Annotated in this window: 46 protein-coding genes and 2 pseudogenes; 22 read left to right on the forward strand and 26 right to left on the reverse strand. The window is 75.5% G+C overall.

From position 1 onward, the window contains the following. The 7 genes and pseudogenes from ABT263_RS27570 to ABT263_RS27600 form a co-directional block, all read right to left on the reverse strand. Positions 1-388: pseudogene (locus ABT263_RS27570) on the reverse strand (hypothetical protein); the annotation flags it as partial. Continuing rightward, complete coding sequence (locus tag ABT263_RS27575) at positions 385-873, reverse strand: NUDIX hydrolase (RefSeq protein WP_352294320.1); 489 nt, start codon at positions 871-873, stop codon at positions 385-387. The pseudogene ABT263_RS27570 and the gene ABT263_RS27575, both read right to left, overlap by 4 nt. Positions 874-1,063: 190 nt before the next feature. Then, the gene (locus ABT263_RS27580) at positions 1,064-1,681 is read right to left on the reverse strand and encodes an acetyltransferase (RefSeq protein ID WP_352294322.1); all 618 of its coding nucleotides are present in this window, start codon (positions 1,679-1,681) and stop codon (positions 1,064-1,066) included. Positions 1,682-1,707: 26 nt separating this feature from the next. After that, positions 1,708-2,496 carry a sugar transferase gene (locus tag ABT263_RS27585; protein WP_352294324.1) on the reverse strand — a complete coding sequence of 263 codons (789 nt, stop codon included), beginning with the start codon at positions 2,494-2,496 and terminating at the stop codon, positions 1,708-1,710. Positions 2,497-2,539: 43 nt separating this feature from the next. Continuing rightward, positions 2,540-3,751: a glycosyltransferase gene (locus ABT263_RS27590; RefSeq protein ID WP_352294326.1), complete on the reverse strand. Its 1,212-nt coding sequence runs from the start codon at positions 3,749-3,751 to the stop codon at positions 2,540-2,542. Further along, positions 3,744-4,595, reverse strand: a complete 852-nt coding sequence (locus ABT263_RS27595) for a polysaccharide deacetylase family protein (RefSeq protein ID WP_352294328.1) — start codon at positions 4,593-4,595, stop codon at positions 3,744-3,746. The genes ABT263_RS27590 and ABT263_RS27595 overlap by 8 nt, the downstream gene beginning before the upstream one ends. Before the next feature lie 361 nt (positions 4,596-4,956). Next, positions 4,957-5,181 carry a hypothetical protein gene (locus ABT263_RS27600; protein WP_329490825.1) on the reverse strand — a complete coding sequence of 75 codons (225 nt, stop codon included), beginning with the start codon at positions 5,179-5,181 and terminating at the stop codon, positions 4,957-4,959. A gap of 400 nt (positions 5,182-5,581) precedes the next feature. Here ABT263_RS27600 and ABT263_RS27605 point away from each other — a divergent pair, with 400 nt between their 5' ends. After that, positions 5,582-6,790, forward strand: a complete 1,209-nt coding sequence (locus ABT263_RS27605; RefSeq protein ID WP_352294329.1) for a polysaccharide deacetylase family protein — start codon at positions 5,582-5,584, stop codon at positions 6,788-6,790. 242 nt (positions 6,791-7,032) lie between these two features. Here the strand turns inward: ABT263_RS27605 and ABT263_RS27610 are convergent, their stop codons facing one another. Next, positions 7,033-7,803: a glutamate racemase gene (locus ABT263_RS27610; protein WP_352294331.1), complete on the reverse strand. Its 771-nt coding sequence runs from the start codon at positions 7,801-7,803 to the stop codon at positions 7,033-7,035. A gap of 57 nt (positions 7,804-7,860) precedes the next feature. Between ABT263_RS27610 and ABT263_RS27615 the strand changes: the two genes are divergently transcribed. Beyond that, on the forward strand, positions 7,861-9,000 hold the full coding sequence (locus ABT263_RS27615; protein WP_352294333.1) for a glycosyltransferase: 1,140 nt from the start codon (positions 7,861-7,863) through the stop codon (positions 8,998-9,000). A 25-nt stretch (positions 9,001-9,025) separates the two neighbouring features. Further along, on the forward strand, positions 9,026-9,769 hold the full coding sequence (locus ABT263_RS27620; RefSeq protein ID WP_329490821.1) for an SAM-dependent methyltransferase: 744 nt from the start codon (positions 9,026-9,028) through the stop codon (positions 9,767-9,769). A 103-nt stretch (positions 9,770-9,872) separates the two neighbouring features. Here the strand turns inward: ABT263_RS27620 and ABT263_RS27625 are convergent, their stop codons facing one another. The 5 genes from ABT263_RS27625 to ABT263_RS27645 form a co-directional block, all read right to left on the reverse strand. After that, on the reverse strand, positions 9,873-11,072 hold the full coding sequence (locus ABT263_RS27625) for a glycosyltransferase family 4 protein (RefSeq protein WP_352294335.1): 1,200 nt from the start codon (positions 11,070-11,072) through the stop codon (positions 9,873-9,875). A gap of 3 nt (positions 11,073-11,075) precedes the next feature. Further along, on the reverse strand, positions 11,076-12,275 hold the full coding sequence (locus ABT263_RS27630; protein WP_352294337.1) for an ABC transporter ATP-binding protein: 1,200 nt from the start codon (positions 12,273-12,275) through the stop codon (positions 11,076-11,078). Continuing rightward, on the reverse strand, positions 12,265-13,170 hold the full coding sequence (locus tag ABT263_RS27635) for an ABC transporter permease (protein ID WP_329490818.1): 906 nt from the start codon (positions 13,168-13,170) through the stop codon (positions 12,265-12,267). Before ABT263_RS27635 ends, ABT263_RS27630 begins: the two co-directional genes overlap by 11 nt. 156 nt (positions 13,171-13,326) lie before the next feature. Further along, positions 13,327-14,004, reverse strand: coding sequence for a thiol:disulfide interchange protein DsbA/DsbL (locus tag ABT263_RS27640; RefSeq protein ID WP_352294339.1), 678 nt, complete (start codon positions 14,002-14,004; stop codon positions 13,327-13,329). A gap of 169 nt (positions 14,005-14,173) precedes the next feature. Then, entirely contained in the window at positions 14,174-15,286 is a 1,113-nt protein-coding gene (locus ABT263_RS27645; RefSeq protein ID WP_352294341.1) for a glycosyltransferase family 4 protein, read from the reverse strand. Positions 15,287-15,587: 301 nt separating this feature from the next. On the opposite strand from ABT263_RS27645, the gene ABT263_RS27650 reads away from it, so the two are divergent. The 10 genes and pseudogenes from ABT263_RS27650 to ABT263_RS27695 all read left to right on the forward strand — a co-directional run bounded on the left by ABT263_RS27650 (position 15,588) and on the right by ABT263_RS27695 (position 30,007). Next, positions 15,588-16,727, forward strand: coding sequence for a glycosyltransferase family 4 protein (locus ABT263_RS27650; RefSeq protein ID WP_352294343.1), 1,140 nt, complete (start codon positions 15,588-15,590; stop codon positions 16,725-16,727). A gap of 406 nt (positions 16,728-17,133) precedes the next feature. Further along, positions 17,134-19,050 (forward strand): CpsD/CapB family tyrosine-protein kinase, encoded by a 1,917-nt coding sequence (locus tag ABT263_RS27655; protein WP_352294345.1) that lies wholly within the window; start codon positions 17,134-17,136, stop codon positions 19,048-19,050. Next, positions 19,047-20,186 (forward strand): glycosyltransferase, encoded by a 1,140-nt coding sequence (locus tag ABT263_RS27660; protein ID WP_352294347.1) that lies wholly within the window; start codon positions 19,047-19,049, stop codon positions 20,184-20,186. The genes ABT263_RS27655 and ABT263_RS27660 overlap by 4 nt, the downstream gene beginning before the upstream one ends. A 53-nt stretch (positions 20,187-20,239) precedes the next feature. Next, on the forward strand, positions 20,240-21,445 hold the full coding sequence (locus tag ABT263_RS27665; RefSeq protein ID WP_352294349.1) for a GNAT family N-acetyltransferase: 1,206 nt from the start codon (positions 20,240-20,242) through the stop codon (positions 21,443-21,445). After that, positions 21,445-22,998, forward strand: coding sequence for a hypothetical protein (locus ABT263_RS27670; RefSeq protein WP_352294351.1), 1,554 nt, complete (start codon positions 21,445-21,447; stop codon positions 22,996-22,998). Before ABT263_RS27665 ends, ABT263_RS27670 begins: the two co-directional genes overlap by 1 nt. 130 nt (positions 22,999-23,128) lie before the next feature. Then, positions 23,129-24,322: a DegT/DnrJ/EryC1/StrS family aminotransferase gene (locus ABT263_RS27675; protein WP_352294353.1), complete on the forward strand. Its 1,194-nt coding sequence runs from the start codon at positions 23,129-23,131 to the stop codon at positions 24,320-24,322. Between the two features lie 128 nt (positions 24,323-24,450). Further along, complete coding sequence (gene mscL, locus ABT263_RS27680) at positions 24,451-24,906, forward strand: large conductance mechanosensitive channel protein MscL (protein WP_352294355.1); 456 nt, start codon at positions 24,451-24,453, stop codon at positions 24,904-24,906. Between the two features lie 355 nt (positions 24,907-25,261). Next, positions 25,262-25,687: pseudogene (locus ABT263_RS27685) on the forward strand (DUF6643 family protein); the annotation flags it as partial. A gap of 622 nt (positions 25,688-26,309) precedes the next feature. Beyond that, a complete protein-coding gene (locus tag ABT263_RS27690; RefSeq protein ID WP_352294357.1) occupies positions 26,310-27,191 on the forward strand; it encodes an MOSC domain-containing protein in 882 nt (293 codons plus the stop codon). A gap of 404 nt (positions 27,192-27,595) precedes the next feature. Then, positions 27,596-30,007: a right-handed parallel beta-helix repeat-containing protein gene (locus ABT263_RS27695; RefSeq protein WP_352294359.1), complete on the forward strand. Its 2,412-nt coding sequence runs from the start codon at positions 27,596-27,598 to the stop codon at positions 30,005-30,007. A 43-nt stretch (positions 30,008-30,050) separates the two neighbouring features. Here the strand turns inward: ABT263_RS27695 and ABT263_RS27700 are convergent, their stop codons facing one another. From ABT263_RS27700 to ABT263_RS27710, 3 genes are all read right to left on the reverse strand, one after another. Beyond that, complete coding sequence (locus ABT263_RS27700; protein ID WP_352294361.1) at positions 30,051-30,647, reverse strand: TetR/AcrR family transcriptional regulator; 597 nt, start codon at positions 30,645-30,647, stop codon at positions 30,051-30,053. Between the two features lie 99 nt (positions 30,648-30,746). After that, complete coding sequence (locus ABT263_RS27705) at positions 30,747-31,865, reverse strand: PLP-dependent cysteine synthase family protein (protein WP_352294363.1); 1,119 nt, start codon at positions 31,863-31,865, stop codon at positions 30,747-30,749. A gap of 138 nt (positions 31,866-32,003) precedes the next feature. After that, entirely contained in the window at positions 32,004-33,185 is a 1,182-nt protein-coding gene (locus ABT263_RS27710; RefSeq protein ID WP_329492355.1) for an ROK family protein, read from the reverse strand. A gap of 116 nt (positions 33,186-33,301) precedes the next feature. Here ABT263_RS27710 and ABT263_RS27715 point away from each other — a divergent pair, with 116 nt between their 5' ends. Together ABT263_RS27715 and ABT263_RS27720 are read left to right on the forward strand one after the other, a co-directional pair. Next, on the forward strand, positions 33,302-34,591 hold the full coding sequence (locus ABT263_RS27715; RefSeq protein WP_352294365.1) for an MFS transporter: 1,290 nt from the start codon (positions 33,302-33,304) through the stop codon (positions 34,589-34,591). A 263-nt stretch (positions 34,592-34,854) separates the two neighbouring features. Further along, a complete protein-coding gene (locus tag ABT263_RS27720; protein WP_352294367.1) occupies positions 34,855-35,430 on the forward strand; it encodes a HutD/Ves family protein in 576 nt (191 codons plus the stop codon). Between the two features lie 100 nt (positions 35,431-35,530). On the opposite strand, the gene ABT263_RS27725 is transcribed toward ABT263_RS27720, so the two are convergent. Continuing rightward, a complete protein-coding gene (locus ABT263_RS27725; protein WP_352294369.1) occupies positions 35,531-36,493 on the reverse strand; it encodes an esterase/lipase family protein in 963 nt (320 codons plus the stop codon). A gap of 174 nt (positions 36,494-36,667) precedes the next feature. Between ABT263_RS27725 and ABT263_RS27730 the strand changes: the two genes are divergently transcribed. Beyond that, entirely contained in the window at positions 36,668-37,885 is a 1,218-nt protein-coding gene (locus tag ABT263_RS27730) for an RsbRD N-terminal domain-containing protein (RefSeq protein WP_352294371.1), read from the forward strand. 123 nt (positions 37,886-38,008) lie between these two features. Here the strand turns inward: ABT263_RS27730 and ABT263_RS27735 are convergent, their stop codons facing one another. Further along, complete coding sequence (locus ABT263_RS27735; RefSeq protein ID WP_352294372.1) at positions 38,009-38,767, reverse strand: acyltransferase; 759 nt, start codon at positions 38,765-38,767, stop codon at positions 38,009-38,011. 118 nt (positions 38,768-38,885) lie between these two features. On the opposite strand from ABT263_RS27735, the gene ABT263_RS27740 reads away from it, so the two are divergent. Beyond that, positions 38,886-39,722, forward strand: coding sequence for a maleylpyruvate isomerase N-terminal domain-containing protein (locus ABT263_RS27740; RefSeq protein WP_352294374.1), 837 nt, complete (start codon positions 38,886-38,888; stop codon positions 39,720-39,722). Between the two features lie 13 nt (positions 39,723-39,735). On the opposite strand, the gene ABT263_RS27745 is transcribed toward ABT263_RS27740, so the two are convergent. After that, positions 39,736-40,509 carry an enoyl-CoA hydratase family protein gene (locus ABT263_RS27745; protein ID WP_329490798.1) on the reverse strand — a complete coding sequence of 258 codons (774 nt, stop codon included), beginning with the start codon at positions 40,507-40,509 and terminating at the stop codon, positions 39,736-39,738. Positions 40,510-40,696: 187 nt separating this feature from the next. On the opposite strand from ABT263_RS27745, the gene ABT263_RS27750 reads away from it, so the two are divergent. Both ABT263_RS27750 and ABT263_RS27755 read left to right on the forward strand, forming a co-directional pair. Continuing rightward, on the forward strand, positions 40,697-41,494 hold the full coding sequence (locus ABT263_RS27750) for an ATP-grasp domain-containing protein (protein WP_352294376.1): 798 nt from the start codon (positions 40,697-40,699) through the stop codon (positions 41,492-41,494). Between the two features lie 56 nt (positions 41,495-41,550). After that, positions 41,551-41,967 (forward strand): RidA family protein, encoded by a 417-nt coding sequence (locus ABT263_RS27755; protein WP_329490796.1) that lies wholly within the window; start codon positions 41,551-41,553, stop codon positions 41,965-41,967. 60 nt (positions 41,968-42,027) lie between these two features. On the opposite strand, the gene ABT263_RS27760 is transcribed toward ABT263_RS27755, so the two are convergent. Further along, on the reverse strand, positions 42,028-43,419 hold the full coding sequence (locus ABT263_RS27760; protein WP_352294378.1) for an MFS transporter: 1,392 nt from the start codon (positions 43,417-43,419) through the stop codon (positions 42,028-42,030). Positions 43,420-43,500: 81 nt separating this feature from the next. Here ABT263_RS27760 and ABT263_RS27765 point away from each other — a divergent pair, with 81 nt between their 5' ends. Together ABT263_RS27765 and ABT263_RS27770 are read left to right on the forward strand one after the other, a co-directional pair. After that, the gene (locus tag ABT263_RS27765) at positions 43,501-44,493 is read left to right on the forward strand and encodes an ArsR/SmtB family transcription factor (RefSeq protein WP_352294380.1); all 993 of its coding nucleotides are present in this window, start codon (positions 43,501-43,503) and stop codon (positions 44,491-44,493) included. Positions 44,494-44,673: 180 nt separating this feature from the next. Then, the gene (locus ABT263_RS27770; protein ID WP_352294382.1) at positions 44,674-46,977 is read left to right on the forward strand and encodes a glycosyl hydrolase family 18 protein; all 2,304 of its coding nucleotides are present in this window, start codon (positions 44,674-44,676) and stop codon (positions 46,975-46,977) included. Between the two features lie 102 nt (positions 46,978-47,079). On the opposite strand, the gene ABT263_RS27775 is transcribed toward ABT263_RS27770, so the two are convergent. Beyond that, positions 47,080-48,252, reverse strand: coding sequence for a geranylgeranyl reductase family protein (locus tag ABT263_RS27775; protein WP_352294396.1), 1,173 nt, complete (start codon positions 48,250-48,252; stop codon positions 47,080-47,082). A gap of 274 nt (positions 48,253-48,526) precedes the next feature. On the opposite strand from ABT263_RS27775, the gene ABT263_RS27780 reads away from it, so the two are divergent. After that, positions 48,527-49,891, forward strand: coding sequence for a dipeptidase (locus ABT263_RS27780; protein ID WP_352294384.1), 1,365 nt, complete (start codon positions 48,527-48,529; stop codon positions 49,889-49,891). Positions 49,892-49,943: 52 nt separating this feature from the next. On the opposite strand, the gene ABT263_RS27785 is transcribed toward ABT263_RS27780, so the two are convergent. The 5 genes from ABT263_RS27785 to ABT263_RS27805 form a co-directional block, all read right to left on the reverse strand. After that, a complete protein-coding gene (locus ABT263_RS27785) occupies positions 49,944-50,729 on the reverse strand; it encodes a DUF4184 family protein (RefSeq protein ID WP_352294386.1) in 786 nt (261 codons plus the stop codon). A 93-nt stretch (positions 50,730-50,822) separates the two neighbouring features. Continuing rightward, positions 50,823-51,890 (reverse strand): NUDIX hydrolase, encoded by a 1,068-nt coding sequence (locus ABT263_RS27790; RefSeq protein ID WP_352294388.1) that lies wholly within the window; start codon positions 51,888-51,890, stop codon positions 50,823-50,825. Between the two features lie 481 nt (positions 51,891-52,371). Next, positions 52,372-53,268 (reverse strand): C40 family peptidase, encoded by an 897-nt coding sequence (locus ABT263_RS27795; protein ID WP_352294390.1) that lies wholly within the window; start codon positions 53,266-53,268, stop codon positions 52,372-52,374. Positions 53,269-53,571: 303 nt separating this feature from the next. Further along, positions 53,572-54,993: an acyl-CoA synthetase gene (locus ABT263_RS27800; protein WP_352294392.1), complete on the reverse strand. Its 1,422-nt coding sequence runs from the start codon at positions 54,991-54,993 to the stop codon at positions 53,572-53,574. 218 nt (positions 54,994-55,211) lie between these two features. Then, the coding region (locus ABT263_RS27805) for an electron transfer flavoprotein subunit alpha/FixB family protein (RefSeq protein ID WP_352294394.1) at positions 55,212-55,910 on the reverse strand (699 nt) is incomplete at its 5' end.

The raw sequence follows: 55,910 nt of genomic DNA on the forward strand, positions 1-55,910 counted from the left end.
GCTCGGCCCCAGGCGCTCGGCCCTCGGCGAAGGCAGCGGCGCCCGCCGCCGTCCGGAAGATCCCGGACGGCGGCGGGCCGCCGGAGCCGACCAGGGCGGCCCGGTCGGTCCGCACGCCGTCCAGCGCCAGCTCGACCGCGCCGGGGTGGACGGGATCGGCCGGCGTCCGGAGGGCGAGTGCGAGCACCGTCGCCGCGGTCCGGAAGGCCAGCCGGACCCCGGAGGGCATCTGGGCCACCCGGCGCAGCGCCTCGTCCGGGAACTGCGCGGCCGTCCAGGCCGGCAGCCGCCAGGGCCGCAGGCCGTACCCGGTGCGCTCCAGGTGCAGGGCCCCGCGGACCTCCACCGGCCCGTCCAGCAGGGGGACATCGGCCATCGGGCCGGTCACGGACGCTCCCCGCCCTCCCACAGGAAGGACGCCGCTCCCCGGCCCTCCCGGGCCTGGCGCAGCGCCCGGTGCTCCGCCTCGACCATCGGCGGCAGCGCGTCGAGCGCGAACCAGCCGACCGCGAGCGACTCGTCGTCGTTGACCCGGGCCTCACCGCCCACCGGGCGACAGCGGAAGACCAGGACCAGGTACTGGGTCACGTCGCCGTTGGGGTAGCGGACTTCGGGCGAGACATCGACCCCGGCGAGCACCTCGGGGACGACCACCACCCCGGTCTCCTCCAGGCACTCGCGCGCCGCGCCGTCGGCGGGCTGCTCGCCGGGGTCGAGGATGCCGCCGGGCAGGGCCCAGCGGCCGTCGTCGGCCCGCTGGATCAGCAGCACCCGGTCGTCGTCGTCGAAGACGACCGAGACGGCGGCACTGAGCCAGAGCGGGCGGGTGCCGACCACGGCGCGGAGTTCGGCGAGGAACGCGGGGATAGCCATGCCCCGCACCCTATCCGGCACCGCGGCAGGCACCCGGGGAGTCCACCGCCGGGCCCCTACCAGGGCGTTGCCCGCGCGCAGGGGAGCCTGCCGCCCGCGGACGGCCGCCCGTGCGGGCCGCCGTCCGCCGGCTCGGCGGGCACCACCCGGGCGGGTCGGCGGGGAACCCGGACGGCCGGCGTCCCGGCCGCTATCCGCGCAGCGGCCGGGCCGGGGAGCCGACCACCACCTCACCGGCCGGGACGTCCCTGGTCACCACGGCGCCCGCGCCGACGAAGGCGTCGGCGCCGATCCGGCGCCCCTGCAGCACCACGGCGTTGCTGCCGACGGTGGCGCCGTCGGCGAGCAGCACCGCGCCCGAGACGTTGCCGCCCGGATAGACCGTCACCCGCGCGCCGAACACGCTGTCGTGGCCGACCGTCGCGTTGTAGTGGACCTGGCTGTGTGCGCCGAGGCGCACGCTGCTCGACACGTACGCGCCCCCCATCACCAGGCAGCCGGGGCCGAGTTCGGTGTCGGGCGCGATCAGGGCCCGGGGGTGGACGAGGGTGGCGGGCAGCGCGCCGCGGGCCTCCAGCAGCGCGCTGAGCCGCTGCCGGACGGCCGGGGCGGCGATCCCGACCAGGTAGCGGGCGCCGGCCGGGACGTCGTCGGGCCGGCGGACGGGCAGGCCGCGGACGGTGCCGCCGTGCCCGCGGTCGTCCAGGAAGCCGGCGACCGGGACGCCGGCCGCGAGGGCGGTGTCCAGCGCCTCGCGGCCGACGCCCCCGGCGCCGGCGATCCAGAGTGCTCGGTGGTCGGTGGCCATGGCGGCCATCCTGCCCGCTTCGGGGATCAGGACGCCTCCTCGACGGCGGTCCGGACGGGCTGCGCCAGCCGGGGCGCGGTGGCCTGCCGGGGCAGGCTGATCGTGGTGAGCGGCCGGACGGCGGGGTCGGCGGGCCTGGCGGCGGAGCCGACCGGCTGGTGGGAGACGGGGTGGTGGGAGACGGGCTGGTGGCCGGCGCTCTCGTGGCCGGCGGCCGCCGGGCCGGCGGTCAGCGGCTCGGTAGGCGCCGGGAAGCCGGGGTTGACGCCGCCGGCGGCGGTGATCCCGCTGGGGCGCAGCAGCACGCCGACGGTGAGCGCGAGGATGCGCAGGTCCACCCGGAGCGAGCGGTGCTCGACGTACCAGAGGTCGAGTTCGATCCGCTCGGGCCAGGTGAGGGAGTTGCGGCCCTGGACCTGGGCCCAGCCGGTGAGGCCGGGCCGGACGTCGAGCCGGCCGCGCTGGCGGCGGGAGTAGTGGACGACCTGTTCGGGCAGGGTGGGCCGGGGCCCGATCACGCCCATCTCGCCGCGGGCCACGTTCCACAGCTGCGGCAGCTCGTCCAGGCTGGTCTTGCGGAGCAGGTCACCGAGCCAGGTGATCCGGGGCGCGTCCGGCTCCTCGGGAAAGCGTTTGTCCCGCATGGTGCGGAACTTGAGGATCTCGAACTCCTTCCCGTGCCATCCGGTCCTGGTCTGGCGGAAGAGCGCCGGGCCGCCCGTCGTGCAGCGGATCAGCAGGGCGATCAGCAGGCCCAGCGGAATCGCGACGATCCCGGCCAGGACGGTGACCGCGAGGTCGCCCCCTCGCTTCATGACGGTCCTTCCCCCTGATGCGGTCTGGTGGGAGTGCGTGGGTTCAGTCGACCGTCCAGGGCAGTGCCTTGGCGCGGGCGACGGCCGCGTAGGTCTCCAGCGAGACCCCGGCGACGGCGCGCTGGTCGAAGTGCGCCGTGGCGCGGCGCCGTGCCGCGGCGCCGAGCCGTTCGCGCAGGCCGGGTTCGGTGAGGAGCCGGTCCAGCGCGCTGGTGAGGGCCCGGGCGTCCCCGGGCGGGGCGAGGAGCAGGTGCTCGTCGTGGGTGCCGATCTCGCGGCAGCCGCGGATGTCGCTGAGCACCATCGGCAGGCCGCCGGCGGCGGCCTCCATGGCGGAGCGGGAGAACCCCTCCCGGTAGGAGGGGAGGACGAAGACGTCGAGGGCCGCGTACACCGCGGGCATGTCGCCGCGCGGGCCGGGGAACTCGACGCCGGACTCGGCGCCGTGGGCGTCGGGCTTGTCCGGGTCGTCGGGGCCGATCCAGACGAACCGGGCCTTGCCGGCCAGCGCGCGGGCCGCTTCCGCGTACTCGCGGATGCCCTTCTCGGCGACCCTGCGGCCGACGCCGCCGACCAGCAGTTCGTCCGGGCCGACGCCGAGTTCGGCGCGCAGCCCGGCCCTGGCGCGGGCCCGGTCGCCGGGGGCGGTCGCGAAACGGCTGAGGTCCACGCCGTTGCCCACGACCCGTGAGCGGCGGCCCGGGACGGCCCGGGCCAGGGCGCGGCGGTCCTCGCCGTTCTGGTACAGCTCGGCGTGCGAGAAGCGGGCGGCGAAGGCCTCCGCGCCGAGGACGAACGCCCGCTTGGCGAGCGGGTCGTGGGCCTGCGCCCAGAGGCCGTGGCAGGTGTTGACGACGACCGGGACCCGGGCCAGCCGCCCGAGGACACGGCCGAGGACGCCGGTCTTGGGGTTGTGGGTGTGCAGGACGTCGGGTCGCAGCCGGTCGAGCACGGCGAGCAGCTCGCGGGCGGCGGCGGCGTCGGCGCGCGGCCGCCAGGACCGGGTCAGGGCGTGCAGCGGCTCGTGCCGGACGCCGATCGCCTCGATCTCGGACACGTACGGGCCGGGCGCGCTGATGCCGTACGTGTCGAAGCCGGCCTCCAGGTCCACCTTGAGTTCGGTGGCGAGCAGGAGGTGCAGGCTCATGTCGACGGTGGTGAGGTGGGCCACGCGCAGCGGCCGGCCGCCGGGGCCGCGCAGCCGCGGGGCGGGTCCGGCGGCCGCGGTGGCGGGTACCGGGGTGGGGTCAGGCACGGGCGCCCACCGCCTTCGCGGTGGCGACGATCCGGGCGTAGGCGCGCTCGGGGATCAGCCGGCCGTAGAGCTTGGCGCGGAAGAAGTCGATCGGGTCGGTACGGCGGACGGGCACCCGGCGCAGCCGGACCGGGTCGACGCCGGGCACGTTGCGGCCGACCTCGCCGGTGGCGGCGGAACGGAACCGGGCGCGCAGGGCCGGTTCCATGTGGGGCACCGGGACGCCCCAGGTGTAGGCGTAGTGCCGAGGGCGGACACCGAGGTGCTGCTCGACGTCGTCGTTGCAGGCGTCCAGCTCGGCGGTGGTGAGCAGCTCGGGGCGGGCGTGGCTGCGGGTGTGGTTGGCGACCGTGCACAGGCCGGAGGCGGTCATCTCGCGCAGCTGCTCCCAGCTGAGCGCGGGGGCGCCCGTGGTCCTGGCGGTCGACCCCTCCCAGCGCATCTCACCGCCGACGTGGCCGCTGGCGAGGTAGACGGTGAACGGAAGGGCGCGGTCGCGCAGCAGCGGCCAGGCGTTGTCGTACACGTCGGCGAAGCCGTCGTCGAAGGTGAGTACGGTGGCGGGGGTGCGGCGGCCGGCCTCGATCCGGTCCACGGCCTCGTCGAGGGAGACCACCCGGCCCGGCGGCAGCTCGGCGAGCAGGTCGGCCTGGGCGGTGAAGTCGGCGGTGCCGACGTCGAGCTCGTCGGGGCTGTCGCCGCCGACGCGGTGGTAGATCAGGACGGTGGCGCCCTCGCCGGGCCGGGCCCCGACCCTGCGGGCCAGCTGGCGTTTGACCCTGGTGCGGATGCCTCCGGCCGGTCCGGCCGCCTCGGGTGCTCCGGGCGCGGCGGTGCCGCTCATTGCTCCCCCCTCTGCGGCGCCCTCCCCGGCGCCGTCAAGTGGCCTCGCATCCGGCGCAGTTGGCTGCCGGACGGAAATCACAGTAGGGGGAACTGTGGGGCTGATGGCCCGGAATTGTGAAAGAAGCGAGAAGGCGTAGGCAGATGGGCCGAAACCGGCCGATCCGACCGGTCGGGCTCGATCGCCCGTTCAGGTGACGGCCGGTGGCGGCCGGGGCGGCTCACGGGCCGGTCGGGACGGTCACGGCCGCGCGGCGGAGCCACGGACCCGGGGCACCGGCCGGGCGGCCCGGGAGGCGCCGCCCGCCGCCTCCCGGGGCCGGGCCTGCGCCGAGGACGACGCGGGTCCGTGGGCCGGTGCCTCAGAGGGTGGCGCCGCGCCGGTACCGGAGCAGGGCGAACGCGATCCGGCCGAGCAGCAGCACCCCGGCCGCGAGGCAGCCGGCCACGGCCATCGCCCACGCGGGGCCGTCACTGTCCGGAACCGCCACGGCGACCACGATGCCGAGCGCCAGACAGGCCAGACCGACCACGGCCAGCGGGAGCTGGTGGGTGACCAGCGCGCCACCGCTCCACACGCGGGCCATCCTGGTCGCCCCATGAGGGTGCAAATGATCACGTTCCGCATCTGCCATGAGGCCAAGGTACCCCGGAGCGGCCCGGGAGGCAGCCCGCAGGAAGCGATATATCGACTACTCTCCGCAACCGGCTCTCGCCCGGTCACGGGCGCCGTCGCTGCCCCGGCGTACGCCCGGAGGCGCCTGTTTTCGGCCCGCGAAAATTCCTCGGCTGTCCGGTACAACCATCCACCGGGCACATCTGTCTCCACTACATTGAGCGATCCAGGAGCCGTCCGCGGTGCGGGTTGGGAGTCCCCGCCGAGGACCGGAGAACACCAGGGGGCGGAGCCGCCGTGCCCTGGAGTCGGAGGCCGGGCTCCAACCTCCGGCGGTACCGCCACGCCGCACCGGCGACCGAGGGGGAACCGTGCCGCAGTCCAAGTCCACGACGTCGACCTCCATGGCCCGGATCGGGTCCGTCATCAGCACCCTGCCGAGCGCCCACCTGCGCTCGTTGCCACAGGCGGCCGCCGGGCAGCCGGCCGCTCGGCGACGGGCCACCGGGCACTCGGCGGCCGCACCACCGATGACCACGCAGTCCGTGACCGCGCCGCCCGCACCGGGCCGGCCGGCGGTGGCCCCCGCGGTCGCGGCGGTCCCCCAACCGCTGCCGCGCGGACGGCAGGCCGCCCGTCGGCACGCCGCGCCGACCGCGGCCGACCGGCCCGAGGAGCGGGGCGACTGGTTGCGCTTCGCCCCCGTCCAACCGCTGTTCCGGGCCCGGGCCGCGCAGCGGCTCGCCGTGCTCGCCTACCACGGCGTGACCGATCCGCGGTCCTTCGGCGCCCAGCTCGACCGGCTCCGAAGACTCGCCACCCCCGTCTCGCTGGCGGCCGTCCAGCAGGCCGTCGCCGAGCGGCGGCCGCTGCCCGCCCGCAGTGTCCTGGTCACCTTCGACGACGCCGACCGCAGCGTGCTCACGCACGCCCTGCCGGCGCTCAACGACCGGGGCATCCCGGCCGCCGCCTTCGTCATCTCCGAGCTGATCGGCACGGAGAAGCCGTTCTGGTGGCACGAGGCCGACTTCCTGGCCCGGCACGGCGGGCGCGCCCGCTCGCTGGACTGCGGGCACCCCTCCCAGGTGCTGCGCCGACTCAAGGCCATGCCCGACCCCGACCGGCGCCGCAGCCTCCAGGAACTGCGGGTCAGCGCGGACCGGCGACCGCCCCGGCAGGAACAGCTCACCCCGGCCGACCTGATCGCCCTGCGCGCGGGCGGCGTCGCCATCGGCAACCACACCCAGGGGCATCCCTGTCTCGGACGCTGCGACGACGTCACCGTCCGGGCCGAGATCACCGGGGCGCACGAGGCGCTCACCCGCTGGCTGGGCGAGCCGCCGACCGCCTTCGCCTACCCCGACGGAGGGCACGACCCGCGCGCCGAAACCGTCCTCCAGGAGCTGGGGTACCGGCTCGGGTTCCTCTCCGACCACCGCCTGGGCCCGCGTCTTCCCGACCACCCGCTGCAGATCAGCCGGCTCCAGGTCGACTCCACCACCAGCACGCGCCGCTTCGACACCATCCTCTCCGGACTCGAACCGGCCTACCGGCGCTGGCGCGGCCAGGCCGTGGCGTAACGGCGGCGGGGCGCGGTGCGTCGGCCGGTCCGACGTCCCGCGCCCCGCCGGCTCCGCAGCCAGGGGGCGAGGGGGCGAGCCGAGCGCCGCCGGTGGACCGGTCGGCAGGCCTTCTCCCGCGCCGACCTTCTGTGTACGCACTACTGGGCCAGGGGTCGACGTCCGGGCGGCGGAGCCATCACGCAGCGGCTCCCTGCGCGGTCCGCGCGGGAGGAGCCGGGCCGCCGCGGCGGCCGTCCGGGTCAGGCGGCCGGGGCGGTGAGGTCGAGGCCCTGCGGGTAGAGGAGCACGGCGGGCGGGAGGGCGGCGCTGCGGCCCGCGTGGAGGACGGTGAGGGTGCCGGTGCCCCGGCGGGTGGGGTCGGCGACCCGGCGCAGGGCCTGGGCCACCACGGCGTCGGCGGAGCCGTGCAGGGTGAGGTGGGCGGCGGCGGTGGGCGCGACGGCCGCGCGGATGCGGTCGGCGACCAGCTCGTAGTGGGTGCAGCCGAGGACGAGGGCCGCCGTGCCGGCCGGCGTGCGGGCCGCCGCGGCGGCGACGGCCGCGTCGATCGCGGCGTCGTCACCGTGCTCGATGGCGTCCGCCAGGCCCGGACAGGCGACCTCGGTGACGGCCGCCGGTCCGGCGAAGTCCCGGATCAGAGCGCGCTGGTAGGCGCTGCCGGTGGTGGCCGGGGTGGCCCAGATCGCGACCGGTCCGCCGAGCGCCGCGGCCGGCTTGATGGCCGGGACGGTGGCGATGACCGGCAGCGCGGGCTCCAGCTCGGCGCGGAGCGCGGCGAGCGCGTGGACGGAGGCGGTGTTGCAGGCGATCACCAGCGCGTCCGGTTCGAGGGCCGCCGCCGCCCGCGCGCAGCCCAGCGCGAGGGCCGTGATCTGCTCGGGTGTCCGCGGGCCCCAGGGCATGGAGGCCGGGTCGGAGGAGAGCACCAGATCGACGTCCGGGCGCAGGTTCCGAAGCACGGCGGCGGCGGCCAGCAGGCCGATTCCCGAGTCCATCAGTGCGATCTTCACAGGGCAAGACTCTAGTCGATACCCCGTGGCGGGCCCCGGGTGCGGCAGACTGCCCGGGTGACCGTCCTGCTGTGGATCGCCGTCCTCTCCCTGCTGGTCTGGCTCTGGCTGGCCTGCTGCCACGGGCTGTTCTGGCGCACCGACGTGCGGCTGCCGCCGCGCCGGCCACCGGTCCGCTGGCCGCAGGTCGCGGTGGTGGTGCCGGCCCGGGACGAGGCGGAGGTGCTGCCGCTCAGCCTGCCGGGCCTGCTCGCGCAGAAGTACCCGGGGCGGGCCCGGGTGATCCTGGTGGACGACCACAGCTCGGACGGCACCGGAGCGCTGGCGGCCGCGCTCGCCGGGCCCGGGGGCCTGGAACTGACCGTCACCACCCCTCCCCCGCTGCCGCCCGGCTGGACCGGCAAGCTGTGGGCGCTGCGGCACGGGGTGGAGCTGGCCGGCCCGGACGTCGAGTACCTGCTGCTCACCGACGCGGACATCGCGCACGGCCCGGACTCGCTCGCCGAGTTGGTGGCCGCCGCCGAGAGCGACCGGCGGGACCTCGTCTCCCAGATGGCCCGGCTGCGGGTGGAGACCGGCTGGGAGCGCCTGATCGTGCCGGCCTTCGTCTACTTCTTCGCCCAGCTGTACCCGTTCCGCCGCAGCAACCGGCCCGGGGCCCGGACGGCCGCCGCGGCGGGCGGCTGCTCGCTGGTGCGGCGGGAGGCGCTGGAGCGCGCGGGCGGGGTGGCGGCGATCCGGGGCGCGGTGATCGACGACGTGTCGCTGGCCCGTGCGGTGAAGGCGGCCGGCGGCCGGACCTGGCTCGGACTGGCCGAGCGGGTGGACAGCGTCCGCCCCTATCCCCGGCTCGCCCAGCTGTGGCGGATGGTCTCGCGCAGCGCCTACGCCCAGCTGCGGCACTCCCCCCTCCTGCTGGCCGGGACGGTGCTGGGGCTGACGCTGGTCTACCTGGTGCCGCCGGTGGCCACCGTCGCCGGGCTGGCCACCGGGCACGGCGCGGTGGCCGCGGCGGGCGGCGCGGCCTGGGCCCTGATGACGGGGACCTTCCTCCCGATGCTGCGCTACTACCGGCAGCCGGCGCCGGCCGCGTTGCTGCTGCCGTTCACGGCGTCGCTGTACCTGCTGATGACGGTCGACTCGGCGATGCAGCACTGGCGCGGCCGCGGGGCGGCCTGGAAAGGCCGCACGTACTGAGCGCGACGTGGTCCACAATGATCAAATGGATCGTCAGACAATCTCCCGCCTCGCCCATGTCCACCACCCCATCGCCGCGCCGATCACCGACGAGTCGGTGGCCCGGCTGCTGGCCCGGGCCACCGAACACACCGACGCCGGCCGGGCCCTGGACCTCGGCTGCGGGGAAGGCGGCTGGCTGGTCCGGGCGTTGACCGCGCGCCCGCACTGGCAGGCGGTCGGGGTGGACCTCGACGCCGCGGCCCTCACCCGGGCCCGGCAGACCGCGGAGGCGCTCGGCGTGGAGCGCCGGCTCGGCCTGCACCACCAGAGCGCGGAGGAGTTCAGCTCGCGGGAGCCGTTCGACCTGGTGCTGAACATCGGGGCGACGCACGCCTTCGGCGGACTGCTGCCGACGCTGGCGGCAGCCCGCGAGCACCTGGCGCCGGGCGGCCTGGTCATGGTCGGCGACGGCTTCTGGGAGCGCGAGCCCACCCAGGCCGCGCTGGACGGCCTGGGCGCGACCCGGGACGAGTTCGCGGACCTGGCGACCACCACGGACCGGGTGATCGCGGAGGGCTGGACCCCGGTGTACGGCTACGTCAGCAGCCTCCAGGAGTGGGACGACTACGAGTTCTCCTGGACGGGCTCGCTCGCCCAGTGGGCGCTGGACAACCCGGACCACCAGGACGCGGCGGCCGCCCGCGAAGCCGTCGACCGGCACCGCGCCGAGTGGCTGCACGGCTACCGGGGCACGCTGGGCTTCGTCACCCTGCTGCTGCGTCGCTAGCCGTCCGGCCGGCGGTCCCCCGGCGCCGGACGGAGCGACGGGCGGACCCGAGCCGGACCACGCGGCGCCGGACAGCGCGGTGACCCAGGCGGGCGCGCCTGGGTCACCGCCCCAGCAACCGCAGGGCGGCCGGCTTGGTGAACTCGTACCTGGTCATCTGCTCCAGGTCCTTCAGCCAGCCGGTCACCCGCGCCGGGCGGGCCAGCGCCCGGGCGTACAGGTCCTCGAAGGCGGTGGTGACGCCGTCCAGCGAGAACCGCCCGTCCACCCACTCCCGGCCCCAGGCGCCCAGCCGCGCCCGGCGGTCCGGGTCGTCGAGCAGCCCGCGGAGCTGGTCCACCAGCGGATCGGGCACGCGCGAGCCGTCGCCGAAGCCGTACATGCAGCGCGAGGCGTGCGGTTCGACCAGCGGGCCCGGCTCGTGGACGGCGGTGTAGCCGGCCGCGCCGTGGACGACGACCGGTTTGGCGAAGGCCAGGCCGCGCAGCGCCGATCCGCCCATGCCGAGCACGATGTCGGCGGCGTCGTAGGCCGGCCGCGGGTCGGCCAACTGCCCCGGCACCAGCACGGCTTGGCGGCCGAGTGCGGCATTGGCCGAGGCGGCGCGGGTGCGCAGCCGCTCCAGGCTGGGGCCGGCGCCGACGACGACCAGCCGCACCCGCGGGTCGTCGAGCTGCCGGACGGCTTCGACGGTGAGCTCGGCGCCGGCGTCCTTCTCCAGCGCGGGGACCAGCCGGGTGACGATCGCGAGCAGCAACTCGTCGTCCCGGATGCCGTGTTCACGACGGAACGCGGCGCCGTCCCCCCGGCCCGGCGCGTCGGTGGCGGTGTTGACCGGCGGCTCGATCAGGCTGACGTCCTGGTGCCCGAAGGCCCGGCCGTCCCCCAGCAGGGCGCCGAGGCCGAGCACCAGCGGCTGGTGCCGGGGCAGGCCGCGCAGCATCCGGATCCCGTAGAACGTGGTGACCAGCGGCAGACGGCCGTAACGCCCGGGCCCGAAGTAGGAGTTGCGCGCCGCCCGGACCTCCCAGGCGTGCAGCAGCTGGCTGCCGTGCTCGGCGGCCAGCCGGCCGAGCCGGCGGCGGACGTCCGCGCGCGGGGTGTCGGGGCCGCCCGCGACCACCACGTCCAGGCCGTGGCCGGCCGCGACGTCGAGCAGCGGGGCCGGGCCCGCGACCCCCTGGGCGAACAGCACCGGATCGTGGCCGCGGTCGCGCAGGGTGCGGGCGATGTCGACCGCGTTGAGCTGGGCGCCGCCCAGGGCGAGGTTGTTGAGGTGGACCAGCACCCGGACCGGGCTCACGGGTCACTCCTCCCAGTGGTGCGGGACGAACACCGGCGCGGCCAGCACCACCGCGCGCGGCGGCGAGTCCAGCATCGGTCCGAACACGTCGAACTGGCCGGCCGAGTGCCAGCTCATCAGGGTACCGCCGTCGGTCCGGCCGATGCTGTAGACGCCGGCCCAGAGCGTGTAGCGGCCGCGCGGCAGCGGCAGCCGGGGGATCACGCAGGCGACCTGGTGGTCCTCCCCGGTGAGCCGGACTTCGTGGCTGATCTGGAAGATCGGGCTGGAGGTGCCCTCGCTGACGCCCAGGTGCAGGGTGGCGTCCCCCCGGTAGTCGCCGCCGAGGGTCAGTTCGACCGTCATCGGCTCGTCGGTGGTCAGGCTGTCGCGGTCCTCGCCCCGGACGGCGTGCTTGAGCAGTCGCAGCGGTTCGCCGGTGCGACCGCCGGACTCCGACTGCGCCTCGATGGAGTCCCGGTAGCCCGCCATGGCGTCCTTGATGCCCGCGTCCACCCGCACCGAACCCTGCTCCAGCCAGATCCCGCGCCGGCAGATGGACTCGACGGCGGGCAGGTCGTGGGAGACGAAGACGATGGTGGTGCCCTGCTCGGCCACCTCGCGCATCCGGTCCAGGCAGCGCTGCTGGAACACGGCGTCGCCGACCGCCAACACCTCGTCCACCAGCAGCACATGGGGCTCCAGGTAGGCGGCGACGGCGAAGCCGAGGCGCATCTGCATGCCGGAGGAGTAGAACTTCACCTGCCGGTCGATCGCACCGCCGAGCCGGGCGAACTCCACGATGTCGTCGAAGCGGCCGGCCACCTCCCGGCGGCGCAGGCCGAGCAACGCGCCGAACAGGTAGATGTTCTCCCGGCCCGTCAGGTCGGGGTGGATGCCGGCCCTGATCTCGATCAGGGCGCCGATCCGGCCGCGCACGTCGATCACGCCGCCGTACGGGTACATCACCCGGGTCAGCATCTTCAGCAGCGTGGACTTGCCGGAGCCGTTGGAGCCGATCAGACCGACCGACTCGCCCGGCTCGATGTGCAGGCTGATGTCGCGCAGCGCCCAGCGCCACTCCTCGCCCTTCTCACCGCGGAGCCGACGGGCCATCGAGTCGACCTTGTCGCGCAGCAGCATCCGCTGCTGGTCGGCCTTGAAGCGCTTCCACACCCGGTCGGTGCGGATGGTCCCCAGGGGGTGCGTCGGGCTAGGCGACATCGGCGATCCCCGTCTCCAGCTTCTTGAACAGCAGGTAGCCGCCGACCAGGAACACCAGCGAGGAGACCGCGGCGATCGAGGTGAGCGTGACGTCCGGCGCGTCGCCGTACAGCAGGGCGCCGCGGTAGCCCTCGATGACGGCGCCCAGCGGGTTGAAGCCGACGTAGATCTCCTGGAGGCGCTGCGGGATCTGCGCCAGCGGGTACGCGACGGGGGTGGCGAAGACGCCCATCTGCGTGATGATGGGCAGCAGGTGGCGGACGTCGCGCAGGTAGACCACGGCGACCGACAGGATCAGCGCGACGCCGTAGGTGAAGGCGAACTGGATGAGCAGCAGCGGCAGCACCCAGAGGAAGGTGACGGCCGGGGCGGTCCAGAAGATCAGGAAGAGCAGGCCGAGCACACCGACGCCGATCACCATGTCCACGCTGGCGACCAGCATGGTGGCCAGCGGGAAGACCTCGCGCGGGCAGTAGACCTTGTTCAGCAGGCTGAGGTTGTTGGCCAGGCTCAGCGCGCCCTGGTTCATCGTGTTGCTGAAGAACTGCCAGACGATCAGGCCGACGTAGGCGAAGAGCGGGTAGGACACCGCGCCGGTGTCGATCTTCACGGCGCGGTGGAACACCAGGGTGAAGATGGCGCAGAGCGCCAGCGGGGTCAGCACCGCCCAGGCGAAGCCGAGCACCGCCTGCTTGTAGCGGGCGCGCAGGTCGCGCTCGGCCAGGGCCCGCACCAGCTCCCGCGCGCCCCACAGCTCCCGGGCCACCTGTGCGGGGCGCAGCCGGCGCTTGAAGACCAGGTCGGGTGGCGGCCCGTCGGCGACCGCGGGCCGCCACGACGCGGCCGATGTCTGGCTGTCGCGCTCGTCGACGAGCTGCGCGCGTTGTCCCCCCACGGACCCCTGCCCTCTCCGGTACCGCCGGTATCGAGAAGTGGGCCCGCCACCACGGCAGTTCTCGATCCCGGCGGCGCGGCCCGGCGTCCACTCTGGCACAGAGTGTGGTCGCCGGGGGTCGGTTCGGTGAAGGTGATCGGTCGGTCGGGAGAGGGGTCAGCCGCGGGGGTGGCGCTGCTGGTCCTGCTCGACCAGCCGGTCGAGGGCGTCGGGCATCGCCGAGACCCCGCCGGCCCGGGTCGGCGTGGTGCGCTCCTCGCCCTGGACGATCACCGTGGGCAGCTCGTTGATCTTGTTCTGGACGAACATCGCGGCGGCGTCGTCGACGGCCCGCCGCACGTCGTCGGAGCGGTAGGCGTCCCGGAAGGTCCGCTCGTCGACGCCCTGGCGCACCGCCCAGTCGGTGGTGGTGTCCTCGGTGGTGAGGTCCTTGTCGTCGGTGTGGACGGCGCGGAAGGCACTGGTCTGGAGGCGCTCGACCAGGCCGAGGCGCTCCAGGGTGTAGTAGAGCCGCGCGTGGCCGCGCTGCGTGCGCTCCTCGGGGCTGCCCGGCCAGATCGCGGGCACCCGGCGCAGGTTGACGTCGGAGCGGTGCTTCTCGGCCCAGGCCTGGAGCGGCTGCTCCAGCTGCTGGGAGTGGCCGCAGTCGTACCAGAAGAATTCGACGGCCTCGGTGCGGGCGCTCTCGCGCACCGGCTTCAGCTGGTCGACGCGGACGGACTGGGAGCCCTCGCGGGACGGTTGGTGGGTGGTGGCCGCGCCGGCCTGGACGGGGGACGCGGCGATCCCGGTCGCGACGGCGAGCAGGACGGTGGACCTCAGCAGCGATTTCACACCGGGCAGTGTGGCGGTGACGGATCGTCGACGGCCACTCGCCCCGAGGGGGCCGGGCCGCGATTCGCCCGATCGGCGCAGCCCGGCCCGGGGGCCGGTGCGGACGGCGGTGCGGACGGCGTCCGTACCGGTGGACCGGCCCGGGGCCGGCGGCTGCCGTCCGCGCGGGTCAGCGGCCGCACAGGTCGGTGAGGAGCCGCTGCCAGGCGTCGGCCACCACGCCGAGTTCGCAGTGCGCCAGCACGTGCTCCCGGGCGGCCGCGCCGAGCGCCGTCCGGTCGCCGGCCAGCACCTTGGCCAGCGCCTCGGCGAGCGCGACCGGGTCCCCGGGGGGGACCAGCGCCCCGGTGGCGCCGTCGCGGACCACCGAGCGGACCCAGCCGACGTCGGTGGCGACGGCGGGCAGCCCGGCCAGCGCCGACTCGATCAGGACGCCGGGGACGCCCTCGCTGTCGCTGGTGAGCAGCAGGGCGTCGGCGGCCCGGTAGAGCGGGGCCGGGTCGGCGAGGGTGCCGAGGAACTGGGCCCGGGCGGCGGCCGGGTGCCGTTCCAGGGCGGCGCGCTGCGGGCCGTCGCCGGCCACCGCGAGGCGGACGTCGGGGAGCCGGTCGAGCGCGTCGAGGGCGAGGTCGAGCCGCTTCTCCGGGGCGATCGCGCCGATCCAGGCGACCAGCAGCCCCTCGGCGGGCAGGCCGAGCGCCTGCCGGGCCGCGCGCCGCTCGCACTCGCTCCCGGCGGGCGGGTAGCCGTCGGCGGCGCGGGCGTTGGGGATGGTGCGGACCTTGCCGGCGGGCAGTCGGAAGCGCTCCTGCAGCAGGGTGCGGGCCTCGTCGGCGAGCGCGGTGACGGCGGCCGCGCGGTGCAGCAGGGCGCCGGTGCGCAGCCGGCGCAGCGGGCTCGCCGTCCAGTGCCGGGGGTCGCCGATGGAGACGTAGACGAACGGCGTGCGGGTGCCGGCCAGGGCGAGGGCGCAGGCGGGGAGGGTGGCGGAGCCGTGCGCGACGACCACGTCGGCGGTGCGCGCGGCGGCGCGGAGCGCGAGCAGGGTGGCGGGGTGCAGCCGGGCGCGGCCGAGCACGGTGGTGGCGAGGGTGTCGGGTGCGTCGGGGGCCGCGTCGGGGTGCGGGGCGAGGGCCCGCAGGGCGGAGGCCTGGCCGCGGCGGCGCAGTTCCCGGTGCAGGTCCCGGGCGAGGTTCTGGGCGCCGCGGCGGCGCGGGTCGGTGATCACGTGCAGGATGCGGGGGCGGGTTCCGGCCGTCTTCGCCGGTGTCGCGTCGGGCATGGGAACGACCTTGGCACAGGGGGGCGTCCGGGGCAGCCCCTTCGCACAACCCGGCGGTGGCCCGTGCGCCAGCGCGGTTACCCCTGTCGGGCGCCGGTCGGGTGCCGTCGTACGCCGCCGGCGTCGGGCGCGCGCCCCGGTGCGCGCCCCTGGCCGCCCCCGACCGCCCGGGGCGGCGGGAGGCTCCTGGCCGAATACCTGGCGGGCGGGCGGCGCCACCTGCGATGCTGATCGGCAGTCAGGGTGCCGACCGGCACGGGAGACCGGCCGCGCCCCGGAGGGCGGGGGTTGGCCTGTGCATGTGCTCTATGTGATCGACAGCGTGAGCCGGGTCGGCGGGGCCGAGCAGGGCCTGGTGGCGATGGCCCCCCAACTGGTGCGGTCCGGGGTGAAGCTGGACGTCGCGTACCTCAAGGACTCGCCCGGGGGCTTCCAGCCGGAGCTGACCGGAGCGGGGGCCGACGTATTCGGCGTCGGCCGGGCCACGCGGGGGCGGACGCTCGCCGCGCTGCGCGGGCTGGTCCGCGAACGCCGCCCGGACCTCGTCCACACCACGCTGTACGAGTCGGACGTCCTCGGCCGGGCCGCCGCGCTGTCGGCGCGTACGCCGGTGGTCTCCAGCCTGGTGAACTCGGCGTACGGGCCGGAGCACCTCAACGCGCGCGGCCTCAGCCCCTGGAAGGTGCGGGCCGCCCAGACGGTGGACGCCGTGACCGCCCAGGGCACCCGCCGGTTCCACGCCCTCACCAAGCACGTCGCGGGCGCGATGGCGCAGCGGCTGCGGGTGCCGCGGGAGCGGATCGACGTGGTGCCGCGCGGGCGGGACCCGGAGCTGCTGGGCACCGTCACCCCGGAGCGGCGGGCCGCCGTCCGGGCCGCGCTGGGCCTGCCGCAGGACGCGCCGGTGGTGCTCGCGGCCGCCCGCCAGCAGTACCAGAAGGGCCTGGACGTGCTGTTGGAGGCCTGGCCGGCGGTCCTGCGGGCGGAGCCGGACGCGGTGCTGCTGCTGGCCGGCAGCGAGGGCACCGAGACGGCCCGGCTCACGGCCCTCGCCGAGGCGGCGGGCGGTGTGCGCTTCCTCGGGCCGCGCGACGACGTCTTCGACCTGATGGCCGCGTCCGACGCGTTCGCCGTGCCGTCCCGCTGGGAGGGGCTGGGCAGCGCGGCGATGGAGGCGATGGGCGTCGGCGTGCCGCTGGTCTGCGCGGACGTGCCGGCGCTGCGCGAGACGGTGGGCTCGGAGGACTACGCCCGGCTGGTGCCGGCGGAGCAGCCGGCCGCGCTGGCGGCGGCGCTGGTCGACACGGTGCAGGACCGGGCCTCGGCCCGGGTGCGGGCGAAGTCGGCGCGGGCGCGGTTCCTCACCTCGTTCACCCTGCACCAGGTGTCGGCGCAGATGGTCGGGTTCTACGAGCGCTCACTGCGCCTGCGCACGATCTGACGGGATCCCGTCGGTCCCGGGCGCCGTCCCGGTCATCGGGCGGTCCCAGTATCGCCAAAGCGGTTGCGCCGCACGTCGGGGCTCGGCAAGCATCGCAGGAGGACCGGCGGCCGGTGCGCGGCGTGCGTGGCCGGCGTGGGCGAGGCCCGGCCTGGACGCGGCACCGGCCGGGCCGGCCGGGGCCCGGCACCGCTGCGCCGCCGGGCGCGGGTCGGCGGGGAGCGAGCCGTCAGGGGGGCGGGTCGGGCAGCGGTTCGTCAGGGGGCGAGTTGCGACATCGGGCGAGGGATTCCACCGGGCCGAGAGCGTGGCGCAGGACAGACAGAGGCAGCAGCACCCGGACCGCCGCGCTCCCGAGGGGAGCTCACCAGCACCACCGCACCACGAACGCGAGGGGATCCCACCGGTGGAACCGGCAAACCACTTCACCGTCCTGCGGCGGTACTGGCGGCTGCTCGTCGGCTGCACGCTCGCCGCACTCGTCGTCGGCTGGCTGCTGACCCCCACCGGTGACACGGTGGACAACGCCAAATGGAAGTGCAAGGTCGCCATCACGCCGGTCGCGGGGGCCGGCGACACCGTGCGGGCCGACCAGGTGCTCTCGTACGCGCAGGGTTCGGACGTCGCGACGGCGGCGGCCCACCAGCTCGGCATCGGCGACGCCGCCGCCGTGATCGCCCGCCGGACCGTGACGGCCGACAGCGCCCAGATGCTCTCGATCGCCACCACCGGGCCGACCCAGCAGTCCTGTTCCGACCTCGCGGCCGCCTACTCGGCCGCGATCATCAAGGGCTTCAGCGACGAGTCCGCCAAGAGCGCCGCCGAGACGGTCCGGAAGCTGCAGGCGCAGGCGGACGCCCAGCAGAAGCAACTCGACGACATCCAGCAGCAGTTCAACCGCTCCTCGGCTGGCGACCAGCCGAAGCTCCAGCCCAAGCTGACCGCCGCGTCCACCTCGCTGACCGCCACGCTGACCGCCATCAGCAAGCTGCAGAACGGCGCCCAGACCGACGCCATCCAGCAGTGGGGCAGCATCGACGCCCGGCAGAACGCCGGCAACCTGCTCTCCTCCCCCAGCCGGAACGTCCGGCTGGGCCTGGCGGTCGCGCTCGGCCTCGGCCTCGGCGTGGTCGCCGCGCTGATGCTCAGCCGGATGGACACCCGGCTGCGCACCCGCAACGCCGTCGAGGAAGGCTTCAACCTGCCGGTGATCGGCGAGGTGCCGCAACTCTCCCGCCGGCTGCGGCGGTTGCGCGAGCCGCTGGTCCGGGCCCGCCCCTCGGACCCGGCCGCCGAGGCGTACCGCTCGCTGCGCTCCACCCTGCTGCTCACCGGGCCGGACGCGCTCGGCCGTTCGGCCGCCGGGCCCGCCGAGTGGGAGCGCGCCGAGCCCGCCCCGCGCCGGCACGCCGACCCGGCACCCGTGGTGCTGGTGGCCTCCGGCGGCAGCGGGGACGGACGGACCACCACCGTCGCCAACCTGGCCGCCGCGCTCGCCGAGACCGGTCGCGAAGTGCTCGTCCTGGACTGCGACTTCCGCCACCCGCAGCTGCACGCCCACCTCGGCGTGGGCGGCGGTCCGGGGATGGCCGAGCTGCTCAGCGGCGAGCGGCTCGGCGAGCTGGACGACCTGATCCGGCCGACCAACGTGGCGGGCGTCTCGCTGATCACCGGCGGCAACACCACCGCCTACCCGGCCGCACTGGTGCTGCGCGCCGCCGAAGTCCTGCGCCGGGCCCGCCGCCACGCCGACGTGATCCTGGTGGACACCTCGCCGCTGCTGCACGCCAACGACGCGTACGACCTGGTCCAGCACGCCGACGCGGTACTGGTCACCGTGCGCAGCGGCAATGTGACGCCCGAACAGGCGGACCGGGTCGCCGAGTTGCTCTCCCGGACCGGGGTGCCGGTGGCCGGGGTGGCGCTGCTCGCCAGCTTCGGCCCGGGCGGACGGCGCCGGCGCACCGGCCCGGTCGGCGGACCGGCGGCGCCGGGCGGCCGGGCCGCCCCGTCCACCCTGCCGCGCCCGGCCGCGCCGGCAGTGGACCGGGCCCCCGACCGGGCCCTGGAGCGGGGCCGGGACCGGGGGCCCGAGTGGGGCGCGGCCCGGAGTGCGGACCGGGGTGCGGACCGGGGTGCCGAGTGGGGCACCGAGCGGGGTCCCGACCGGGCGGCGCCGAGCTGGGCCCGGCGTGACGCCGCCGGACCGGGCCGGACCCGCCCCGACGCCGGTCCGGGCGTCAACGGCCACGGCCCCAAGGCCGGTGCGGTCGGCGGCGACCCGGGCGAGCCGGCCCTGCTGCGCGAGGCGGAGGAGCGGTGACCGGACGCACCCGGGTGCTCTGGCTGGCCAAGGGCCTCGGCCGCGGGGGCGCCGAGCAGCTGCTGCTCAACTGCGCCCGCCAGGTGGACGCTTCGCGCTACGAGGTCGAGGTCGCCTACGTACTGCCCTGGAAGGACGCGCTCGCCCCCGCGCTCACCGAGGCCGGGGTGCGGGTGCACTGCCTGGGCGGCGTGCCGGGCGCGCCCGGCCGGGCCGACCCGCGCTGGCCGCTGCGGCTGCGCCGCCTGCTCGCCGACCGCCGCTACGGCCTGGTGCACACCCACATGCCCGTCCCGGCCACCGCCGCCCGGCTGCTGTCGTACGGGCTCGGCGGCGGGGGCTCGCCGCGCCTGGTCCACACCGAGCACAACGTCTGGGACCGCTACCGCCGGGCCACCCGCTGGGCCAACGCGCTGACCTACCGGCGCAACGACGCGGTGATCACCGTCTCGCACGCCGTCGAGCGGACCATCCCGGCCGCGCGCCGCCGGCCCGGTGCCTGGGTGCACGTGGTGCACCACGGCCCGGACCTGGCCGGCGCCCCGCAGGGACCGGCCGCCCGGGCCGCCGCGCGGGCCGGACTCGGCTTGCCGCAGGACGCGTTCGTGGTCGGCACGGTCGGCAACCTGACACCGAAGAAGGACCAGTCCACGCTGCTCGCCGCCCATGCCGAGCTGTGCCGCGGCCGACCGCCGGCCCGGCTGGTGGTGATCGGCGCCGGACCGCTGGACGAGCGGCTGCGGGCCCGGGCCGCCGAGCTGGGGGTGGCCGACAGCGTGCTGTTCACCGGCTCCCGCCCGGACGTCCCCGCGCTGCTGCCGGGACTGGACGTCTTTGCCCTGAGTTCCCGTCAGGAAGGCCTGCCGGTCGCCCTGATGGAGGCGATGACCAGCGGCCTGCCGGCCGTGGTCACCCGGGTCGGCGGCATGCCGGAGGTGCTCGACGACGGCGAGCAGGGCCTCCTGGTGGAGCCCGGTGACCCGGTCGCCCTGGCCGCCGCGCTCGGCCGGCTGGCCGACGATCCGGAGCTGCGGGAACGCCTCGGGGCGGCAGCGCGGGAGCGCTCCGCCCGCTTCGACGTCGCGGGCGCCCAGCGGGCCGTGGAGGCGGTGTACGAGAAGGTGCTGCGGCGCTGAGCCCCCCTGGTCCCCCGAAGGCTGCTACCACCGAACGGAGAGCGAGTCCGGACGTGAGTGCCCTGCCCGCCCCTGCCGAGCTGACGTTCCGCCCGCTCGCGGAGGACGACCTCCCCGCGGTGCTCGACCTGCTGACCGCCTCCCTGGCCGGCGGCCCCACCGGCACCCGCACCGCCGACTTCTTCGGCTGGAAGCACCGGCTGGGGCCCTTCGGCGCCAGCCCCGGCCTGGTCGCCGAGACCCCGCAGGGGCGGCTCGCGGGGGTGCGGCTGTTCCTGCGCTGGCAGTGGCACGAGGGCTCCACCGGCCGCACCGTCACCGCCGTCCGGCCGGTGGACACCGCGACCCACCCGGACTTCCAGGGCCGCGGGATCTTCCGCCGGCTCACCCTGGACCTGCTCGGACAGGTCGCCGGTGAGGCCGAGTTGGTCTTCAACACGCCCAACGGGAACAGCCTGCCCGGGTACCGGAAGATGGGCTGGCAGGAACTCGGCCGGGTACCGGTGGCCCTGCGCCCGGTCCGCCCGGCCGCGTTCGCCCGCGGAGTGCGGGCGGCGCTGGCCCGCACCCCGGCCGGTGCGGCCGCGCCACCGGCCTGCGGGCTGCCCACCGCCCGGTCGTGGTTCGCCGACCGCGTGACGCTCCCCGACCCGCCCCGGCCCGCCGACCGGGCCGCTCCCGACGGCCCGACCACCGCCGACCGCCAGAACCGGACCGCCGGCCGGGCCGCTCCCGACGCGGCCACCGGCTCCTCCGGAGGCCCCGCCGGCGACCCGATGGCCGGCGCCGACGGCCCGCTGGCCGAGCTGCTGCGCGAGCGGGCCGCCGCCGACCGCGCCGACCCCCGCCTCGCCGTGCTCCGCACCCCGGAGTTCCTGCGCTGGCGCTACGGCGAGGCCCCCGGCCTGGACTACCGCGTCCTCACCTGCCACCGGGGCGGCGAGCTGACCGGCCTGGCCGTCGGCCGGCCCCGACGCCGCGGCCCGCTCGCCGAGTTCACCCTCGCCGACGTCCTGGTCCGCCCCGGCGACCGGGACAGCGCCGCCCGGCTGCTGCGCGCCGCCGCCCGCGAGTCCGGCTGCGACCACGTCGCCACGCACCTCTCCCCCGGCACCGAGGCCGCCGCCGCGGCGCTGCGCTCCGGCTTCCTGCGGGCCCCCCGCACCGGGATGACGCTCGCCGCGCGCACCCCGACCGGCCGGACCGCACTGACCCTGCCCGACTGGCGGTTCACCCTCGGTGACCTGGAGGTCTTCTGATGCCCCGGCCGGCTCCGGCCCGGGCCGTGCCGGGCCGCACGCTCCGGCCGTCCGCCGTCGCGGCCGCCCGGGCCCGGGTGCCCTGGCCGTCCGCCGTCGCCGCCACCCTGGTGACGGCCTACGTCACGCTCTTCGTCGTCGCCATGGTGCACACCTCGTACGACACCTGGGGCGCGCTGCTGGTCCTGCCGGCGCTGATGGCCGTCGGCACCCCGGTCCTGGCCCGGATCGCGGCCGCCAACCCCGAGCGGGACGTGTTCCGGCTGCTGATGCTGGCCATGACCGCCAAGCTGCTCTGCGCCTTCCCCCGCTACCTGATGGCCTTCGTGCTGTACGGCGGCGCGGCCGACGCCAAGATGTACCACCAGAAGGGCGCCGAGCTCGCCACCTACCTGGGGCAGGCCGACCTGCTGGCCGGTGTGCACTACGACCTCGGGATGAAGGTCGCCGGCACCGGGTTCGTCATCATCGTCACCGGGGTGGTCTACGCGATCACCGGGCCGTCGCTGATCGGTGGCTTCCTGGTCTTCTCCTGGCTGGGCTTCTGGGGACTGCTGCTGTTCTGGCGGGCCCTGCAGATCGCCTTCCCCGAGGCGGACACCCGCAAGTACGCCAAGCTGGTCTTCTTCCTGCCCTCGCTGCTGTTCTGGCCGTCCAGCATCGGCAAGGACGCCTGGATGATGTTCTGCCTAGGCCTGACCACCTACGGGACCGCCCGGCTGCTGGACCGCCGGTTCGGCGCCTTCGCCTGCATCGCGCTCGGCTCGGTCGGCACCGCGATGGTCCGCCCGCACGTCACCGCGCTCGCCGGGGCCGGCCTGCTGGTCGCCTACGTGCTGCGCAAGCGGCCGCGGCAGGCCAGCGCGCTCGGACCGCTGCGGACCATCCTGACCGCCGTGGTGCTCGGCGCGATGGCGGTGCTGATGCTGCAACAGGTCTCGACCTTCTTCGGTACCGACGGCACCGGCGGCGACGCCGTCAACCAGGTGCTCTCGGAGACCTCGCGGCGCACCAGCCAGGGCAACTCGATGATCAGCGCGACCGCCCCGGAGGACGCCGCGCCGCGGTTCAGCCTGAATCCGGCCGGGCTGCCGGTCGCCGTGGTCAGCGTGCTCTTCCGGCCCTTCCCCTTCGAGGCCTCGAACATCCAGAACCTGATCCAGTCGGTGGAGTGCTTCGCCCTGCTGGTGATGTTCATCCGGAGCTGGCCGCAGCTCAGCAGAGTGCCGCGACTCTTCGTGCAGCGGTCCTACGTCGCCTTCACCACCGTCTACACGCTGCTGTTCTGCTGGGCCTTCTCGACCATCAACAACATGGGCATCCTGTCCCGCGAACGCGTCCAGGTACTGCCCCTGGTGCTGGTCCTGCTGGTCGTCCCGGCCGCCTCCACCACCGCCCGGGGGGCCGCCGAGCGCCGGCCGCCGCCGGTCTGGCGGGTGGCGCCGGGGCAGTGGGGCGGGCAGCGGCGGCCGCCCGGGCCCCGCCCCGTCCGGCTCGGCGGACGGGAGCCCGGGGAGGCGGCGCCGTCCCGAGGGGGATCCACCGCGCCCTGACCCCTCCCCCCGCCCCGGCTCCGGCCCGTCCCGGCGCCCGGTTCCAGGGCTCCGCCGACCTCGCGGACACCACCGCCCGTTCGCACTCCCCCGCCACTGGCGAGCACCGGACTACCCACGGAGGTATCTGATGACCACCGACACCCTTGCCCTGCCCGCCGCCCTCGGCGGCACGCCCGCCTTCCCGGAGGGGCTCCCGCTCACCCGCGTCCAGGTCCCGGACCGCGCCACCCTGCTGGAGCGGCTCGGCGCCGTCCTGGACAGCGGGCAACTGACCAACGGCCGCACCGTCGCCGAGCTGGAGGAGGCCGCCGCCGAACTGCTGGACGTGCCGCACGTGGTGGCCGTCTCCAACTGCACCGCCGGCCTGATGCTGGTGCTCCAGGCGGCCGGTGTCGCCGACGGCCGGCCGGTGGTGATGCCCGGCTTCACCTTCTCCGCCACCGCCCACGCCGCGCACTGGGCCGGCGGCACCCCGGTGTTCGCCGAGGCCCGTGAGCGGGACATCACCCTGGACCCCGAGGACGCCGCCGCCCGGCTCGCCGCCGCCGACCGCCCGGCCGCGCTGATGGCCACCCACGTGTACGGCACGCCCTGCCAGGTGGAGCGCCTCCAGGAGGTCGCCGACGCGGCCGGCGTGCCGCTGGTGTACGACTCCGCGCACGGCTTCGGCAGCAGCCGCCGCGGTGTGCCGATCGGCAACTTCGGCTACGCCGAGGTGTTCTCGATGAGCCCCACCAAGGTCGCGGTGGCCGGTGAGGGCGGCCTGGTCGCCACCCGGGACGCCGCGCTCGCCCGACGGCTGCGCACCGCCCGCGACTACGGCAACCCGGGCGACTACGACACGCTGTTCCCCGGCCTGAATGCCCGAATGAGCGAGCTGCACGCCGCCGTCGGTCTCAACTGGCTGGCCGGGCTGCCCGAACGGGTGGTCCACCGGGGCACACTCGTCGCCGAGTTCGCCGCCGTGACCGCCGGACTGCCGGGGCTGCGGCTGGCCCTGCCGGAGGACGGCGACGTGTCCACCTTCAAGGACCTCACGCTCATCCTGGACGCCGCTGCGTTCGGGCTCAGCGCGCGCCAACTCGCCGACGCGCTCAGGGCGGAGGGCATCGACTCGCGCCGCTACTTCCACCCGCCGGTGCAGCGCCAGCGGGCCTACGCCCACCTCGGCCAGGCCGAGTCGCTCCCGCTGACCGACCGGCTGGCGGACTCGGTGCTGACGGTGCCGCTCTGGACCCAGATGGACGCGCCCACGGTACGCCGGATCGCCGGAGCGGTAGTCCGGATCCAGCCGTACGCGGAGCGTCTGCGCGCCGCCTGACCGGGCCGCGTCCCGTTAGGCGGATCGGGTGAACGCGGTTGGACCGCGGCCCCGCCCGGTCGGCAGGATGTCCGGCCGGGGCCCGCGGTCCCATCTCACCCTCCCCCGTACGGATTTGGAGTCACCCGGTGCTCAAGGGATTCCGCAGCTTCCTGCTGCGCGGAAACGTCGTGGACCTCGCGGTCGGCATCGTCATCGGTGCGGCGTTCACCGCTGTCGTCACCGGGTTCGTCACGGCGTTCCTCACCCCGCTCATCGGGGTCGCGAGCGGCGCCGTCGGCGACTTCACCCAGAAGACCTTCGCGGTGGCCGGGACGAACTTCCCGTACGGCGTCTTCGTGAACGCGCTGATCAGCTTCGTGCTGGTGGCCGCGGTGATCTACTTCATCGTGGTGGTCCCGGTCGGCCGGCTGCAGGCCCGGCTGGACGGCGCCAAGCCCGCCCCGGTGGCCAAGGCGGACTGCCCGGAGTGCCTGAGCCCGATCCCGGCGGCGGCGGTGCGCTGCTCTTTCTGCACCTCCGAGGTGGCCGGTCGGCCGGGCTTCCCGGCGCAGTCCGCGGCGGAGCCGCTCCAGGTGCGCTGACCTCGGGTTCTGCCACGCCCGGCGGCTCTCACCGTGACTTTATCCCCGAAACATTCACGAGCCCTCGCCGCGCAGTCGGCGGGGGCTTGAATGCGCCGGCGCACGCCCTGACCGCAAAAGTTTCTTCGCCCGGCCAGGAACCGTCCACCGGCCCGTCACCGCACGGGGCTTCACCAGCCCAGTCCGGGCTCTGTTCGACCGCGCACCCGGGTCCGAAGCTGGCCGGAAGTCGTCGCCGGAATGTCCGTTCTTCGCACTTTCGAAACTTTTGTGCGAGCGAAGACTGTGTAAACACTCGAACTGCTCGCCCTCCCACTCTCCTCAGCAGGCGCATTGTGGGCTTACCGTATGCCCCATGACCTCGCCCCGCTCCTACGACGGAGTCGGCTACCCCCCTCCGTCCTTCTCCTCCGGCACGCCCATCTACGACAGCCTCGTCGCAGAGCGCGGTGTCCCGCAGATCGCGCCCATCAACGTGCCGGCCGCCCTGCCGCCGGCACTGTCGTCCGGTTACGGATCAAGCCTCGGCCAGTCCTACGAGAACCGGTACGCGACCGGGTACGACACCCCCGGCAGCAACCTCCCCGCGCTGCCGCCCGCGCGCCTCGCCCTGGGCCCCGGCCCGAGCAGCGCTCCCTCCGCCGGCCCCGCCACGGCGTACATCCCGGCGCAGCCCGCACCGGCGTACGCCTCCGCGCCCCAGCCGCCCGCCCCCGGCTACGGCGCCCCCCAGCCGTACCTGTCCGCGCAGCGGCCGCAGGCTCCCGCCCCCGGCTTCTCGCAGGCCACCGGCGGCGGCGCCTTCCAGCCCTCCGGCGGCCAGAGCTTCGGCGGCCAGAACACCTTCGTCGGCGCCGGCCAGGGCGGCCAGCAGACCTTCGGCGCGCAGCCGATGGGCGCGCCCGGCTCCTTCGGCGGCCAGCCGCACGGCGGCGGTCAGCCGCACGGTGGCCCGCAGAGCTTCGGCGGGCAGCAGAGCTTCGGCGGCCAGCAGTCCTTCGGCGCCCCGGGCCAGAACGGTGGCGGCTTCCAGGGCCAGGGCGGCGAGCAGGGGTTCGGCGGCGCGCAGCTGCGCCCGGCCGTCACCCCGGTCGCCCCGGTCCGCCCGATGCAGCCGCAGCGTCCGGGCCCCTACGGCGAGCCCGCCCAGTTCCAGCAGGGCTACCAGCCCCAGGGTCAGGGCTACTGACCGACACCCCCGGCCGGCCCCACCCGGCCCCCGCCCGCAGCACCTGAGCACGATCCCGACGTCATCCCGCGCCGGGCGTACGGAGAAACGGGTCATCCACGGACCGCCCGGACCGCCACCCCACGGCGTCCGGGCGGTCCGTGCGCGTTCCGGCCCCGGGCGGCCGCGGAGGGCGGGACGCCGGTCTCCCGGGGGGAGCTGGCAGGATGGGGGGATGCTGCTCACCGGACTCCACATCCACCCCGTCAAGTCGATGTACCGCCTGAGCCCCGAGCATGCCCGGGTCGAGCCGTGGGGGCTGGCCGGCGACCGGCGCTGGATGCTGGTGGACGCCACCGGGCGCTTCGTCAGCCAGCGCGACGACACCGCCGTCGGTCTGATCCGCGCCGAACCGGCCGCCGACGGCACGCTGGTGCTGACCGCCCCCGGCGGCTCCCGGATCGAGGTTCCGGCGCCCGGCGCCGCCGCCGGCGACCCGCTCGCCGAGGTCGAGGTCTGGGGCACCCGGTTCCACGCCGCCGAGGCCGCCAAGGAAGCCCAGCTCTGGATCGCCGAGCAACTGAACGGCGACTACCGGCTGGTGCACCTGGACGACCCCCGGGCCCGCCCGGTCGACCCGAAGTTCGGCGGGCCCGGCGACACCGTCTCGATGGCCGACGGCTTCCCGCTGCTGCTCACCACCACCGCCTCGCTGGACCGGCTCAACGCGCTGATCGCACAGGAGCACCCGGAGGGCCACGAGGTGCTCCCGATGGCCCGGTTCCGCCCGAACGTGGTCGTCTCCGGCAGCGAGCCGTGGGCCGAGGACGGCTGGCGCCGGATCCGGATCGGCGAGTTGACCTTCAAGGTGGTCAAGCCGTGCGGGCGCTGCGTGGTCACCACCACCGACCAGGAGAGCGGCGAGCGGCGCGGTCCCGAGCCGCTGCGCACCCTGGCCCGGCACCACCGGCTGCTGAAGAAGGCCTCGTTCGGGCAGAACCTGATCCCCGAGCGTCCGGCCGGCGTCGGGGGCGACGTGCTCGGCACGCTCCGGCTCGGCGACGAGGTCGAGCTGCTGGAGGGCGGCGCGCACTGGCCGGCGGACGAACGGGCGTGAGCCGGGGGCGCCCGCGAGCGGCGGGCGCCCCTCCCGCCCGCGCCGCCGGCGGGTCCGCGGTCCGCGCGGCCGTCGCCCGGTGGGCCGGCCCCTCAGGGGGCCCCGGCGCCCCGGCCTTCGCCACGAACGGCCCTCCGTACACCGCCCTGTCGCCGCCCCGGGCGCCGCTCCGCCCCCCGGATGCGCCGGCGCCGGACACGGCGGCGCCGGCGCCGCGTTCGGAACCCCGACTGTGTGCGCTCGTTGAAACATGTGTGGAACCCGGAACGGTCCCCGGCCGGGGCCGACTGCCGGCGGCCGGAGCACCGTCGCGGGCGCGCTACGGTGGGCGGGCCACCCGCGCACCCCGCGCGTGCGGCCCGATGGGATCGCCGGCTCGATGAAGGTGGGGACGACAGACCGTCATGGCTGAGCACAGGGTCCGAGTCACCCAGGACAGCGCCTCCCGCTGGCGTCGCCGCGCCGGCGAGTACGACACCCTCACGGAGGCCCTCGCGGCCGCCGAGCCGGGCGACACCGTGACCGTCCGACCCGGCACCTACCGGGAGAACCTCGTCCTGGACAAACCGGTCACGATCGTCCCGGCGCAGGGCCCCGGCACGGTCCGGATCGACCCCCCGAGCGGTGTCCCGCTGACCGTCACGGCCGCCGCGACCGTCCGCGACCTGGTGATCGAGGGCAGCGACAGCTCCCTCCCGGCCGTGCTGATCACCGGCCCGGAGGCCACGCCCGCGCTCGGCGGCTGCCGGGTGGAGACCCGCTCGGCCACCGGCGTCGAGGTCACCGGCGGAGCCCGGCCCACCCTGCGCGGCTGCGTGGTCGCCAACCCCGCCGGGCTGGGCCTGCGACTGCGCGGCGAGGGCACCGCGGCGGCCTTCGAGGACTGCGAGGTCGCCGCCGCCGGACAGGCCGGACTGGCCGTGCTCGGCGGGGCCACGGCCGCGCTGGAACGCTGCCGGGTCCACCACGCGACCGGCGCCGGGGTGCTCCTGACCGACCCGGGCAGCGCCGCCGAGCTCACCGGCTGCGAGATCTACGAGATCCGCGGCAGCGGCGTCCAGGCGGAGGCCCACGCCGGCGGCCGGCTGGTCGACTGCGACATCCACCGGGTCACCGGCAACGGGATCACCCTGGACAGCGAGGCCGAACTCGTCCTGACCGGCTGCCGGGTGCACGACCTGCCGGAGAACGGCGCCGACCTGCGCGGCCGGGCCCGGCTCACGCTGGCCGGCACCACCGTGCGGGACTTCGGGCGCGGTGCGCTCTCGGTCTGGGACCAGGGCACCGAGGCCATCGCCGAATCCTGCGAGATCCACAGCTCGACCGGCGAGTACCCGGCCCTCTGGGTCAGCGACGGCGCCCGGCTGACCCTCACCGACTGCTCGCTGCACGACCTGCCGGACGCGCTCTTCGTGCTGGACCGCGACTCCGCCGCCACCGCCGAGGGCTGCTCGTTCAGCCGGATCCGCAGCTCCGCCGTCTCGGTCAGCGGCGGCGCCGGGGTGACGCTGAGCGGCTGCCGGGTCCAGGAGGCCGGCACCGGGCTCTGGTTCCGCGACCACGGCAGCGGCGGGCTGCTCACCGACTGCGAGATCTCCGACGTCGCGACCGGCGTGATCGTCACCAAGGGCGCCGACCCGGTCCTGCGCGACTGCACCGTCCGGGCCAGCTCGGACGCCGGCGTCTACGTCTCCGCCCAGGGCCGGGGCACCTTCGAGGACTGCCGGGTCTCGCACGGCAAGGGCTTCGGCTTCCACATCATCGACGGCTGCCGCACCGTGCTGACCCGCTGCCGGGCCGAGCAGAACGAACGGGCCGGCTTCGAGTTCTCCGAACCCGGCCCGGTGGTGGAGGCCTGCACGTCGGACGACGTCGCCCCGGCCGCTCCGGCCGCCGAGCTGCCGGCCCCCCGCGCCGCACGGACCGCACGGACCGCCCAACTGACCGCCACCGGACCGGCGTTGCCGGCGCCTTCGGCGATCGGGCCGATCCCGGACTGCCGCCCGGCCGACGAGGCGCTGGCCGAACTCGACGCGCTGGTCGGCCTGGCCACCGTCAAGCAGGAGGTCCGGACCCTGATCGACCTGATCGCGGTCGGGCGCCGGCGCCGCCAGGCCGGGCTGAAGGCCCCCTCGCTCCGCCGCCACCTCGTCTTCACCGGGGCCCCCGGCACCGGCAAGACCACCGTGGCCCGGCTCTACGGCGAGATCCTGGCCTCGCTCGGGGTGCTCCAGCGCGGGCACCTGGTCGAGGTGGCCCGGGTGGACCTGGTCGGCGAGCACATCGGCTCCACCGCGATCCGCACCGCGGCCGCCTTCGACCGGGCACGCGGTGGCGTGCTCTTCATCGACGAGGCGTACGCGCTGGCACCCGAGGACGGGGCCCGGGACTTCGGCCGGGAGGCGATCGACACCCTGGTCAAGCTGATGGAGGACCACCGGGACGAAGTGGTCGTCATCGTGGCCGGTTACACCGCCGAGATGGAACGCTTCCTCTCCGCCAACCCCGGTGTCTCGTCCAGGTTCTCCCGCACCATCACCTTCCCCGACTACTCCGCGGACGAGTTGCTGGAGATCGCCCGCGCGCAGTGCGCCGAGCACGAGTACGCGCTGGCCGAGGCGACCGAGGGCGCGCTGCTCCTGCACTTCGGGACGCTGGAGCGCGGCCCCAACTTCGGCAACGGGCGCACCGCGCGGCAGGTCTTCGAGACGATGGTGGAGCGGCACGCCATGCGGGTCGCCCACCTCGCGGATCCGTCGACCGAGGAACTGCAACTGCTCGTCCCCGCCGACCTGCCGACGGCCCGCCTGCCCTGAGCAGCGTCCGCCGGGCAGGTGGACACCCGCCCGGCCCCCGCGCTCAGCCGCGTTCCGCGGCCGCCTCGTCGCCCAGCATCCGGTCCACCAGCAGCGCCAGGCGGGGCTCCGCGTGGTCCGGCCGGAGCCGGCCGCTCCGGGCGAGGGTGGCCAGGCCGTGCAGGGCCGCCCAGACCACCTCGGTGAAGGGCTCCGGGTCCTCGGCCCCGGCCACCTCGGCGACCGGTCCGGCGAGGGCGGCGAACGCCTCCTTCAGCGGGGCGGGCGAGTCCGGACGGCCGAACGGCAGGTCCGTCGCGAGCACGAACATCGCGTCGTAGAGCGCCGGGTTGGCCGCCGCGAACGCCAGGTATCGGCCCGCGACGGCGCGGAAGGCCCCGGCCGGCCCGGCCGCCCCGCGGGTGACCGCCCGCAGCTCGGCGGCGAGTTCCGCGAAGCCCTCCAGCGCGACGGCGGCCACGATCGCGTCCTTGCCGGCGAAGTGGCTGTAGAGCACGGGCTGGCTGTACTCGATCCGCTCGGCCAGCCGGCGGGTCGTCACCGCCTCCCAGCCCTCGGACTCCGCCAGCTCACGGGCGGTTCGAATGATCAGCTGGTGCCGCTCGGCGCGTTCGCGCCCGCGGCGCTCCTGGATTGACATGACATCGACTCTAGCAGCGCTAGGCAACAGAGCCATGAAAGGAGCGGCGTCACCCCCGCCCGCGGCAATGCCAGGAGCAGGGGTGACGCCCGCCGCGGGTCAGCCGGTCCAGGCCCCGCCGGCCAGGAAGGACTCCAGCCGGGCCCGATGGGGCGCGATGTCGATCCGCTCCCCGGCCAGCCAGTCGTCCGAGTAGTACTTGTCGAGGTAGCGGTCGCCCGGGTCGCAGATCAGGGTGACCACACTGCCCCGCACCCCGGCCGCCCGCATCTCGGCGACGATCTTCAGCGCGCTCCACAGCCCCGTCCCGGTGGAGGCGCCGGCCCTCTTGCCGAGCACCTGCTCCAGCACCCGCACGGCCGCGACCGAGGCGGCGTCCGGGACCTTCATCATCCGGTCGATCGCGCCGGGCACGAAGCTCGGCTCCATCCGCGGCCGGCCGATCCCCTCGATCCGTGAGCCGCTCTCGCAGACCGCGTCCGGATCGTGGCCGACCCAGCCCTCGAAGAAACAGGAGTTCTCCGGATCCGCGACGCAGATCCGGGTGTCGTACTGCATGTAGTGCACGTACCGGGCGATGGTCGCCGAGGTCCCGCCCGTCCCGGCGGTCGCGACGATCCAGGCCGGCTCCGGGTGCGGCTCCAGGCGCAGCTGGGCGAACATCGACTCGGCGATGTTGTTGTTGCCCCGCCAGTCGGTGGCCCGCTCCGCGTAGGTGAACTGGTCCATGTAGTGGCCGCCGGTCTCCTCGGCGAGCCGGGCGGAGGCCGCGTACACCTCGTCGGAGCGCTCGACCAGGTGGCACTCGCCGCCGTGGAACTCGATCAGGTCGATCTTGGACTGGCTGGTGGACTTGGCCATCACCGCGATGAACGGCACGCCGATGAGCTGGGCGAAGTAGGCCTCGGAGACGGCCGTGGAGCCGCTGGACGCCTCGATCACCGGCTTGCCGGGCCGGATCCAGCCGTTGCAGAGCCCGTAGAGGAACAGCGAGCGGGCCAGCCGGTGCTTCAACGAGCCGGTGGGGTGGGTGGATTCGTCCTTGAGGTAGAGGTCGATGCCCCAGTCGAGGGGGAGCGGGAACCGGAGCAGGTGGGTGTCGGCCGAGCGGTTGGCGTCGGCGTGGACCTTGCGCACCGCCTCCTTGAGCCAGCCGCGGTAGGCCGCGTCGGAGCGGTCCACATCCTCGGTCCGTTCGGCACTCAGCTGCGCACCCATCGTCACTCTCCTCGCTCGAACCCCCCGGTTGCTCACTACGAGTGTACGAGAGTCACGATAAGTGACGGTTTTCGTAGCCCCAGCTTCCGCTTATTCACGGCCACCGGGACTCGCCGCGCTCCGCCGCCGCCCGCCCTGCTACGCCCCCGCCTGCACCGACTGCGGGTCGGCGAGGTAGGGCCGCCACGCCAGTTCGGCCGCGCCCGCCAGTGCGCCGTGCGCCAGCTCGGCGCCCACGATCGGCACCCGTCCGCTGCGCCCCCAGAGGCTGCGCTCGGCGACCACCGCCCGCAGCCGCTCCGGCGCGGCCTCCAGCAGATCGAGGTGCAGACCGCTGAGCACCACCCGGTCCGGGTTGAGGATGTTGGCGACGCCGGCCAGTCCTAGGCCGAGCCGGTCGATGACGTGCTCGACGGCCGCCCGGGCCCGCTCGTCCGTCGCGGCGGCCCGGCAGAGCTCGCCGGCCTGGTCGAGCAGCGGGCGGTCCGGGTCGGGGGTGAGCCCGGCGGCGGCGAACAGCGCGTCCGGGTCGGTCTCGGCGTTGAGGCAGCCGCGGTTGCCGCACTGGCAGGGGCGGCCCTGCGGGTCGACGGTGAGGTGGCCGACCTCCAGCGCCAGCCCGGCGCTCCCGGTGTGCAGGCGGCCGTCGATCACCAGCGCGCCACCGACGCCCCGGTGACCGGAGGTGACCAGCAGCAGATGGCGGGCGCCCCGGCCGGCGCCGTGCCGGTACTCGGCGAGGGCGCCGAGGTTGGCGTCGTTGGCGATCGCGGTGGGCAGCGGGTCCAGCGCGAGCGGGCCGTTGTCGGCGCGGCCGACCTCGACGTCGTACAGGTCGGCGACGGGCGTGCCGCTGGGCCAGGCGAAGTGCAGGGCGGCGAGCGCGGTGCCGTCCGGCTCGGTGACCGGGTTGGGCAGCGCGAGCGCGGCACCGAGGCAGCGGCGGCTGCTGTGGCGGGCCAGTTCGGCGCCGGCCTCGGCCACGGCGCGCAGCATCCGGACCGGGTCGGTGGCGGCGGGCAGCGGCCGGTGCACGGGCGGATCGAGCAGTCCGCCGAGTCCGGCGAGGGTGACGCTCAGCCCGTCGGCGTGGATCTGGCCGGCGATCACCACCGGACCGGCCGGGTCGATGGCCAGCCGGTGCGACGGGCGGCCGCGACCGCCGCCGGCCGGCCGGGAGTCGACGGTGATCAGGCCGAGCGCCTCCAGCTCCGCGGTGACCGCTCCGGCGGTGGCCCGGGTGACGTCCAGCGCACGGGTGAGCGCCGAGCGGGTGGGGGTCTGGCCGGTGTGGATGAGCGAGAGCGCCGGGCCGAGCAGCGTGCGACCGCGATCGGGGGCCGAGCGGCGGTGGGCGTCACGCTGGGCGTCGTGGTCGGCCTCGGAGCCGGGCTTCGGACTTGATGGAGTGAGCTGCACGGCTCTATTGTTACTTTGTGCCGCTCCGAAACAAAATCCACGTCCATGACCGGGTCGACCGGCCGTCCCTCCAGTCTCGCAGCACTCCGGCCGCTTCCGGCACCCCCTGGGGCGCGGCACGGCTCGCACTCACCGCTTTCTTCGCCGTCGACGGCTTCCTCTTCGCCGCCTGGGTGGTCCGCATCCCGGACATCCGCAGCCAGGTCAGCGCCTCCCACAGCGCGCTCGGGCTCGCCCTGCTCTGCGTCTCGGCCGGCGCCGTCGCCACCATGCCCCTGGTCGGCCGGCTCTGCCTCCGGTACGGCTCGCGACCGGTCACCGTCGGTTCGCTGGCGCTGCTCAGCCTCGCCGTCCCGCTGCCCGCCCACACCCACTCGGTCGCGGCGCTCGGCGGCGTCCTGCTGCTCTTCGGGGCGGGATACGGCGGCGCCAACGTCGCGATGAACAGCGCCGCCGTCGACCTGGTGGCCCAGCTGCGCCGCCCGGTGATGCCGAGCTTCCACGCCGGGTACAGCCTCGGCGGCCTGCTCGGCGCGGGCGTCGGCGGACTGCTCGCCGGCACCCTCACCACCACGTGGGCGCTCGCCCTGAGCGGGCTGCTGGGCCTGGCCGTCACGGCGGGCGCGGGCGTCGTGCTGCTCCGCGGCCCGGCCGCGCCGGTCGTCGCCCCCGGCCGGGCGGCCGACTCCCCCGCCTCGCCCGCCTCCCCCACCGCTCCCGCCGCTCCGGCCGCTCCGGCCGCCCCCAAGGAGCCGGCCCGGGTGCCGCACGCCCGGTTGCTCGTCCTGCTGCTCGGCCTCACCGCGCTCTGCTGCGCCTACGGCGAGGGCGCCATCGCGGACTGGACCACCCTGCACCTCACCGACGACGTCCACGCCAGTGCCGGCACGGCCGCCGCCGGGTACGCCGCGTACGCCTTCGCGATGACCAGCGGCCGGGTCGGCGGCACCTGGCTCTCCATCAGGCTGGGCCAGAACCGGGTGATCGTCCTCGGCGGCCTGACCGCCGCGGCCGGCATGCTGCTGGCCGCACTCGCGCCCTCGGTACCGCTCGCGCTGTCCGGGTTCGTGCTGGTCGGCCTCGGCCTGGCCAACATCTTCCCGCTCGCCATCGCCCAGGCCGGCGCCACCGGCGGCCCGCAGGGCGTCGCGCTCGCCTCCACCCTGGGCTACGGCGGCATGCTGATCGGCCCGCCGGTGATCGGCTTCCTCGCCGACGCCGTCGGACTCCCGCTCGCCCTGACCTCGGTCGCGCTCGCCGCCGTCCTCGCCGCCCTGCTCCCCCTCACCGCCCGCCGCACCCGCTGACGGAGCCCGTCGCCGGGTACGGCGGGCGGTGAGGACGCCCCAGCACGCGTCGCACCCGCCACCGGCCACCGCACGACGGCCCGCGGCACCTCCCGCCGGTCGGGGCCACCGATCACGCCACCCACCCAAGGTCCCACCGGGGCGACCCACGGTCGGCCGATCACCTCGGCGGCGGTCTCCCCTACTCCCCCCGGCGAGCGCCCCCGGCAGCCCCGGACCCTCCGGGCGCGCTCCCGCCTCCCGCCCCGTGACAGGATGCGGCCATGACGACGACCGGGCGGATCCAGGTACTGCGGGCGGACGAGCGCCCGGCGACGGCGTGGCTGAACGGGGGCGGGGTGACCAGGGAGGTCGCCGGGTTCCCCGCCGGGGCCGGGCTGGACGCCTTCGACTGGCGGGTCAGCCTCGCCGACGTCGCCTCCGCCGGGCCGTTCTCCGCGTTCCCCGGCGTCGACCGGGTGATCACCCTGGTCGAGGGCCCCGGTATGGCCCTGACCGTCGACGGTGCCGAGCACCTCGTCGACACCCCGTTCCGCCCGTTCGCGTTCTCCGGCGAGGCCGACACCGGCTGCCGACTGCTCGGCGGCCCGGTGGTGGACTTCAACGTGATGACCCGTCGCGGGCGCACCACCGCCGACCTCGTGCTGACCACCGGGCCGCGCACCGTGGACGTCCCGGCCGGTGGCACCGTGCTGCTGATCTGCCTGGCCGGCCGCGCCACCGTCGGCGACACCGTGCTCGACCGCTACGACGCCGCCCTGCCGGACGGGCCCGGCCCGTACGAGCTCCGGCCCGACGGCGTGACCGCCGCCGTCACCTTCCGCCCGCCGCCCGCCTGAAACGCACGGCACACCCGCCCAGGACACGCCACCGCACAGGAAGCCGGCGGTCCGACTTCCTGTGCGGGCGGCCCGCCGCACCCGGCGGCCGGACGGCGCGTCAGCCGCAGTACACCGGGGACGCGTGGGCCGGGTCGAGCGCGTTGGTGACCAGGTGCAACGCGGTCGGCGAGAAGGCGATGGCCACGTGCTCGGCGAGCGAGAGCGGGCAACGGTCCTGTAGGACGACGTTGTTCACGTTCGGGCCGCTGAGGAACTGCGTCCGGTACGGCGTGACGACCTCGTCGTACACGGTCGAGATCACCGTGTAGCGGACGCCGGGCACGGTGTCCGCCACCGTCGCCATCTTGCGGTTGAAGGCGGAGTCCACCACCTGGTCCTTGCAGGCCGGGCAGGCCGTGTAGATCAGTTCGGCCACCCGGGGGAGGTACGGGGCGAGGTTGGCGATGCCGTCGAGCGTCGTCCCGTGGTTGGACGGCGCCAGGCCGATCAACTTGTCGACCTTCGACGCACCCCCGAGGAACTTCACGTAGTAGTTCGGGAGCATGCCGCCCTGCGAGTGGCCGACGAGGTCGACCTTCGCCGCGCCGGTCGCGCCGCGCACCAGGTCGACGAAGCGGCCGAGTTGCGCGGCCGACTCGGCGGCCGGACCGAGCCCGCCGATCGGCAGCACCAGGCCGCTGCCGGAGGAGGTGATCCCGGGGACCATGCCGTAGTCCAGGGCGAAGACGCAGTAACCCTGGCTCTTCAGCAGGGGCGAGAGCACGAGCCAGTTCTCGTAGCGGTTGGCGAAGGTGCCGTGCACCAGGACCACCGGATCGGGGTGGGCCGCCGTCGGCTTGCAGGCCCAGTCGTTGGCACCCGGCGGCGAGGCCACCGAATCGCCGTCGGGGGGCATTTGGGCCGCCACGCCGGACGCGGTGGGGGTCGCGTCCGGTGCGGCGTGTGCGGCGGTGGCGGGGGCGCCGGCGAGCAGCGCACCGGCCAGCAGGGCCGAGCCCAGTGCTCCGAGGAGTCTGCGGCGTACCGGTCCGGCGGCGGAGCGGAGAAGTGGGGTTCTCAACTGTTGCCTCCACAACGGAAGTTTGTTACCAACAGGTAACCCGAGTGCCTCCATCATGCGGTCGCCCCTCCGGCCCGGCCCTTGGGTGTCCCCCAGACCTGGACGGTGTTTTCTGTGACCGGTCACAATTCACCCGCTTGCGCCCCCGGTTGGCGGATCCCGCTGATCGGCGGAGTGCCCGCCGACCAGCGGCTGCTCGGCGCCGTACCCGAGTTGGTCGAGGCCGTCATCGCCACCCTGCTCGCCCGGGTGCCCACCTACCGCCGCCTGCCGCACGAGCAGGTGGCGGGCGAACTCAGCCAGGTCACCGAACGCCGGATCCGCGCCCTCGCCCAGGCCGTCCGCACCGGGAACCCCGCCGACGACGAGGAGTTCACCTCCGTCCGCGAGGCCGCCGCCCGGCGGGCGGAGGAGGGCCTGCCGCTGGACGCCGTCCTGCTCGCCCACCACCTCGGGATGGAGGTCTGCTGGGAGCTGGTGACCAGGGACGCCCACGACGACGACGCCGCCGACCTGCTGGTGCTCAACCGGCTGCTGCTCGACCAGCTCCGCCAGGCCACCTCCGCCGCCGGCGCCGGGTACGTCGAGGAACGCCGCACCCTCGCCGACGAGCAGCGGGCCGCCCGCCTCGCCCTGCTCACCGCGCTGCTCGACGGCGCCCCCGCCGAGGAGACCGCCACCAGGGCCGGGATCCGGCTGCCACCCTCCTACGCCGTGCTCTGCCTCGCCGTCGCCGACCACCCCGACGAGCGGGCGCCCGGCGTCGACCGGACCGTGGCCGGCCACCGCAAGCTGCGCCGGCTGCGCACCGAACTCGACCACCGCACCCGGCAGTCGGCGCTCACCGCGCTCTCCTCCTCGGGCGGCCCGGTGCTGATCCCGCTGGAGTGTCGGCCGGACGCCGTCCCGGCCGACAGGTGGCAGCGCCTCGCGGACACCGTGGCCGGCACCGCCCGGGCCGCCGGGGTCCCGGTCCGGGCCGGGGCGGCCGTCGCCGCACCCGCCGGGGTGGCGGCGGCGGCCGTGCTCGCCACCGAAGTGCTGGAGGTGGCGCGGGCGTTCGCCCGCCCGCCCGGGCTGCACCGCCTGGACGACGTCCTGCTGGAGTACCAGCTCAGCCGGCCGAGCCAGGCGAGATCCCGGCTCGCCTCACTGCTCGCGCCCCTGGAGGACGGCGGCGAACTGCTCGCCACGCTCCGCACCCACCTGGCCGGCGGCCTCAACCGCCGCCACACGGCCCGCGCCCTGCACCTGCACCCGAACACCGTCGACTACCGGCTGCGCCGGGTGGCCGTCCTCACCGGCCTCGACCCGACCCGGCCCGCCGACCTGCTCCGGATCACCGCCGCCATCGCCGCCCGGGACGCCGAGCGCGCCCAGGAGCCGGCCTGACCGGCCGGGCCTGCCCGACGGCCGGACCCCGCCCGCCGCCGACGCCACAGCCCTCAGCCCTCGACCCCCAGCCCGCCGTTCCCGCCGACGCCGCCCGCCTTCGGCCCCGCCGACCGCCCCGCCTCACACCCCCGTCTCGCCGGGGAGCCGCAGGTCCCACCCGGCGAGCGCGCGCAGCTGGTCGGCGGTGATGCCGTCCGGCAAGGGGCTGGGCGGGTCGGTACGGAACGGCGGCTGCCAGCCCTCCTCGGCGGTCCAGCGCCGGACGATCTTCGCGGGGGCTCCGGCCACCACGCTGTGGTCGGGGATCTCACCGCGCACCACCGAGCCGGCCGCGACCACCACGTTGCGGCCGAGCCGGGCGCCGGGGAGGATCACGGCGCCGGTCCCGATCCAGCTGCCGCCGCCGATCTCGACCGGTTCGTTGCGCGGCCACTGCTTGCCGATCGGCAGATCGGTCGCGCGGTACTCGTGGGCCTGGTCGGATATGTAGACGCCCGGGCCGGTCCAGACGTCGTCGCCGAGCACGATCGACTGGTGGCCGACGATGTGGCTGTCACGGCCTATCACGCAGCCGCCGCCGATCCGCACGATCGGGTCCGGCCCGAGGTCGAGGCCGGGCAGGAAGCCCGCGCTGATGGTGACGCGCTCGCCGATGATCGAGAACGGGCCGATCGTGATCCACCGCTCGTTGAAGATCGCCCCGAGCGGGAAGGTCAGCTTCGTCCCCGCGCCCAGTTCGCCGAACCGGTACGGACCGGGGCTCTCGCTGGACACCGCACCGGCCCGCTGAACCCACGTCCAGCCCCGGTGGACGAGGCGGCCCGCGACGCGTCGGCTGCCCGCCCGGGCGGCGGAGAACAGGGAACTGGTGATCGACATGCCGCCACGCTACCGGTCGCTCCGGCGCCGTCACCGAGGAGGCGGCCAACATCACACCCGTCCCGGAGGCCGCCCGCACCGTGTCCGAAATCCGCGAGCGGTGCGACACTCGTCGACCATGGAGATCATCGAGCACATCGACGCGCTGCGCCGCGAGGGCGTCCTGCTGGCCGACGCGGCCGCCCGCACCGACCTCGCCGAACCCGTACCCACCTGCCCCGACTGGCAGTTGCGCGACCTCGTCCTGCACACCGGCCAGGTCCACCGCTGGGCCACCGCCCTCGTGCGGGACGGCCACCGGGAGCCGCTGGACGCCGAGGGCGAGCGCGCCGCCTGGGGACCGGAGCCGTCGGACGCGGCGGTGGTCGACTGGTTCCGGACCGGCCACGCCGCCCTGGTGGCGGCGCTCGCGGCGGCCCCGGCCGACCTGGAGTGCTGGAGCTTCCTGCCCGCGCCGACCCCGCTGGCGTTCTGGGCCCGCCGTCAGGCGCACGAGACCGCGGTGCACCGCTTCGACGCGGACGCGGCCGCCGGGGCGGACGGCCCCCGGCTCGCCACCGGCCTGGCCCTGGACGGGATCGACGAGTTGCTGGCGGGCTTCATGTCCCGCGGCCGCGCCCGGGTGCGCAGCGAACAGCCGCGCACCGTGCTGATCCGGCCCACCGACCCCGCCCCCGGCGACGTCACGCCGAGCGCCGGGCCCACCGACCCCGCCCCCGGCGGCATACCGACCGACGGGCCCGGCTCCTGGCTGCTCACCATCAGCCGGGAGCCGCTCACCGTCACCCGCCGGGCGGCCGGGGCCGCGGGCCCGGCCGACCTCACGATCAGCGGCCCGGCCCGCGACCTCTACCTGCTGCTCTGGAACCGGCTGCCCGCCGAGCGGGTCGAGCTGACCGGGGACCGGGCGCTGCTGGACCTCTGGCGGGAGACGGCCGTCGTCCGCTGGAGCTGACCGCGGCCGGGGTTCAGCGCGCCCAGGGCGCGGGCCGCTTCTCCAGGAACGCCCGCATGCCCTGCTGCGCCTCGTCCGAGCCGAAAAGCCGCGCCGAGAGCTGGACCAGCTCGTCCGCGTCCCGTTCGAAGGAGCGCACCACCTCGGCGTTGGCCAGCCGCTTGGACTGTGCGAGGCCCTGCGGCGAACCGAGCCGCAGGGCGTCCAGCAGGCCCTTCAGCGCGGTTCCGGTGGACTCCGCCGAGTCCGTCGCCTCGGTGATCAGCCCGATCCGGGCGGCCTCGGCGGCGTCGAAGACCTCACCGGTCAGGTAGTAGCGGGAGGCGGCGCGCGGGTCCAGCTTGGGGCGCAGCGGCAGCGAGATGACGGCGGGTGCCAGGCCGAGCCGGACCTCGGTGAACGCGAAGGTGGCGGCCGGGCCGGCCAGGGCGAGGTCGGCCGCGCCGACCAGCCCGAGGCCGCCCGCCCGGACGTGTCCGTCGATCACCGCGATCACCGGCTTCGCGCAGTCCACGATGGCCCGCTGGAGGTCCACCAGGCCGCGCGGGCCCACCGTCGGGTCCGTACCGGTCGCCTCGGAGAGGTCCGCGCCCGCGCAGAACACCTTGCCGGTGTGGCCGAGCACCACCGCGCGGACGTCCGGGTCGGCCGCGGCGGCGGCCAGGGCGGCGGTCAGCTCGGCCATCAGCCGGGTGGAGAGCGCGTTGCGGTTGTGCGGCGAGTCGAGGGTCAGCGTGGTGACGGCATCGGTGGTGGCGACACGGACGAAGGGCACTTCGCGGGTCATCGGTGCGGGCCTGCTTTCCGGCTGAGGGTGGGTCGGATTGCGTGGCGGCCGCCCTGCTCGGACGGCGCCCGGTCGACTCTGACACGCCCACCCGCCGCTCGGCCAGAGCCACCCGCCGCGAGCCCCGTCACCCCGTCGTGCCGAAATCCGGTGGTCGGGTGGCCGTCCGCCACGGCAGCATCGGGCCATGACCACCGACGCCGTCCTCCTGCTCGCACCCCGGATCAACGAGACCGGCCTGCAGCTGCGCACCGCCGCCGGACGCCGCGGCCTGCGCGCGCACACCGCGACGGCCTGGCGCGCGCCCGAGGAGCTGATCGGCTCGCCGGTGCACCTCTACGGCGGTCCGCTGTTCGGCGACGCGGTCGGCGCGGCCTTCGACCTGGCGCTGCTGGAGCCGCCGGACGACTGGCCGGCCCGCCTGCCGGCGGAGCTGACCGGCCGGTCGGTCACCCTCACCACGCTGGCCGCGGCCCGCCTGCTGCGCCGCCCGGTGTTCCTGAAGCCGCCGGGCGACAAGCTGTTCCCCGCCCGGATCTACCCGGACGGCTCCGGCCTGCCCGGCCCGGACGCGCTGGACGACGACACCCCCGTGCTGGCCAGCGAGGTGGTCCGGTTCCGCCGCGAGTACCGGCTGTTCGTCCTGGACGGCGAGGTGCTCACCGCCTCGCGCTACGCGGTGGACGGCGACCTGGACACCGCCCCCCTGCCCGAGGACCGGTACCGGGCCGAGGTGACGGCCTTCGCCGCGGACGTGCTGGCCGCCTCGGCCGGGGCGCTGCCGAGCGCCGTGGTGATCGACGTCGGCCCGCTGGACTCCGGCCGCTGGGCGGTGGTGGAGGCCAACCCGGCGTGGGCGAGCGGCGGTTACGCCTGCGACCCGGCGGCGGTGCTGGAGGTGGTGCTGCGGGCCGGCGGACCGGCCGCCGACCTCCCGGAGGCGGACCGGCGCTACGGCCGGGCCCTGCCCGAGGTGGTCCGCTGAGCGGCGGCGGGCGAAGGCCCTGGTGCATCTGATCACCCGTCGGCCACGATGGGGTCATGACTTCCCAGCGCCCGCACCTCACCCACATCGCCGAGCCGCCCGGGGTCGCCCCCGGCACCGGCTACACCCAGGTCGTCACCGGCACCGGCCGCCTGGTGGCCGTCTCCGGCCAGGTCGCGTTCGACGAGCAGCGGCACCTGGTCGGGGCCGGCGACCCGAAGGCGCAGGCGCGCCAGGTGTTCGAGAACCTGGGCCGCTGCCTGGCCGCCGCCGGGGCCGGCTTCGCCGACGTCGTCAAGCTGACCTACTTCGTCACCGACATGGCGTTCATGCCGGCCGTGCGCGAGGCCCGGGACGCGTACTTCGGCTCGACCCCGCTCCCGGCGAGCTCGGCGGTGCAGGTCGCCGCGCTGTTCCTGCCCGAGGTGCTGATCGAGGTGGAGGCGCTCGCCCTGGTCCCGGAGCAGCGCTGACCGACCGGCCACCCGCTGACCGTCCGGCCCGCGGGGGCCGGACGCACCGGGCGACCCGGCCTACCCCGCGGTGGCCCCTTCGCGGCCCCGGGCCCACCGGACGGCGGGCCCCATGGCGAGGCCCGCCCCGGCGAGCAGCACGCCGAGGGCGACCCAGCCGAACAGGCCCCACCCGACCACGGCGGTGCTGACGACGGCGGGGCCGATCATCAGCGAGGCGGCCGACCCGGCGTTGTAGACGCCCTGGTAGGCGCCGTGGTCGCGCTCCCCGGCCAGGTCGTAGCTGAGCGCCCATCCGCCGGCCTGGCTCAGCACCTCGCCGAACGCCTGGAGCGCCACCCCGGCGAGCACCAGCACGGCGGCGACCACCGCGGGCAGCCCGTGGGCGAGGGCGAGCACCAGGCAGGAGGCCGCCAGGATCAGCCCGGCCCGGCCGCAGACCCGGGCGGCCGTCGCCGGGTCCTCGGTGCCCCGGGTGGCCCGCACCTGCAGGGCTATCACCAGCACGGTGTTGACGATCAGGGTGCCGGCCACGGTGATCCGGGGCGCCTCGGTGTGCTGGACCACCCAGAGCGGCACACCCACCTCCAGCATCGCGAACTGCAGGCAGAGCAGCGCGTTCAGCACGGTCACCACCAGGAACGGCCCGTCCCGCAGGGCGGGGTTGCGCCGCCGGCCGGCGGGCTCACCCGGTCCGCCGCCCGCCACCGGGCGGGCCGCCGGGCGGACCCTCGCCGGGACGGCCAGCCGGTGGAACAGCACCGCGACCACCAGGTACGAGACGGCGTCGGCCAGGATCGCCGTCAGATAGGCCGGCCGGCTGTCCACCTGGAGGGCGACGGCGCCGAGCGCCGTCCCCAGACAGAGGCCGACGTTGGTGACCACCCGCAGATAGGCCCGGCCCGCGACCCTGCGGTCGGCGGGCAGCACTTCGGCGTAGAGCGCGTTCCGCACGGCGGCCGCGCCGCGGTCGACCGCGCTCACCACGCAGGCCAGTGCCAGGAACGCCGGGTAGCTGTGCACCAGGGCGTAGCCGGCGGTGCCCAGCGCGTTCACCGCGATCAGGACCACCAGCACCGGCCGCGCTCCCCAGCGGTCGGCCGCCCGCCCGGCCGGCACGCTGGCGGCGACGCCGCAGAGGCCGGCGGCGGTGAGCCCGATCCCGAGCTGGGCGGCGCTCAGTCCGAGGACGCGGGTGAAGAAGAGCACGCCGACGGCGAGCGAGAGCCCGCTGCCGACGGTGTTGACGAGGGTGATCCCGGCGAGCCGGCGCACCATCGGGTCGGGGTGCAGCAGCCGCGAGCGCCCGGCGGGCCGGCCGACCGGGCCCGGCTGCGAGGTACCACCCGCGTCCGAAGGACCTGACGCGGCCGAGGGCGGTGGCGGATCCGGGGGACCGGCCGGGCCGGCGACGGGCGTAGGCGCGGCGGACGACGCCGGTGAGGTGTTCATGCCCCGATCCCACCGCGTCCCCGGCGTCCGCAGTAGTGATTTAGGCTGTGCCTCAAAGCAGCTGGAGGGACGGGGTCGGAGTTGCACCGGTTCAGGCTGGATCTGGCCGATCTCGCCACCACCTGGTTCGCCTGCTCGCCGATCCAGGAGGCCGCGCTCAGCCTGCGGATGTGGACCCACCCCGGCGTCTACCCGCTGCAGTCCGCCGCCTTCGAGCGGCTGCGCCCGAGCTTCGAACGGCTGGACTCCGGGCTGCTGCTCTCCCTCGTCGCCGCCAACCGGTGGATCCCCGACTTCCTGACGCCCCGCCCGTCCGTTCCCGCGCCGGACTTCCGGGCCGAGCTGACCGTGGTCCGGGCGCTGCCGCCCGAGCAGCTGCGCGCTGAACTGGAGCAGACCTTCCTGCCGCACGGCCGGCCGCTGCCCGCCCCGCTGGCGGCCGGGCTCGCCGATCCGGTCCGGCTGCTGGCCCGGATCGCCGACGCGCTGGAGGAGTACTGGGAGCGCTGCCTGGCCCCCGCCTGGTGGCCGCGGGCCCGCGCCGTTCTGGAGGCGGACCTCGTCTACCGGGCGCGGGTGCTGTCCCAGCAGGGCGCCGCGGCCCTCTTCGCCGACCTGGACCACCGGCTGCACTGGGCGGACGGCCTGCTCTCGATCAACCGCCGCTGGACGGACTGGGACGGCGAGATCACCGTGGACGGCCGCGGGCTGGTGCTGGTCCCGACCTTCTTCGCCCGCGGCGCGATCACGATGATCAGCAATGACCGTCCGCCGCAGATCAGTTACCCGGCCCGCGGCCGGGCGGGGATGGCCGCGCCGACCGCCCCGGTCACCCCGCGCGCGCTGGAGCTGCTGCTCGGCGCGCCCAAGGCCCGGCTGCTGGCGCTGCTCGCCGAGCCGGCCTCCACCACCGAGCTGGCCTACCGCCTGGGCGTCACCCCGGGCGCCGTCAGCCAGCACCTGGCGGTCCTGCACCGGACCGGCCTGGTCACCCGGGCCCGGCACGGCCGTTCGGTGCTCTACGGCCGCAGCCCGCTCGGCGACGAGCTGACCGGGCACCCGCGCCGGGGCTAGCCCGCCCGCCCCAACTCTCAATTGGTACAGACCTGTTGACGCATTGGTCCAGTCCTCCTACAGTGCCCATGCCCCCGTCTCCCCACGGCGCGGGCACCGGTCGGCCACGCACCACGGCCGCGGCACCACCCGTACGGTTCTACGTCGCCCTGTTCAACCCCCACAGTCACAGGGAGAACCATGTCCGCTCGACCCCGGGCCCGACGCCCCCGAGCGCGCAGCAGACTGCTGGCGCTGCTCTCCGCCCTGCTCCTGCCACTGGCCGCGCTCACCGCGCTGGCCGCCCCGGCGCACGCGGCCGGAAAACTGACCGCCACCTTCACCACCGCCGACAACGGCTCCTGGTGGAAGGGCACCTACATCGTCCGCAACGACAACGCCGCCGCCGTCTCCGGCTGGACGCTGGAGTTCGACCTGCCGGCCGGCGTGACCGTCCAGAACAGCTACAACGGCACGGCGACCACCACCGGCCGGCACGTCACCGCCACCAACGCCTTCTACAACGCGAGCGTCCCGGCACACGGCACCACCGAGCCGTACAGCTTCTGGTTCGTGGCCAACGGCCCGATCGGCACGCCGACCGGCTGCCGGATCAACGGCGACAAGTGCGACGGGAGTTCGGACGTCCTGCCGTCCGCCCCCGGCACGCCGGTGGTCACCGAGTCGACCGCGCACAGCCTGGCACTGAAGTGGCCGGCCGCCACCGGCGGTGACTTCCCGGTCGCCTCCTACGAGGTCCTGAGCGGCAGCACCGTACTGGCCGCCGCCGCGACCACCGACACCGTGGTCACCGGGCTCACCCCCGCCACCTCGTACACCCTGGCGGTGCGCGCCAAGGACACCCGGGGCAACACCGGCCCGTCGAGCGCGTCCGTCACGGCCGCCACCTTCGACCCGGCCACCGACCCCGTCCCGCCGACGGCGCCCACCGGCCTGCGTGCCACCGCGGTGACCTCCACCGACGTGACGCTGGCCTGGAACGCCGCCACCGACAACCAGCGGGTGGCCGCCTACGACGTCTACCAGGGCCCCGCGCTGGTCAGGACGGTGACCGGCAGCACCCTGACCGCCACCGTCAGCGGCCTCTCCCCGTCGACGGCCTACACCTTCACCGTGAAGGCCCGCGACGGCGCCGACAACGCCTCCCCCGCCTCCGCGGCGCTCGCCGTCACCACCTCCGACCTGGTCGGGGCCGGGAAGTACGCCCGGGTCGGCTACTTCACCCAGTGGGGCATCTACGGCCGCCAGTACTTCGTGAAGAACCTCGACACCTCGGGCAGCGCGGCCAAGCTCGACGTCATCAACTACGCCTTCGAGAACATCGATCCGGTCAACCTGACCTGCCTGGCCGGCGTCACCAAGGGCACCACGGCCGACCCGCAGGACCCGGACCAGGGCACCGGCGCGGGCGACGCCGACGCCGACTACGCCCGCCCGATGAGCGCGGCGCAGTCCGTGGACGGCGTGGCCGACGACGGCTGGGGCAAACTGCGCGGCAACTTCAACCAGTTGAAGAAGCTCAAGGCCAAGTACCCCAACCTCAAGGTGGTCGTCTCGCTCGGCGGCTGGACGTACTCCAAGTACTTCTCGGACGCGGCCGCCACCGAGGCCTCCCGGCAGAAGTTCGTGAAGTCCTGCGTCGACACCTGGATCAGGGGCAACCTGCCGCTCTACAACGGCGCCGGCGGTGACGGCGTGGCGGCCGGGATCTTCGACGGCATCGACCTCGACTGGGAGTGGCCCGGCTCCGCCGACGGCCACGCCGGCAACCACTACAGCACGGCCGACAAGGCCAACCTGACCCTGCTGCTGGCCGAGTTCCGCAAGCAGCTCGACGCGCTCGGCGGCTCCCACAAGCTGCTGACCGCCTTCACCCCGGCCGACCCGGTCAAGATCGGCCAGGGCTGGGACCTCTCGAAGATCTTCAACTACCTGGACATCGCCAACGTCCAGGGCTACGACTTCCACGGCGCCGGCAGCGACAACTCCTGGGAGCCGAACCGGGCCGGGCACCAGGCCAACCTGTACGCCGACGGCCAGGACCCGTACCCGTTCCACTTCAGCGTGGACGCGGCCGTCCAGGCCTACCTCTCCGCCGGGGTCAACCCGCGCAAGCTCACCATCGGCTTCCCGTTCTACGGACGCGGCTGGCAGGGCGTGGCGGACGGCGGCGCGGCGGGCGAGTGGCAGAGCGCGACCGGCGCGGCGCCGGGCCAGTTCGCCGAGGAGGCCGGCACCCGCGGGTACAACAACCTGATCACCACCTTCCCCAACCTCACCGTCCACCACGACACCCAGTCGATCGCCACGTACGGGTACACGGGTGCGGGCGGCCAGTGGTGGACCTTCGACGACGCCTGGTCGATCGGCCAGAAGACGACCTACCTGAAGTCGAAGAACCTGCTCGGCGCGATGATCTGGGAGATGACCGGCGACACCCCGAACGGCGCCCTCATGACGGCGCTCGACACCGGGCTGAAGTGAGCCCGGGCGGCGCCGGTCCCCGGGCCGGCGCCGCCCTCGGAACGAACCGCGCGAAGAGGCTGCCGCGGACCGGCCGACGCCGGCCCGCGGGAGCCCCGCCCGCTACCGCGAGGCGAGCGAGGTCAGCCTGCGGGCCGCCCGGTACTGGCGCAGCACCTGGGCGAAGGTGGTGTGGCCCTGGGTGGTCCGGGCGAACGCCCGCCAGGCCGGGGCGACCAGGCAGACCGCCGCGTGGAACAGGTACGGACGGCGCTCGAAGGCGGCCAGCATCAGCTTGCCGGCCCGCATCTCCACGCCCAGCCCGGCCTTGATCGCGAACGCGTAGTTCAGCGCCTCGCGGCGGACCTCGGCCGCGGTGCCCGCCTCGGCCACCTTGACCGCCCACTCCCCGGCCAGCCGGCCCGAGCGCAGCGCGTAGGAGATGCCCTCGCGGGTCCACGGCTCCAGCAGACCGGCCGCGTCCCCGGCGACCAGCACCCGGCCGCGCGAGAGCGGCGAGTCCTCGGCCCGGCAGCGGGTCAGGTGCCCGGACTCCACGCTCGGCGGGAACCCGGCCAGCCCGAGCCGGCGGATGTAGTCGGCCAGGTACTGCTTGGTCCGCTCGCCGTCGCCGCGCGCCGAGATGACGCCGACGGTCAGGCTGTTCGACTCGGTCTTCGGGAACACCCAGCCGTAACTGCCGGGCAGCGGACCCCAGTCGAGGTGGATCCGGCCGGCCCAGTCCGCCACGACCTCGGCCGGGACGGGGATCTCCGCCTCCAGCCCGAGGTCGATCTGGTCGAAGGAGACGCCGACGTGCCGCCCGATCCGGCTGGCGCTGCCGTCCGCGCCGACCACCGCCCGCGCCTCGAACGTGCGGCCGTCGGCGGCGGTGACCACGGCCGTGCGGTGCTCACCGCCGCGCTGCTCGACGCCGGTGACGGTCACTCCGGTGACCAGCACCGCCCCCGCCTGCTTGGCCGCCTGGACCAGGCGCAGGTCGAACTCGTCCCGGTTGACCAGCCCGAACAGCATCCGCTTCGAGCGCCGCGTCCGGGTGAACCGGCCGCCGTACGCGAAGGTGACGGCGTGCACCCGGTCCTGCAGCGGCAGCCGGAAGCCCGGCGGCAGGCTGTCCCGGGAGGGGCCGATGATGCCCCCGCCGCAGGTCTTGTACCGGGGGTGCTCGGCCTTGTCGAGCAGCAGGACGCGGCGGCCCTGGGCGGCGGCGGCCTGCGCGGCCGAGGCCCCGGCCGGTCCGGCGCCGACCACGACGACGTCCCAGACGCCGTCCAGCGGGTCGGGCCCGTCCCGCGGCGGGGCGGGCTGCGGCTCGGACGGCTGTCCGGGCGCCTCGGCGTCGAGCGGGCTACGGGAATCGGAGCTTCCGGAGTCAGTCACGTCGAGCAATCCTATGCGTCCTCCGGAGCCACCGTCCGTCGCGCCGCCCCGAACGCCCGGACGGCCCTCCGGACCGCCCGTTCGATCCGCCTATGATCGACATATCCCCCTGTCAGCACCGTCCGCCCGGAACACCCTCCGGGCCGGACCACCACCACCGGAGCCCCCGATGCCGCAGCAGCCCCTGGCCGACGCCGTCCGGTCCCTGATGGACCGTGCCCGCACCGACCTCGCCGAACTGGTCGCGTTCCGCTCGGTGGCCGACCCCCGCCAGTTCCCGGTCGAGGAGTGCCGCGGCGCCGCCCGCTGGGTCGCGGACGCCTTCGCCGCCGAGGGCCTGACGAAGGTGCAGCTGCTGGACACCCCCGACGGCACCCAGGCCGTCTACGCCGAGCTGCCCGGCCCCGAGGGCGCGCCGACCGTGCTGCTCTACTCCCACTACGACGTGCAGCCCCCGCTCGACGAGGACGCCTGGCTCAGCCCGGCCTTCGAACTGACCGAGCGGGACGGCCGCTGGTACGGGCGCGGCGCGGCCGACTGCAAGGGCAACATCCTGATGCACCTGACGGCCCTGCGGGCACTGCGCCGGGTTGACGGCGGCTACCCGGTCGGGCTGAAGATCATCGTCGAGGGTTCGGAGGAGCAGGGCACCGGCGGCCTGGAGCAGTACGCCCAGGCGCACCCCGAGCTGCTCGCGGCCGACGCCATCGTCATCGGCGACACCGGCAACTTCACCGCCGGCCTGCCGACCGTCACGGCCACCCTGCGCGGTATGACGATGGTCGAGGTGTCGCTCACCACCCTGGCCGGAAACCTGCACTCGGGTGCCTTCGGCGGCGCCGCCCCGGACGCCCTGCAGGGCCTGGTCCGGATGCTGGCCTCGCTGCACGACGAGCACGGCGACGTCGCGGTGGCCGGCCTGACCAGCGACCAGACGTGGCCCGGGGTGCAGTACCCCGAGGAGCAGTTCCGCGCCGACGCCAAGGTGCTGGACGGCGTGGCGCTGACCGGCACCGGCACCGTCGCGGACCGGCTCTGGGCCCGCCCGGCCGTCACCGTCCACGGCATCGACGCCCCGCCGGTGATCGGCGCCACCTCCTCCGTCCAGGCCGCCGCCAAGGCGCTGGTCAGCCTGCGGGTGCCGCCGGGCGGCGACGCCCTCGCCGCCCAGGACGCGCTGATCGCCCACCTGGAGGCGCAGGCACCGGCCGGTGCCCGGCTGCGGATCGAACGGCAGGGCGCCGGTGAGCCGTTCGCCGCCGACACCTCCGGCCCGGCCTACGAGGCGATGGGCTCGGCGATGGCCGAGGCCTTCGGCACGCCGATGGTCGCCTCGGGCGAGGGCGGCTCGATCCCGCTCTGCAACACCCTGCAGTCGCTCTACCCGCAGGCCGAGATCGTGCTGATCGGCGTCGAGGAGCCGACCACCCAGATCCACGCGGTCAACGAGAGCGTCGACCCGCGGGAGCTGGAGCGGATGGCGCTGACCGAGGCGCTCTTCCTGCACCGGTACGCCGAGCTGCGCTCCGTCTGAGCCCCGGCCCCGCCCTGCCGGTGCGACGGCGCCCCGGTGCGCTGGGCGGCCGTCACACCGGCAGCCGCCCGGCCGCCCGCCGCCGGCCCGCCACCCGCCCCGCGACCGCGTGCACCAGCGCGTACCCGACCGCTCCGACCGCGAGGCCGGCGCCGGCCCCGAAGCAGAACTCCGGGATCGCGTTCCGCCGCAGCGGGACGAGCCGGTGCACCACCCCGGCCGCCGTGGCCGCGCCGAGCACCGCCACGGCGGCCCGCCGGGCCCCCGCGGGGAGCGCCGGGGCGGGCCGGACCGGCTCCACCGCACGGGCCGCCCGCGCCAGGTGCCCGGCCAGCGCCGCCAGTGCCAGCGCCGAACTGCCGTACTGCAGCACGGTGTACAGCGGCAGCCCGGCGACCGTCCGGTCCAGCACCGGCAGCAGGCGCACACCCAGCCGGCCCCCGTGGGTGAAGGCGTCCCAGCCGACGTGGGTGGCCGCGCCCAGCGCCGCCGAGCCGGCGAACCAGGCCGCACTCGCGCCGCCGCCCCGCCGGACCGTCAGCGCCTCGGCCGCGCCGGCCCACCGCTCGGGCAGCAGGGCGAGCAGCGGGGCGCGCAGCAGCCCGTGCCACCCGGCCACCAGGACGCCCGCGATCGCCACGTCCACGGTGGGCACCGCCCACCAGCGGTGGGTCGTCCCGCCCTGCCCGTAGACGCCGGGCAGCAACGACTCCAGGAAGAACGGCACATCGGGCGCCATCGAACCGGCGACCAGCGCCGAGGCCACCAGCGGGCCGCGCGTCCCCGCCGCGCGCAGCAGGGGCAGGACGGCGGCCGGATGGCTCAGTGTGAACGGCATGGTCCCATCCTCCCGCCCCCGCCCCGCCCGGCACACCCGAACCGCACCGGGGGCGGCCCCGCCGGCTCGCGGCCGCGGGCACCACGACGGGCGCTACGCCGCGTCCGCCGCCCTGGCCAGGCCGAGACCGGCCCGGCGGCCGGCCTCCAGGTAGCGCAACTCGCCGCTGCGGCGGGCGTCCAGCGCGGCCGCCAGCCGCCGGTACCGGCCCGGGGGCAGCAGACGGGCGGCCTCGTCCAGGCTGACGAAGCGCCAGCCGCGCAGCTCCTCCTGCTGGAGCAGCAGGTTCTGCCGGGCGGCGGCGTCCAGCAGGCCGCCGTCGTAGACCAGCCGCAGGCCGCCGCGGCGCGGGCCGGTGCGCGGCTCCCAGTCGACGGCGAGCAGCCGCAGCGTGCCCGGGTCGAGCCGCAGCCCCAGCTCCTCGGCGGTCTCCCGGAGGGCGGCGTCGGTCGGCGCCTCGCCGCGCTCGACGACCCCGCCGGGGAACTCCCAGTCCGGCTTGTAGACCGGGTCGACGAGCAGGACCCGGTCCTGCTCGTCGAAGAACAGCACGGCGGAGGCCACCGTGTCCCCGGTCGGGTCCGGGGTCTGGACGATCGGGCAGCGGGCCGAGCCGTCACGGACGAGCTGGGCGAGCCGGGCGGCGGTCTCGCGCGGGGTCAGCTCGCCGTTGTCGACCATCCGGGCGTCCTCGATGAGCCAGCGGCGGGCGGCCCGGTACCGCGGCAGGTGCTCCAGGCACCACTGCCGGACGCGCTCGCTGCGCTCCGGATCGCCGGGGCACTCGTCTCGCTGGGCGATACGCGCACGCAGGATCGTTTCTTCAGGGTCCAGGACCAGGTGGTGCACCGTGATGCCGTTCGAGGCGAGCGAGCCGAAGATCTCGTCGCGGTAGTCCTCCCGGAGCAGCGTCATCGGGACCACCAGCGGCCCCGGCACCTCGCCGAGCAGCGCGGCGGCCGTCTCGGGGACGAGCCGGCGCCAGGCCGGGAGGTCCTGGAAGTCGGACACGGCGGCCAGCCGGTCCGCGGGCAGGAGGTCGCGCAGCCCGAACCCGACGAGCTCGGGATCGAACAGCGTGCTCCCCGGCAGCAGCTCCACCAACTCACGGCAGGCAGTCGTCTTGCCCGCCCCGAATGTGCCATTGACCCAGACGATCACAACGTCCCCTGCCCCTCGACTTCCCCCGATGCCGTTCGCACCGGGCGGCGCCCCCGTCAGCCGTACCAGCGCCACCCGAGGTGGTACCCCCGCCGCGCCGGTCCCCATACCTGCGGACCGGGCCCGGCGGCCGAACCCGGCCACGCCGTGTGACAGGGGCATGTGCCCAGGCCAGGCGGTCCGCACCACGGTACGCGCGCCTGCCCGACCGCCGGTCCGCACGCCCCTGATCACCGGCGGCCACCTACCTTACGCGCGCCCCCTTGAACACCTCTCGCGCCCCCACCCGCCCCACGCTCCCCGTCCCCCGCGCCCCACCCGGCACCTCCCCCGGCACCCCTGGCGGCCCGACCCGGCGACAGAGTGCCGAATCCCCGAAGCGCGGAGGCGCGGAAGCGCCGAGACACCCGGACGCCCGGCCGGTCGGGCGGCGTACGGACAGCCGCTCGACCGGCCGGGCGTCACCCGGCGGGCACGCTCCTCAGGGGCGGCCCATCTGCGTCGGGTAGTAGCCGCTGCTGAGCGCCGAGATCCGGATGTTGGTGCCGGGCCGGGCGGCCTCCACGTACTGGTTGTTGCCCAGGTAGATCGCCACGTGGTGGATGCCCCGGGCGCTGCCGTCGTCCGACCAGAAGAGCAGGTCACCGCGGCGCAGCTGGCCGGCGCTGACCGGCGTGGTCGCCTCGTACTGGTCGTTGGCCACCCGCGGCAGCGCGATGCCGCCGCGCTTGAACGCCTGCTGCACCAGGCCCGAGCAGTCGTACCCGTCCGGCCCGTTGCCGGCCGTCCGGAACGGCTTGCCGAGCTGGGCGAGAGCGAACTGCACCGCCGTCTCGACGTCCCCGTCGGCGGCCACCGAGCCGGAGCCGGCGGACGACCCGGCCGAGCCCGAGGAGGAGGACGAACCGGCGGCGGAGCCGCCACCCGTCCGGTCCAGGTAGACGTCGTAGTGGGTGGTCCAGCGCCACTGGCCCTGGCTGTTCCTGAACCAGTACCGCGACCCGTCCCAGCCCTGCGTGATCCCCCCGGACGAGGAGGAGGCCGCCGGGGCCGCGGCCTTGGCGCCGCTCCCGGTCCGGGCCTGGTAGATGTCGTAGTGACTGGTCCAGCGCCACTGACCCTGGCTGTTCTTGAACCAGTACCGAGACCCGTCCCAGCCCGCGTGGGCCGGCGCCGGCTCGGCGGCCGCGCTGCTGACCCCGGTACCGAGGCCGATCACGCCGGCACCGGCCGCGATCACCGCCACCATGCCTATCCCCCGACGGACCCGTGCCGCCCGGGAGGGCCGGGCGGCACGCGCCGGCCCGTCGGTGGTGGCGGCGGTCTGCCCGGTCGGGTCGTCGGCTGCACCCGGTGCGCCGGTGTTGACGGTCGTCATCCTGCTGTCTTCCTTTGCTGAACGCGGCTCAGCACTGCCCAGCACCGCTGACGCTGCTGAACCCCGGCTGAACACTGAACGGGAGGGCAGAGGGGTTCCCGGTGACGAGCCGCGGCTTCCGGTCCTGCGACCGGAGGCCGCGGTTCGTCACCCTGGGATTCAGTTCTGCCTGCGTGTCACGTTAGGCACGCGGCCGCTCACAGTGCGCAGTGGAGTGCGCCAAAGGAAGGGTTCACGGAAGGTGAGGAGGACCGCCGGGGTGACGGTCGAAGAGATGAACGACCGTCACCGGGTGACCTCCCGTCACCCGAGTGCCGACTCCGCCAGCAGCTGCTTCTTGAGCACCTTTCCCATGGCGTTCCTGGGCAGTTCGGACACCAGCACCACCCGCCGCGGCCGCTTGTGGACCGAGAGCCGCTCCGCCACGAAGGCCGTCAGCTGGTCCCCCGTCACCGTGCCGTCCGGGATGACGTAGGCGACCACCGCCTGGCCGAGGTCCTCGTCGGGCGCCCCGACCACCGCGGCGTCCGCGACCGCCGGGTGGTCGCGCAGCGCCGCCTCGACCTCGCCGGCGCCGATCCGGTAGCCGCCGCTCTTGATGAGGTCCACCGAGGCACGGCCGACGATCCGGTGGAAGCCGTCCTCGCCGATCACGGCGACGTCCCCGGTGCGGAACCAGCCGTCCGCCGTCCACGCCTCCCCGTTGGCGTCCGGCCGGTTGAGGTACCCGGTGAACAGCGTCGGCCCGGCGACCTGCAGCTCGCCCACGCTCTCGCCGTCGTGCGGGACGGGCTCGCCCTCCTCGCCGACCAGCCTGGTCCGCACGCCGGTCAGGGGCAGCCCGACACTGCCGGGGCGGCGCTCGCCGTCCGCCCGGGTGGAGAGGGTGATCAGCGACTCGGTCATGCCGTAGCGCTCGATCGGGGCGTGCCCGGTCAGCGCGGCGAGCTTCTCGAAGACCGGCACCGGCAGCGGCGCGCTGCCGGAGACCAGCAGCCGGGCCGAGGCGAGCTGCCCGGCCGCCTCCGGGTCGGCGGCCAGCCGGGACCAGACCGTGGGCACGCCGAAGTACAGGCTGGCACCGGCGGCCGCGTAGCCCGCCGGCGTGGGCCGCCCGGTGTGCACCAGCCGGCTGCCGGTGCGCAGGGCGCCGAGCACGCCGAGGACCAGGCCGTGCACGTGGAAGAGCGGCAGACCGTGGGCCAGTGTGTCGTCGGCGGTCCAGCGCCAGGCCTCCGCCAGCGCGTCCAGGTCGGCGGCGACGGCGGAGCGCCGGATCATCGCCCCCTTCGGGGCGCCGGTGGTCCCCGAGGTGTAGAGCACGAACGCGGTGGCGTCCGGCGCGGGCTCGGCGTGACCGGTGGCGGAGCGCTCGGCCGGGTCGACGGGCAGCGCCGACACTCCCCCGGTCTCCGGCACCGTGTCCCCGGCGGCGTGCGCGAGCAGGACGGCGCCCGAGTCCCGCAGGATGTGCGCGCGCTCCTTGGGCCCGGAGTCGGGCGGCAGCGGCACCACGGGCACGCCGGCCAGCAGCCCGCCGACCACCGCGACGACGGTCTCGGCGGTGGGCCGGGCGAGCACCGCCAGCGCGGGGGCGCCGGCCACCCGGTCGGCCACCGCGGTCGCCGCTCCCAGCAACTGCTCGCGGGAGAGCTCCCGCCCGTCGATCCGGAGCGCGTCGCCGGAGTCGCCGAAGTCGCCCTGAAGTGCCGTCAAGAGTGTCATGCGTCTGCCCTCGCCCTTGGTCGCGGTGTGGCGCTCTGTCCCCGCCGGCCCTGTCGCCGCCGGTCCGGCGTCCGACTCTACGGGCCCGGCGGCGGGCACCCGCAGAGCCCACGGGGACGGACCGCGGCAGCGGGGGATCCGCCCGCGCGAAAGCGCGAGGGCGCGCCCGGGACGGTTCCCGGGCGCGCCCTCGCGCAGTGCCTTCCGACGTCGTGCGGTCAGCCCTTGCGGGCCTGGACCTCGCCGGTGAGCTGCGGCAGCACCGCGAAGAGGTCGCCGACCACGCCGTAGTCGACCAGCTCGAAGATCGGGGCCTCCGGGTCCTTGTTGACGGCCACGATGGTCTTCGAGGTCTGCATGCCCGCCCGGTGCTGGATCGCGCCCGAGATGCCCGCCGCGATGTAGAGCTGCGGGGAGACCTGCTTGCCGGTCTGGCCGACCTGGTTGCTGTGCGGGTACCAGCCGGCGTCGACGGCGGCGCGCGAGGCACCGACGGCCGCGCCCAGCGCGTCGGCCAGCTCCTCGACCACGCCGAAGCCGGCCGCCTCGCCGACGCCGCGGCCGCCGGAGACCACGATCGCGGCCTCGGTCAGCTCCGGGCGCCCGGAGGAGACCCGCGGGGTGCGCGAGGTGACCTTGGCGGCGTTGCCGGTGAACCCGACGGTGACGTTCTCCACCGCGCCCGCGGCCGGAGCGGCCTCGGGGGCCACCGCGTTCGGCTTCACCGTGATGACCGGGGCGCCGTGCGACACCTTGGACTTCACCTGGAAGGACGCCGCGAAGACGGCCTGGGTGGCGACCGGGCCGTCGGCGCCGGCCTCCAGGTCGACGGCGTCGGTGATGATGCCGGAGCCGATCCGCAGCGCGACCCGCGCGGCGACCTCCTTGCCCTCACCGGAGGAGGTGACCAGCACCGC

Source organism: Kitasatospora sp. NPDC001603, from assembly GCF_040298365.1.
GTDB lineage: Bacteria > Actinomycetota > Actinomycetes > Streptomycetales > Streptomycetaceae > Kitasatospora.

Coding starts and splice junctions, on each gene's coding strand:
- ABT263_RS27705 (WP_352294363.1), bottom strand. CDS start 31,865: ATGGGTGCGCAGCTGAGTGCCGAACGGACCGAGGATGTGGACCGCTCC.
- ABT263_RS27760 (WP_352294378.1), bottom strand. CDS start 43,419: ATGAACACCTCACCGGCGTCGTCCGCCGCGCCTACGCCCGTCGCCGGC.
- ABT263_RS27675 (WP_352294353.1), top strand. CDS start 23,129: ATGACCACCGACACCCTTGCCCTGCCCGCCGCCCTCGGCGGCACGCCC.
- ABT263_RS27720 (WP_352294367.1), top strand. CDS start 34,855: ATGACGACGACCGGGCGGATCCAGGTACTGCGGGCGGACGAGCGCCCG.
- ABT263_RS27595 (WP_352294328.1), bottom strand. CDS start 4,595: ATGAGCGGCACCGCCGCGCCCGGAGCACCCGAGGCGGCCGGACCGGCC.
- ABT263_RS27735 (WP_352294372.1), bottom strand. CDS start 38,767: ATGTCGATCACCAGTTCCCTGTTCTCCGCCGCCCGGGCGGGCAGCCGA.
- ABT263_RS27800 (WP_352294392.1), bottom strand. CDS start 54,993: ATGACACTCTTGACGGCACTTCAGGGCGACTTCGGCGACTCCGGCGAC.
- ABT263_RS27795 (WP_352294390.1), bottom strand. CDS start 53,268: ATGACGACCGTCAACACCGGCGCACCGGGTGCAGCCGACGACCCGACC.
- ABT263_RS27700 (WP_352294361.1), bottom strand. CDS start 30,647: ATGTCAATCCAGGAGCGCCGCGGGCGCGAACGCGCCGAGCGGCACCAG.
- ABT263_RS27620 (WP_329490821.1), top strand. CDS start 9,026: ATGGATCGTCAGACAATCTCCCGCCTCGCCCATGTCCACCACCCCATC.
- ABT263_RS27745 (WP_329490798.1), bottom strand. CDS start 40,509: ATGACCCGCGAAGTGCCCTTCGTCCGTGTCGCCACCACCGATGCCGTC.
- ABT263_RS27690 (WP_352294357.1), top strand. CDS start 26,310: ATGCTGCTCACCGGACTCCACATCCACCCCGTCAAGTCGATGTACCGC.
- ABT263_RS27740 (WP_352294374.1), top strand. CDS start 38,886: ATGGAGATCATCGAGCACATCGACGCGCTGCGCCGCGAGGGCGTCCTG.
- ABT263_RS27695 (WP_352294359.1), top strand. CDS start 27,596: ATGGCTGAGCACAGGGTCCGAGTCACCCAGGACAGCGCCTCCCGCTGG.
- ABT263_RS27750 (WP_352294376.1), top strand. CDS start 40,697: ATGACCACCGACGCCGTCCTCCTGCTCGCACCCCGGATCAACGAGACC.
- ABT263_RS27770 (WP_352294382.1), top strand. CDS start 44,674: ATGTCCGCTCGACCCCGGGCCCGACGCCCCCGAGCGCGCAGCAGACTG.
- ABT263_RS27785 (WP_352294386.1), bottom strand. CDS start 50,729: ATGCCGTTCACACTGAGCCATCCGGCCGCCGTCCTGCCCCTGCTGCGC.
- ABT263_RS27755 (WP_329490796.1), top strand. CDS start 41,551: ATGACTTCCCAGCGCCCGCACCTCACCCACATCGCCGAGCCGCCCGGG.
- ABT263_RS27580 (WP_352294322.1), bottom strand. CDS start 1,681: ATGGCCACCGACCACCGAGCACTCTGGATCGCCGGCGCCGGGGGCGTC.
- ABT263_RS27600 (WP_329490825.1), bottom strand. CDS start 5,181: ATGGCCCGCGTGTGGAGCGGTGGCGCGCTGGTCACCCACCAGCTCCCG.
- ABT263_RS27670 (WP_352294351.1), top strand. CDS start 21,445: ATGCCCCGGCCGGCTCCGGCCCGGGCCGTGCCGGGCCGCACGCTCCGG.
- ABT263_RS27585 (WP_352294324.1), bottom strand. CDS start 2,496: ATGAAGCGAGGGGGCGACCTCGCGGTCACCGTCCTGGCCGGGATCGTC.
- ABT263_RS27575 (WP_352294320.1), bottom strand. CDS start 873: ATGGCTATCCCCGCGTTCCTCGCCGAACTCCGCGCCGTGGTCGGCACC.
- ABT263_RS27780 (WP_352294384.1), top strand. CDS start 48,527: ATGCCGCAGCAGCCCCTGGCCGACGCCGTCCGGTCCCTGATGGACCGT.
- ABT263_RS27630 (WP_352294337.1), bottom strand. CDS start 12,275: ATGTCGCCTAGCCCGACGCACCCCCTGGGGACCATCCGCACCGACCGG.
- ABT263_RS27645 (WP_352294341.1), bottom strand. CDS start 15,286: ATGCCCGACGCGACACCGGCGAAGACGGCCGGAACCCGCCCCCGCATC.